The organism is Pseudomonas putida (genome assembly GCF_004357765.1).
Taxonomy (GTDB): Bacteria; Pseudomonadota; Gammaproteobacteria; order Pseudomonadales; family Pseudomonadaceae; genus Aquipseudomonas; species Aquipseudomonas putida_U.
In genome coordinates this window covers 57,672-114,434 of sequence record NZ_SMTE01000015.1, presented here as the reverse complement: position 1 = coordinate 114,434, position 56,763 = coordinate 57,672, and the positions used below count along the sequence as shown (strand labels likewise).

Annotated in this window: 49 protein-coding genes and 1 other RNA gene (1 of these 50 cut by a window edge); 20 read left to right on the top strand and 30 right to left on the bottom strand. The window is 62.3% G+C overall.

The features are described from left to right. Positions 1-2,021 carry the 5' portion of a xanthine dehydrogenase molybdopterin binding subunit gene (xdhB, locus tag E2H86_RS21630; protein ID WP_133331554.1) on the bottom strand. Its footprint begins 379 nt before the window's first position, so only the first 2,021 of its 2,400 coding nucleotides appear in the window; it begins with the start codon at positions 2,019-2,021; its stop codon lies beyond the left edge, outside the window. Further along, entirely contained in the window at positions 2,014-3,468 is a 1,455-nt protein-coding gene (gene xdhA, locus E2H86_RS21625) for a xanthine dehydrogenase small subunit (protein ID WP_133331552.1), read from the bottom strand. The genes xdhB and xdhA overlap by 8 nt, the downstream gene beginning before the upstream one ends. A gap of 269 nt (positions 3,469-3,737) precedes the next feature. Between xdhA and E2H86_RS21620 the strand changes: the two genes are divergently transcribed. The 5 genes from E2H86_RS21620 (at position 3,738) to ffs (ending at position 11,880) form a co-directional block, all read left to right on the top strand. Continuing rightward, positions 3,738-4,397 carry a GntR family transcriptional regulator gene (locus E2H86_RS21620; RefSeq protein WP_133331550.1) on the top strand — a complete coding sequence of 220 codons (660 nt, stop codon included), beginning with the start codon at positions 3,738-3,740 and terminating at the stop codon, positions 4,395-4,397. A gap of 3 nt (positions 4,398-4,400) precedes the next feature. Then, positions 4,401-7,889 (top strand): chromosome segregation protein SMC, encoded by a 3,489-nt coding sequence (smc, locus tag E2H86_RS21615; RefSeq protein WP_133331548.1) that lies wholly within the window; start codon positions 4,401-4,403, stop codon positions 7,887-7,889. A 203-nt stretch (positions 7,890-8,092) separates the two neighbouring features. Beyond that, positions 8,093-8,980, top strand: coding sequence for a cell division protein ZipA (gene zipA, locus E2H86_RS21610; RefSeq protein ID WP_133331546.1), 888 nt, complete (start codon positions 8,093-8,095; stop codon positions 8,978-8,980). Between the two features lie 130 nt (positions 8,981-9,110). Beyond that, positions 9,111-11,441 carry an NAD-dependent DNA ligase LigA gene (gene ligA / locus E2H86_RS21605; protein WP_133331544.1) on the top strand — a complete coding sequence of 777 codons (2,331 nt, stop codon included), beginning with the start codon at positions 9,111-9,113 and terminating at the stop codon, positions 11,439-11,441. 342 nt (positions 11,442-11,783) lie between these two features. Continuing rightward, positions 11,784-11,880: signal recognition particle sRNA small type (ffs, locus tag E2H86_RS21595), an RNA gene on the top strand. A gap of 134 nt (positions 11,881-12,014) precedes the next feature. Here ffs and E2H86_RS21590 read toward each other — a convergent pair. Beyond that, on the bottom strand, positions 12,015-12,698 hold the full coding sequence (locus E2H86_RS21590; RefSeq protein ID WP_133331542.1) for a hypothetical protein: 684 nt from the start codon (positions 12,696-12,698) through the stop codon (positions 12,015-12,017). A 1,010-nt stretch (positions 12,699-13,708) separates the two neighbouring features. Between E2H86_RS21590 and E2H86_RS26520 the strand changes: the two genes are divergently transcribed. Next, positions 13,709-14,062 carry a Rap1a/Tai family immunity protein gene (locus E2H86_RS26520; protein ID WP_368773738.1) on the top strand — a complete coding sequence of 118 codons (354 nt, stop codon included), beginning with the start codon at positions 13,709-13,711 and terminating at the stop codon, positions 14,060-14,062. A gap of 213 nt (positions 14,063-14,275) precedes the next feature. Here E2H86_RS26520 and E2H86_RS21585 read toward each other — a convergent pair whose 3' ends face one another. Together E2H86_RS21585 and E2H86_RS21580 are read right to left on the bottom strand one after the other, a co-directional pair. Continuing rightward, complete coding sequence (locus E2H86_RS21585) at positions 14,276-14,887, bottom strand: recombinase family protein (RefSeq protein ID WP_133331540.1); 612 nt, start codon at positions 14,885-14,887, stop codon at positions 14,276-14,278. Positions 14,888-15,042: 155 nt separating this feature from the next. Then, positions 15,043-16,011, bottom strand: coding sequence for a hypothetical protein (locus E2H86_RS21580; protein WP_133331538.1), 969 nt, complete (start codon positions 16,009-16,011; stop codon positions 15,043-15,045). A gap of 1,923 nt (positions 16,012-17,934) precedes the next feature. Between E2H86_RS21580 and E2H86_RS21575 the strand changes: the two genes are divergently transcribed. Together E2H86_RS21575 and E2H86_RS21570 are read left to right on the top strand one after the other, a co-directional pair. Next, positions 17,935-18,996 (top strand): N-acetylmuramidase family protein, encoded by a 1,062-nt coding sequence (locus tag E2H86_RS21575; protein WP_133331536.1) that lies wholly within the window; start codon positions 17,935-17,937, stop codon positions 18,994-18,996. 1 nt (position 18,997) lies between these two features. Next, positions 18,998-19,618 (top strand): hypothetical protein, encoded by a 621-nt coding sequence (locus E2H86_RS21570; RefSeq protein ID WP_243744087.1) that lies wholly within the window; start codon positions 18,998-19,000, stop codon positions 19,616-19,618. 307 nt (positions 19,619-19,925) lie between these two features. On the opposite strand, the gene E2H86_RS21565 is transcribed toward E2H86_RS21570, so the two are convergent. Further along, positions 19,926-20,693, bottom strand: a complete 768-nt coding sequence (locus E2H86_RS21565) for a substrate-binding periplasmic protein (RefSeq protein WP_133331534.1) — start codon at positions 20,691-20,693, stop codon at positions 19,926-19,928. 125 nt (positions 20,694-20,818) lie between these two features. On the opposite strand from E2H86_RS21565, the gene dnaX reads away from it, so the two are divergent. Beyond that, positions 20,819-22,870: a DNA polymerase III subunit gamma/tau gene (dnaX, locus tag E2H86_RS21560; RefSeq protein ID WP_133331532.1), complete on the top strand. Its 2,052-nt coding sequence runs from the start codon at positions 20,819-20,821 to the stop codon at positions 22,868-22,870. Between the two features lie 63 nt (positions 22,871-22,933). Further along, positions 22,934-23,269, top strand: a complete 336-nt coding sequence (locus E2H86_RS21555) for a YbaB/EbfC family nucleoid-associated protein (RefSeq protein WP_054899968.1) — start codon at positions 22,934-22,936, stop codon at positions 23,267-23,269. A 297-nt stretch (positions 23,270-23,566) separates the two neighbouring features. Here E2H86_RS21555 and proC read toward each other — a convergent pair whose 3' ends face one another. Continuing rightward, positions 23,567-24,361: a pyrroline-5-carboxylate reductase gene (gene proC / locus E2H86_RS21550; RefSeq protein WP_133331530.1), complete on the bottom strand. Its 795-nt coding sequence runs from the start codon at positions 24,359-24,361 to the stop codon at positions 23,567-23,569. Positions 24,362-24,718: 357 nt separating this feature from the next. Here proC and E2H86_RS21545 point away from each other — a divergent pair, with 357 nt between their 5' ends. Together E2H86_RS21545 and recR are read left to right on the top strand one after the other, a co-directional pair. Next, positions 24,719-26,041: an MFS transporter gene (locus E2H86_RS21545; RefSeq protein WP_133331528.1), complete on the top strand. Its 1,323-nt coding sequence runs from the start codon at positions 24,719-24,721 to the stop codon at positions 26,039-26,041. A 143-nt stretch (positions 26,042-26,184) separates the two neighbouring features. Next, entirely contained in the window at positions 26,185-26,787 is a 603-nt protein-coding gene (recR, locus tag E2H86_RS21540) for a recombination mediator RecR (protein ID WP_133331526.1), read from the top strand. 31 nt (positions 26,788-26,818) lie between these two features. On the opposite strand, the gene E2H86_RS21535 is transcribed toward recR, so the two are convergent. From E2H86_RS21535 to ccoN (E2H86_RS21460), 16 genes are all read right to left on the bottom strand, one after another. Beyond that, on the bottom strand, positions 26,819-27,367 hold the full coding sequence (locus E2H86_RS21535; protein WP_133331524.1) for an adenine phosphoribosyltransferase: 549 nt from the start codon (positions 27,365-27,367) through the stop codon (positions 26,819-26,821). Between the two features lie 55 nt (positions 27,368-27,422). Next, positions 27,423-28,157, bottom strand: a complete 735-nt coding sequence (fnrA, locus tag E2H86_RS21530; protein ID WP_133331522.1) for a Crp/Fnr family transcriptional regulator FnrA — start codon at positions 28,155-28,157, stop codon at positions 27,423-27,425. Between the two features lie 186 nt (positions 28,158-28,343). Further along, a complete protein-coding gene (gene hemN, locus E2H86_RS21525) occupies positions 28,344-29,726 on the bottom strand; it encodes an oxygen-independent coproporphyrinogen III oxidase (RefSeq protein WP_133331520.1) in 1,383 nt (460 codons plus the stop codon). A gap of 103 nt (positions 29,727-29,829) precedes the next feature. Then, the gene (locus E2H86_RS21520; protein WP_133331518.1) at positions 29,830-30,513 is read right to left on the bottom strand and encodes a sulfite exporter TauE/SafE family protein; all 684 of its coding nucleotides are present in this window, start codon (positions 30,511-30,513) and stop codon (positions 29,830-29,832) included. Then, positions 30,506-30,718 carry a cbb3-type cytochrome oxidase assembly protein CcoS gene (gene ccoS / locus E2H86_RS21515; protein ID WP_133331516.1) on the bottom strand — a complete coding sequence of 71 codons (213 nt, stop codon included), beginning with the start codon at positions 30,716-30,718 and terminating at the stop codon, positions 30,506-30,508. Before ccoS ends, E2H86_RS21520 begins: the two co-directional genes overlap by 8 nt. Next, a complete protein-coding gene (locus tag E2H86_RS21510; protein ID WP_133331514.1) occupies positions 30,700-33,171 on the bottom strand; it encodes a heavy metal translocating P-type ATPase in 2,472 nt (823 codons plus the stop codon). Before E2H86_RS21510 ends, ccoS begins: the two co-directional genes overlap by 19 nt. Next, positions 33,171-33,698 carry a FixH family protein gene (locus E2H86_RS21505; protein ID WP_133331512.1) on the bottom strand — a complete coding sequence of 176 codons (528 nt, stop codon included), beginning with the start codon at positions 33,696-33,698 and terminating at the stop codon, positions 33,171-33,173. The genes E2H86_RS21510 and E2H86_RS21505 overlap by 1 nt, the downstream gene beginning before the upstream one ends. Before the next feature lie 15 nt (positions 33,699-33,713). Beyond that, positions 33,714-35,129: a cytochrome c oxidase accessory protein CcoG gene (ccoG, locus tag E2H86_RS21500; RefSeq protein ID WP_133331510.1), complete on the bottom strand. Its 1,416-nt coding sequence runs from the start codon at positions 35,127-35,129 to the stop codon at positions 33,714-33,716. Positions 35,130-35,419: 290 nt separating this feature from the next. Beyond that, positions 35,420-36,397: a cytochrome-c oxidase, cbb3-type subunit III gene (gene ccoP / locus E2H86_RS21495; RefSeq protein WP_133331508.1), complete on the bottom strand. Its 978-nt coding sequence runs from the start codon at positions 36,395-36,397 to the stop codon at positions 35,420-35,422. Then, the gene (locus E2H86_RS21490) at positions 36,394-36,591 is read right to left on the bottom strand and encodes a cbb3-type cytochrome oxidase subunit 3 (protein WP_133331578.1); all 198 of its coding nucleotides are present in this window, start codon (positions 36,589-36,591) and stop codon (positions 36,394-36,396) included. The genes ccoP (E2H86_RS21495) and E2H86_RS21490 overlap by 4 nt, the downstream gene beginning before the upstream one ends. 5 nt (positions 36,592-36,596) lie before the next feature. Then, the gene (gene ccoO / locus E2H86_RS21485; RefSeq protein WP_133331506.1) at positions 36,597-37,205 is read right to left on the bottom strand and encodes a cytochrome-c oxidase, cbb3-type subunit II; all 609 of its coding nucleotides are present in this window, start codon (positions 37,203-37,205) and stop codon (positions 36,597-36,599) included. Continuing rightward, on the bottom strand, positions 37,205-38,647 hold the full coding sequence (gene ccoN / locus E2H86_RS21480) for a cytochrome-c oxidase, cbb3-type subunit I (RefSeq protein ID WP_133331504.1): 1,443 nt from the start codon (positions 38,645-38,647) through the stop codon (positions 37,205-37,207). The genes ccoO (E2H86_RS21485) and ccoN (E2H86_RS21480) overlap by 1 nt, the downstream gene beginning before the upstream one ends. Before the next feature lie 277 nt (positions 38,648-38,924). After that, positions 38,925-39,854, bottom strand: coding sequence for a cytochrome-c oxidase, cbb3-type subunit III (gene ccoP, locus E2H86_RS21475; protein ID WP_133331502.1), 930 nt, complete (start codon positions 39,852-39,854; stop codon positions 38,925-38,927). Further along, a complete protein-coding gene (locus tag E2H86_RS21470; protein ID WP_133331500.1) occupies positions 39,851-40,042 on the bottom strand; it encodes a cbb3-type cytochrome oxidase subunit 3 in 192 nt (63 codons plus the stop codon). Before E2H86_RS21470 ends, ccoP (E2H86_RS21475) begins: the two co-directional genes overlap by 4 nt. Before the next feature lie 5 nt (positions 40,043-40,047). After that, positions 40,048-40,656 (bottom strand): cytochrome-c oxidase, cbb3-type subunit II, encoded by a 609-nt coding sequence (gene ccoO, locus E2H86_RS21465; RefSeq protein WP_023381403.1) that lies wholly within the window; start codon positions 40,654-40,656, stop codon positions 40,048-40,050. 13 nt (positions 40,657-40,669) lie between these two features. Further along, positions 40,670-42,094: a cytochrome-c oxidase, cbb3-type subunit I gene (gene ccoN, locus E2H86_RS21460; RefSeq protein ID WP_133331498.1), complete on the bottom strand. Its 1,425-nt coding sequence runs from the start codon at positions 42,092-42,094 to the stop codon at positions 40,670-40,672. Positions 42,095-42,145: 51 nt separating this feature from the next. Between ccoN (E2H86_RS21460) and E2H86_RS21455 the strand changes: the two genes are divergently transcribed. Continuing rightward, positions 42,146-42,835: an alpha/beta family hydrolase gene (locus E2H86_RS21455; RefSeq protein WP_133331496.1), complete on the top strand. Its 690-nt coding sequence runs from the start codon at positions 42,146-42,148 to the stop codon at positions 42,833-42,835. Between the two features lie 114 nt (positions 42,836-42,949). Here E2H86_RS21455 and E2H86_RS21450 read toward each other — a convergent pair whose 3' ends face one another. Together E2H86_RS21450 and E2H86_RS21445 are read right to left on the bottom strand one after the other, a co-directional pair. After that, on the bottom strand, positions 42,950-43,234 hold the full coding sequence (locus E2H86_RS21450; protein WP_133331494.1) for a pyrimidine/purine nucleoside phosphorylase: 285 nt from the start codon (positions 43,232-43,234) through the stop codon (positions 42,950-42,952). Between the two features lie 71 nt (positions 43,235-43,305). After that, the gene (locus tag E2H86_RS21445; RefSeq protein WP_133331492.1) at positions 43,306-43,866 is read right to left on the bottom strand and encodes an exonuclease domain-containing protein; all 561 of its coding nucleotides are present in this window, start codon (positions 43,864-43,866) and stop codon (positions 43,306-43,308) included. Between the two features lie 161 nt (positions 43,867-44,027). Here E2H86_RS21445 and E2H86_RS21440 point away from each other — a divergent pair, with 161 nt between their 5' ends. Then, the gene (locus E2H86_RS21440) at positions 44,028-44,828 is read left to right on the top strand and encodes a substrate-binding periplasmic protein (protein WP_133331577.1); all 801 of its coding nucleotides are present in this window, start codon (positions 44,028-44,030) and stop codon (positions 44,826-44,828) included. Positions 44,829-44,893: 65 nt separating this feature from the next. After that, a complete protein-coding gene (locus E2H86_RS21435; protein WP_133331576.1) occupies positions 44,894-45,922 on the top strand; it encodes a GNAT family N-acetyltransferase in 1,029 nt (342 codons plus the stop codon). A gap of 48 nt (positions 45,923-45,970) precedes the next feature. Here the strand turns inward: E2H86_RS21435 and E2H86_RS21430 are convergent, their stop codons facing one another. The 4 genes from E2H86_RS21430 to dsbD form a co-directional block, all read right to left on the bottom strand. Beyond that, positions 45,971-46,501 carry an RNA polymerase factor sigma-70 gene (locus tag E2H86_RS21430; RefSeq protein ID WP_133331490.1) on the bottom strand — a complete coding sequence of 177 codons (531 nt, stop codon included), beginning with the start codon at positions 46,499-46,501 and terminating at the stop codon, positions 45,971-45,973. Between the two features lie 177 nt (positions 46,502-46,678). Then, positions 46,679-47,437: a thiol:disulfide interchange protein DsbG gene (gene dsbG, locus E2H86_RS21425; RefSeq protein WP_133331488.1), complete on the bottom strand. Its 759-nt coding sequence runs from the start codon at positions 47,435-47,437 to the stop codon at positions 46,679-46,681. Position 47,438: 1 nt separating this feature from the next. After that, positions 47,439-48,275, bottom strand: a complete 837-nt coding sequence (locus E2H86_RS21420) for a TlpA family protein disulfide reductase (protein WP_133331485.1) — start codon at positions 48,273-48,275, stop codon at positions 47,439-47,441. Beyond that, entirely contained in the window at positions 48,275-49,996 is a 1,722-nt protein-coding gene (dsbD, locus tag E2H86_RS21415) for a protein-disulfide reductase DsbD (protein ID WP_133331483.1), read from the bottom strand. The genes E2H86_RS21420 and dsbD overlap by 1 nt, the downstream gene beginning before the upstream one ends. A 201-nt stretch (positions 49,997-50,197) precedes the next feature. Between dsbD and E2H86_RS21410 the strand changes: the two genes are divergently transcribed. The 5 genes from E2H86_RS21410 (at position 50,198) to E2H86_RS21390 (ending at position 54,846) form a co-directional block, all read left to right on the top strand. Beyond that, the gene (locus E2H86_RS21410; RefSeq protein WP_133331481.1) at positions 50,198-50,881 is read left to right on the top strand and encodes a response regulator; all 684 of its coding nucleotides are present in this window, start codon (positions 50,198-50,200) and stop codon (positions 50,879-50,881) included. After that, entirely contained in the window at positions 50,878-52,200 is a 1,323-nt protein-coding gene (locus E2H86_RS21405; RefSeq protein ID WP_133331479.1) for an ATP-binding protein, read from the top strand. The genes E2H86_RS21410 and E2H86_RS21405 overlap by 4 nt, the downstream gene beginning before the upstream one ends. A 124-nt stretch (positions 52,201-52,324) precedes the next feature. Continuing rightward, entirely contained in the window at positions 52,325-52,801 is a 477-nt protein-coding gene (locus E2H86_RS21400; protein ID WP_133331477.1) for a sigma-70 family RNA polymerase sigma factor, read from the top strand. A 166-nt stretch (positions 52,802-52,967) separates the two neighbouring features. Further along, positions 52,968-53,447, top strand: a complete 480-nt coding sequence (locus E2H86_RS21395; RefSeq protein WP_133331475.1) for a histidine kinase — start codon at positions 52,968-52,970, stop codon at positions 53,445-53,447. 73 nt (positions 53,448-53,520) lie between these two features. Next, entirely contained in the window at positions 53,521-54,846 is a 1,326-nt protein-coding gene (locus E2H86_RS21390; RefSeq protein WP_133331473.1) for an MFS transporter, read from the top strand. Between the two features lie 121 nt (positions 54,847-54,967). Here E2H86_RS21390 and E2H86_RS21385 read toward each other — a convergent pair whose 3' ends face one another. Continuing rightward, entirely contained in the window at positions 54,968-56,650 is a 1,683-nt protein-coding gene (locus tag E2H86_RS21385; protein ID WP_133331471.1) for an electron transfer flavoprotein-ubiquinone oxidoreductase, read from the bottom strand. Positions 56,651-56,763: the final 113 nt, after the last annotated feature.

Sequence of the window (56,763 nt, the reverse complement as noted above, 5' to 3'; positions counted from 1 at the left end):
TGAATGAAGCCGCCCTCGACCTGGCCAATGTCGATGGCTGGGTTCAGCGAGTCGCCGACGTCGTGGAGGATGTCGGCGCGCAGCATCTTGTACTCGCCGGTCAGGGTATCGACGATCACCTCGACGCAGGCGGCGCCGAAGGCGAAATAGTAGAACGGTCGACCACGCGCCTGGTTGCGGTCGTAGTAGATCTTCGGCGTGCGGTAGAACCCGGTGCTCGACAGCGAGACTTGGGCGAAGTAAGCCAGTTGCACCAACTGCTCGAAGCTGACGATCTGGTCGCGCACCCGCACATGGCCGTTGCGGAACTCGACGTCCTCTTCGGTGACCTGGTAATGCCGGGCGGCGAACTCGGTCAGGCGCCGCTTGAGGATCTCGGCGGCGTTCTGCGCGGCCTTGCCGTTCAGGTCGGCACCACTGGAGGCGGCCGTGGGCGAGGTGTTGGGCACCTTGTCGGTGTTGGTGGCGGTGATCTGGATGCGGCTGAAGTCGACCTGGAACACTTGCGCCACCACTTGTGCGACCTTGGTGTTCAGACCCTGGCCCATCTCGGTGCCGCCGTGGTTGAGGTGGATGCTGCCGTCGGTATAGATGTGGATCAGCGCACCGGCCTGGTTGAGGAAAGTGGCGGTGAACGAGATGCCGAACTTGACGGGCGTCAGCGCCAGGCCTTTCTTCAGCACCGGGCTGTTGGCGTTGAAGCGACGGATCGACTCGCGGCGCTCGGCATAGTCGCAGCTGGCCTCCAGCTCGGCGGTCATCTCTTCGAGCATGTTGTGCTCGACGGTCTGGTAGTAGTGAGTGACGTTGCGCTCGGTCTTGCCGTAGTAGTTGGCCTTGCGCACGGCCAGTGGATCGCGTCCCAGGTGGCGGGCGATATGGTCCATTACCTGCTCGATGGCGACCATCCCCTGGGGTCCACCGAAGCCGCGGTAGGCGGTGTTGGAGGCGGTATTGGTCTTGCAGCGGTGACCGTGCACGGTGGCATCGCCCAAGTAGTAGGCGTTGTCGGAGTGGAACATGGCGCGGTCGACGATCGAACCGGACAGGTCGGGCGAGTAGCCGCAATTGCCGGCCAGGTCCATGTTGATGCCGTGCAGGCGTCCTTCGTCGTCGAAGCCGACGTCGTATTCGACATAGAACGGGTGGCGCTTGCCGGTCATGGTCATGTCTTCGACCCGTGGCAAGCGCATCTTGGTGGGCTGGCCGGTCAGGCGCGCGATCACCGCGCACAGGCAGGCCGGGCTTGCCGCCTGGGTTTCCTTGCCGCCAAAGCCGCCGCCCATGCGGCGCATGTCCAGCACCACCTTGTTCATCGGCACGTCGAGCACTTCGGCGACCAGCTTCTGTACCTCGGTGGGGTTCTGCGTGGAGCAGTAGACGATCATGCCGCCGTCCTCGGTGGGCATCACCGAGGAAATCTGCGTTTCCAGGTAGAAGTGCTCCTGGCCGCCGATGTGCAGGGTGCCTTGCAGGCGGTGCGGCGCACTGGCCAGAGCGCTGGCCGAATCGCCACGCTGGTGGGTGTGGCTGTCGAGCACGAAGTGTTGTTTGCGCAGCGCTTCCACGACGTCCAGCACCGGCTCCAGGTCCTCGTACTCGACGATGGCTGCCATGGCCGCGCGGCGCGCGGTGTCCAGGTCGCGGGCGGCGACTGCGAGCACCGGCTGGCCGAAGAATTCGACCTTGTCGATGGCCAGCAACGGGTCGCCGGCCACCACAGGGCCGATGTCCTTTAGGCCGGGGATGTCTTCGTGGGTGATGGCGATGCGTACGCCCTCGAAGGCATAGCACGGTGTGGTGTCGATACGCAGGATGCGGGCGTGGGCGCGGTCTGCGGTGCGCGCATACACGTGCAACTGGTTGGGGAATTCCAGGCGATCGTCGATGTACACCGCCTCGCCGGCCACGTGCTTGTCGGCACTGTCGTGCTTGAGGCTGCGCCCGACCCCGGTGGCCAGGTCCTGGCTGAACAGTTCGGCCATCTCGGCCTGGCTCTTGGCTGCGTGATGGTTAGACATAAGCGGTCACCCGGGTCTCGATGTGCGGTGTTTGCTGTTCGATGAAGTACTTGCGCAGCAGGTTCTGCGCGGTCAGCAGGCGGTACTCGCAGCTGGCGCGGAAATCGCTGAGCGGGGTGAAGTCCTCGGCCAGGGCCTGGCAGGCGCGTTCGATGCTGGCCTGCGTCCACGGCTTGCCGCGCAGGGCGGCTTCACAGGCACGGGCGCGCTTGGGAATCGCGGCCATGCCGCCGAAGGCGATGCGCACGCCGCTGACCACGCCGTCTTCGATGCTCAGGTTGAAGGCGCCGCACACCGCGGAAATATCGTCATCCAGGCGTTTGGAGACTTTATAGGCGCGGAACGCCCAGTCATTGCTGGCGCGAGGAACGATGATCTTCTCGATGAACTCGCTGTCCTGGCGGGCGGTGATGCGGTAGTCGATGAAGTAGTCTTCCAGCGGCATCGTGCGCTGACGCTCACCCTGGCGCAGGACGATCTGCGCATCCAGGGCGATCAGCAAGGGTGGCGAGTCGCCGATCGGCGAGGCGTTGCCGATGTTGCCACCGAGGGTGCCCTGGTTGCGGATCTGCAGCGAGGCGAAGCGGTGCAGCAGGGCGCCGAAGTCGGGGTATTCGGCGTCGAGTGCGGCATAGCAGTCGGTGAGCGGGGTGGCCGCACCGATCTCCAGGTGGCTGCTGGTCGTTTCGATGCGCTTGAGTTCGGCGATGTGGCCGACGTAGATCATCACCGGCAAGGTCTTGTGCATCTGGGTGACTTCCAGCGCCAGATCGGTACCACCGGCCAGCAGGCGCGCCTCCGGGTGCGAGCTGTATAGCTCGGCCAGGTCGGCGACGGTCAGTGGCACCAGGCAGCGCTTGTCACCGCTGTTGAGCTCGTCGGTCTGGGTCGGGGCGATGGCTTTGAGGCGGCTGATGGTCTGCGCTTGCTGGGCGTCGAATTGGTCCTTGCAGGGCTGGCGGCAGCTCTGTTCGGCTGCGTCGAGGATCGGTCGATAGCCGGTGCAGCGGCACAGGTTGCCGGCCAGGGCTTCCTGGGCGCGGTGCAGGTCATGGCTGTTGCTGTTCTTTTGCAGGGCGAACAGCGACATTACGAAGCCCGGTGTGCAGAAGCCGCATTGCGAGCCATGGCAGTCGGCCATGGCGCGTTGCACGCTGTGCAGTTCACCTTGATGCTTGAGGCCTTCGACGCTGATCAGCTGCTTGCCGTGCAAGGCCGAAACGAAGGTCAGGCACGAGTTCAGGCTGCGGTAGCGCAGGCTGTCCTGGCCCTGTTCGTCCTGGGTCAGTTCGCCCACCACCACGGTGCAGGCACCGCAGTCGCCGCTGGCGCAGCCTTCCTTGGTGCCGGGTTTGCCCAGGTGCTCACGCAAGTACTGCAGCACCGTCATGTTCGGGTCCAGGGCGTGCTCTCGGCGCAGCTCCTGGTTGACGAGAAACTGGATCACGGGGATGGCCTCGCAATGGTTTTATTGTTGTTGAGCGGACTCTAAGCAGAGCTGACGTCTTGGTCAATATTTTTCTGACTCAAAGGTCAAGAAAATGCCCGAGCCCTTGCCCAACGGCCTGTTGCTGTCCCTTTACCAAGCATAGATCGCGCCGTAATCACCCGCTGCGCGCCGGTCGAATAAAGCGCGAAGACCCTCTGCGCGCGTGCTGGCCAAGTGCGCTACAATCGCTCCTTTAGTGCCCAGTCCAATGATTTTGAAGGAAAACCATGACGTTCAAGGCGCCGGACAGCCTCTCCGAGCAGATCGCCGACTACCTGGCCGAGCGGATCATCCGTGGCGAACTCGCGCCCGGTGAGCGCATCCAGGAGTTGAAGGTTACCCAGGCCCTCGACGTCAGCCGTGGCTCGGTGCGCGAGGCGCTGTTGATCCTCGAACGTCGTCATCTGATCGCGATCGTGCCGCGCCGAGGCGCCCATGTGACCGAGCTGAGTGAGCACAAGGTACGCAGCCTCTGCACCTTGATGGGTGAGTTCTACATTCTGCTGGGCAATGCCGTTGCACAAAAATGGCGCCTGGACTCCGATCTGCGCCCCTTCCTGGACATCCAGCAGCGCCTGCAGCACGCCTGTGATCGGCAGGACATAAAAGCCTTCGTCGCCGACAGCTTCGCGGTGATGCGCGCCGCTTATCCGTTCGCCGACAACCCATACCTGCAGGAAACCGTCGAGAACCTGCAACCGGCCATGAGTCGTGCCTATTACCTGGCTCTGGACCAGCGCCAGGCGAACATGGTCGATTACCTGGAACTGTTCGCCCGCCTGCTCGACGCCGTGGTCGCTCGTGACCTGCCGCGCATCCGCGAGGTACTCAGCGCCTACAGCCAGCGCAGTTGCGAACTGGTGCTGGCCGCGCTGGCCCGAGGCTGACCGATGCGCCTGAAGTGCATACGGCTGGCCGGGTTCAAGTCGTTCGTCGACCCGACCACGGTCAATTTTCCCAGCAACATGGCCGCTGTGGTGGGCCCTAACGGTTGCGGAAAGTCCAATATCATCGATGCCGTGCGCTGGGTGATGGGCGAGAGTTCGGCGAAGAACCTGCGCGGCGAGTCGATGACCGACGTCATCTTCAACGGCTCCACCAGCCGCAAGCCCGTCAGCCAGGCGAGCATCGAACTGGTGTTCGACAACAGCGAAACCACCCTGGTCGGTGAGTACGCGGCCTACGCCGAGATCTCGATTCGCCGCAAGGTGACCCGCGACGGGCAGAACACCTACTACCTCAATGGCACCAAGTGCCGGCGCCGGGACATTACCGACATCTTCCTGGGCACCGGACTCGGCCCGCGCAGCTATTCGATCATCGAGCAGGGCATGATCTCCAAGCTGATCGAGGCCAAGCCCGAGGAGCTGCGCAACTTCATCGAGGAAGCGGCGGGCATTTCCAAGTACAAGGAGCGCCGCCGCGAGACCGAGAGTCGCATCCGTCGCACCCAGGAAAACCTGGCGCGCCTGACCGACCTGCGCGAAGAGCTCGAGCGCCAGCTCGAACGCCTGCACCGCCAGGCCCAGGCTGCCGAGAAATACCGCGAGTACAAGGCCCAGGAGCGCCAGCTCAAGGCGCGTCTGTCGGCGTTGCGCTGGCGCGACCTGGACGACCGCGTGCGTCAGCGCGAAGCGGTGATCGGTGATCAGGGCGTCGCCCACGAGGCCTTGGTCGCCGAGCAGCGCAACGCCGATGCCAGCATCGAACGGCTGCGCGACGGCCACCACGAATTGTCCGAGCGCTTCAATCAGGTCCAGGGCCGCTTCTATTCGGTGGCCGGTGACATCGCCCGGGTCGAACAGAGCATCCAGCACGGCCAGCAGCGCTTGCGCCAGTTGCAGGACGATTTCAAGGAGGCCGAGCGCACGCGCCTGGAGACCGAATCGCACCTCGGTCATGACCGCACCTTGTTGGCCACCCTGGGCGAAGAGCTGCAGATGCTCGAGCCCGAGCAAGAGTTGACCCTGGCTGCCGCCGAAGAAGCCGCAGCCACCCTTGAAGAAGCCGAGCAGGGCATGCACGGCTGGCAGGAGCAGTGGGACGCCTTCAATAGCCGCTCCGCTGAGCCGCGGCGCCAGGCCGAAGTGCAGCAGTCGCGCCTGCAGCAGTTGGAGGCCAGCCTGGAACGCCTGGCCGAGCGCCAGCGCAAGCTCGCTGAAGAACAGGAGCAGATGGGCGCCGATCCGCAGGATGCCGCCATGCTCGAACTGGCCGAGCAGTTGGCCAGCAGCGAGTTGGCGCTCGAAGCGTTGCAGGTGTCCGAAGAACAGGTGGTCGAACGTCTGGAGGCGCTGCGTGAACAATTGCAGCAGGCCACCCGCGCCCAGCAGCAGGCTCAGGGCGAGGTCCAGCGCCTAGGTGGGCGCCTGGCTTCGCTGGAGGCCTTGCAGCAGGCAGCCCTGGAACCTGCCGCAGGCGCTGGTGACTGGCTGCGTGACCAAGGCCTGGCGCAGCGTCCGCGTCTGGCCGAGGGGCTACGGGTCGAGCCGGGTTGGGAACTGGCCGTGGAAACAGTGCTCGGTGCGGATCTGCAGGCGGTGTTGGTAGACGGGTTCAGCCGCCTCGATTTCACCGAGCTGCAGCAGGGCGAGTTGCGCCTGCTGCTGGCCCAAGGCGAGGGGCCGCGCCAGCCGGGCAGCCTGCTCGACAAAGTCGAGGGGCGTACCGACCTCGCGCCCTGGTTGGCCCAGGTCCGGCCCGTCGAGAATCTGGCCCAGGCATTGGACCTGCGTGAATCGCTGGTCGAGGGTCAGAGCCTGGTCAGTCGCGATGGCTACTGGGTAGGTCGGCACTTCTTGCGCGTCAGCCGTGGTGGCGATGCAGAGGGTGGGGTATTGGCCCGTGGCCAGGAGATCGAGCGCCTGAGCCAGGAACAGCGTGAGCAGGAGGCCGCGCTGGCGCAACTGGAGGCGCAGTTGCAAACCCTGCGCGATCAGCAGCTCGACCTGGAAGAACAGCGTGAGCAACTGCGCCGCCGTACCCAGGAGGAGGGGCGTCAGCATGGTGAACTCAAGGCCGGCCTGTCAGCTGCCCAGGCCCGTGCCGAACAGCTCCAGTTGCGCCTGCGCCGTCTCCAGGAAGAACAGCACGAGCTCCAGGAGCAGCGCGCGCTGGAGCACGAACAACTGGGCGAGTCACGCCTGCTGCTGCAGGAAGCCTTGGACCTGATGGCTCAGGACACCGAGCAGCGTGAACAATTGATGGCGCGCCGCGATTCCTTGCGCGAGAGCCTCGACCGCGTGCGCCAGGAAGCCCGCCAGCACAAGGATCATGCCCATCAGTTGGCCGTGCGCCTGGGTTCGTTGCGTGCCCAGCATGATTCCACCCGCCAGGCCCTCGAGCGCCTGGAACAGCAAGCCGCACGCCTGACCGAGCGCCAGGAGCAGTTGAGTCTGAACCTGGAGGAGGGCGAGGCGCCGCTGGAGGAGCTGCGCATGAAGCTCGAAGCCCTGCTGGAGCAGCGCATGGGCGTCGATGAGGAAATGCGCCAGGCCCGCCTGCACATGGATGAAGCCGACCGCGCCTTGCGCGATGCCGAACGCCGCCGCACCCAGGCCGAACAGCAGGCCCAGTTGCTGCGCGGTCAGTTGGAGCAGATGCGCCTGGAGTGCCAGGGCCTGGACGTGCGCCGCAAGACCCTGCAGGAGCAACTGCTGGCCGACGGCTACGACCTGCAAGGAGTGCTCGCCACCCTGGAAGCCGAAGCCAGCGAGCAGGGTACAGAGCAAGAGTTGGAACAGATTGAGGCGCGGATTCAGCGCCTGGGGGCAATCAACCTCGCCGCTATCGAAGAGTACGAGCAGCAGTCCGAGCGCAAGCGCTACCTCGATGCCCAGGACGCCGATCTGGTCGAGGCGCTGGAGACCCTGGAAAACGTCATCCGCAAGATCGACAAGGAAACCCGCAACCGCTTCAAGGATACCTTTGATCAGATAAATGCCGGATTACAGGCACTTTTTCCAAAAGTTTTCGGTGGCGGCAGCGCTTACCTGGAACTGACGGGCGAAGATCTACTCGATACAGGGGTGACGATCATGGCGCGTCCGCCGGGCAAGAAGAACAGCACGATCCATCTGCTGTCCGGCGGCGAGAAAGCACTGACCGCATTGGCGCTGGTGTTTGCCATCTTCAAATTGAACCCCGCACCGTTCTGCATGCTCGACGAGGTCGATGCCCCGCTGGACGATGCCAACGTCGGGCGCTACGCCCGCCTGGTCAAGGAAATGAGTGAAAGTGTGCAATTCATTTACATCACCCATAACAAGATCGCCATGGAAATGGCGGATCAATTGATGGGGGTGACCATGCATGAGCCTGGCTGCTCACGTCTTGTGGCCGTGGATGTGGAGGAGGCGTTGGCCATGGTCGACGCCTGAGGCGAGTACTTGTGCACAATTGTGCAGGGAAATGCCCCGCCACGAGCGACAGACGGTGTAAAGTTGTCTTTGGTCGTGCTAGCTTAATGTCACTCGTTTTTTGCGTGGGTAAAACGCCTGTCAGAACATAGAGTTGGCGCCACGTGTTAAAGGGCTTTGAACCCTTTGTTTTCAAGCATATTTTTATAGAGGCACGGGATTACATGGAAATCGGTCTGCGCGAGTGGCTGATCGTCATCGGCATCATTGTCATCGCCGGTATTCTTTTCGACGGCTGGCGCCGTATGCGCGGCGGTAAAGGCAAGCTGAAATTCCGCCTGGATCGCAGCTACTCCAACCTGCCTGACGACGAAGGCAGTGCGGAGGTGCTGGGCCCAGCCCGGGTACTGGAAACCCACAAAGAACCCGAACTCGACGAAAGCGACCTGCCTTCGATGAGTGCCCCGACGCGTGAACGCGAACGCGAGCGCGAACCCAAGCCTGCCAAGGCGAGCAAACGTAGCAAGCGTGCCGCCGATGCGTCCCAGGGCGACTTGAACCTGGCTGCCGAACCCCGCGAGCCGGATCTGTTCGCCGACAGCGAAGAAGACTTCGCTGCCGACAACAACCGCCACAATGGTTTCGCCGCCTCTGGCAATGCCGCCAAGGAGCTGCCCCCGGTCGAGGAAGTGCTGGTGATCAGCGTGATTTCCCGCGACGAAGGCGGCTTCAAAGGTCCGGCGCTGCTGCAGAACATTCTCGAGAGCGGCCTGCGCTTCGGTGAGATGGACATCTTCCACCGCCACGAAAGCATGGCCGGTCACGGTGAGGTGCTGTTCTCCATGGCCAACGCGGTCAAGCCGGGCATCTTCGACCTGGACGACATCGACCATTTCAGCACCCGTGCGGTGAGCTTCTTCCTGGGGCTGCCAGGCCCACGTCATCCGAAGCAGGCCTTCGATGTGATGGTGGCTGCGGCGCGCAAGTTGGCCCATGAACTCGACGGCGAGCTCAAGGATGACCAGCGCAGCGTGTTGACCGCGCAGACCATCGAGCACTACCGCCAGCGCATCGTCGAGTTCGAGCGTCGGGCACTGACTCAGAAGCGCTGATAGATCCAGACGAAGAGCAGCCTGGGGGCGTGCTGGTCGGTTCGGGGCTGTGGTTGTCTGTAACCGCCCCTTCGAACCCCAGCCACCATCCCCCAGGCTGCTCTTTTGCTTTGCAAGAGACCCTGAAAACATGAACGCCGAATCCCGAATCCACGAACTGCGTGCCGAGCTCGACCAGCACAACTATCGCTACTACGTGCTCGACGAGCCCAGCGTGCCCGACGCCGAATACGATCGGTTGTTCAACGAGCTCAAAGCGCTGGAGGCCGAGCATCCGCACCTGATCACCCCGGACTCGCCCACCCAGCGCGTGGGCGGCGCCGCCCTGGCCGCATTCAGCCAGGTGCGTCACGAAGTCCCCATGCTCAGCCTCGGCAACGCCTTCGAGGAGGCCGACCTGCGCGAGTTCGGTCGCCGCGTGGTCGAAGGCCTCGATCAGCCTGGTGCGGTCGATTTCAGCTGCGAGCCCAAGCTCGATGGCCTGGCGGTCAGCCTGCTGTACCGTGATGGCCTGTTGGTGCAGGGCGCCACCCGTGGCGACGGCACCACCGGCGAGGACATCAGCGCCAACGTGCGCACCGTGCGTAACATCCCGCTCAAGCTGCACGGTGAAGGCTGGCCGGCGGTGCTGGAAGTGCGCGGCGAAGTGTTCATGAGCAAGGCCGGCTTCGACCGGCTGAACGCCGCCCAGGCCGAAGCCGGTGGCAAGACCTTCGCCAACCCGCGCAACGCCGCCGCCGGCAGCCTGCGCCAACTGGATTCGAAGATCACCGCCAGCCGCCCACTGGAGTTCTGCTGCTATGGCGTGGGCCAGGTGTCCGCAGCCATTGGCGACAGTCATATCGAAATCCTCGAGCAGCTCAAGGCCTGGGGCCTGCCCATCAGCCGCGAGCTCAAGCATGCTGCCGGCATCGAGCAGTGCCTGGAGTACTACCGCGATATTGGCGAGCGGCGTAACAGCCTGCCCTACGAAATCGATGGCGTGGTGTTCAAGGTCAACAGCCTGGCTGCCCAGCGCGAGCTGGGCTTCCGTGCCCGTGAGCCGCGCTGGGCGATCGCCCACAAGTTCCCGGCCATGGAAGAGCTCACCGAAGTGCTGGACGTCGAGTTCCAGGTCGGGCGCACCGGTGCGGTGACTCCGGTAGCCCGTCTCAAGCCGGTCAAAGTGGCCGGCGTGACCGTGTCCAACGCCACCCTGCACAACATGGACGAGATCGCCCGGTTGGGCCTGCGCATCGGCGACACGGTGATCATTCGCCGCGCTGGCGACGTGATCCCGCAGGTCATGCAAGTGGTGCTCGAACGCCGTCCGGAGCATGCCCGTCCGGTCCAGGTGCCAAGCGAGTGCCCGGTATGTGGATCGCAGGTCGAGCGCACTCAGTTGGTCAAGCGCAGCAAGGGTAAGGAAACCACCAGCGAAGGTGCGGTGTATCGCTGTGTCGGTCGTCTGGCCTGTGGTGCGCAGCTCAAGCAGGCGATCATTCACTACGTGTCGCGGCGTGCCATGGACATCGACGGTCTGGGTGAGAAAAGTGTCGAGCAGTTGGTGGACGAAGGCCTGATCGGCTCGCCCGCAGACCTCTACAAGCTCGAGTTCGAGCAGGTGGTCGGCCTCGAGGGTTTCGCCGAGGTGTCCAGCCGCAAGCTGCTCGATGCCATCGAAGCCAGCAAGCGCCCGACCCTGGCCCGCTTCATCTATGCCCTCGGCATCCCCGATGTGGGAGAAGAGACCGCCAAGGTTCTGGCCCGCTCGCTGGGCAGTCTGGCGCGGGTGCAGGTGGCCTTGCCCCAGGTGCTCACCTATCTGCCGGACATCGGCCTGGAAGTGGCCTATGAGATCCACAACTTCTTCGAGGACGACCACAACCGCAAGGTCATCGAGCAGTTGTTGGCCAGTGGCATGCAATTGCAGGACGAAGGCGACTTGGCGGCCGAGTTCGCCGCCAGCACCACCCTTGCCGGCATGATCGCCAAGCTCGACATCGCCTCGGTCGGTCCGACGGGTGCGGAAAAACTGGTGGCCAAACTCGACAGCCTGGACAAGATCATCGCCGCCGACGGCATCGACCTGCGCCAGGCGTTGGCCGCCAAGCAGGCCGAAGCCGTGCGTGAATTCTTCAAGGATGAGGCCAACCAGCGATTGGCGCGAGCGATCGAAGCCCAACTGCTGGACTTTGGCATGCACTGGAGCAGCGAGAAGAAAACCGCCGAAGGCCTGCCGTTGGTTGGTCAGACCTGGGTGCTGACTGGCACCTTGGAGCGCATGAGCCGCGATATCGCCAAGGAGAAGCTGGAAAGCCTGGGGGCCAAGGTGGCGGGCTCGGTCTCGGGCAAGACCCACTGCGTGGTCGCCGGTCCTGGCGCCGGTTCCAAGCTGGCCAAGGCCAGCGAGCTAGGGGTCAAGGTACTGGATGAGGATGCCTTCGTCGCGTTCCTGGCGGAGCAGGGTATCTCGGTCTGAGTGGCTTCAGATCAATGGCCAAGCGGCATCAAGGGATGCCCAACCGTTCATGCTGCAGGAAAGGTCGTCAGGCTTTGGTAGCAGTGAAGATCCTGTAGGAGCGGGCTTGCCCGCGAAGCGGACACCTCGGTCCATGGCACCGGCCTTGCCGGTGATCGCGTGCAGACCCGCTCAGGGCGGCAAGAGAGTTGCTCCCCAAGGACCGGATGACGCCCGGCATGGGTGCAATCCAGACAAGTCATTGAGAAACGATGATTTTTTCTGGCCGCAGCGGTTGTATCTTCGCCCCAGAACGGTACAATGGCGCGGCTCGCTGCTTAGTGAGCCGCGTAGTGGTGGCCCCATCGGTCCCCCCGCATTGATTACCCGTTAACCTGGTCAGGCCCGGAAGGGAGCAGCCATAGCGGGAACATCGAGTGCCGGGGTGTGGCTGGTGGGGCCGCCTCCATTACGCAATTCCTTGAATTCTCAAGGATTTCTCGCTCAAAAATCTCGAAGTGTGACAGCGTTTAGGTACATCTGAGTGGTGCACCATGAGCGGTATCATATCTGTGGAGAGCTTGTTTCCCAAGCTCAGTCTCTACTTGGATTGTTCAGAAACGCCTCATTGAGCGCCCTGCCACAAAGAACTAGAGCGTTTTGAAGCTCTACGGTGCCCTCTAGCACCTCGCGAACCCAGTACTCTTGGTAGGGCTTACCTTTGTGTTGGAAGCTGCGAACCTTCCCTCCTCGATTTTCATTTACAAACGAAATGGAGGCGCTGTGGGTGATCAGTTGCCGATGCTTCACTGTATTCATGAATGCGTTCGCATATGTGAACCACTCCGATGATACAGCCGCGCTTAGTTCGGTTTTTAGCTGTCCAGTTGGGAGTGCTCTCGCTACGTCATGAACGTAGAAGTTACCCTTGAGGGGTGTGGCTATCGCGAGAATATTAACTAGTTGACCAAAGCTGTCATATGAGTTTCGAGTGGTGCTGATGCAGGCGATAAGATTGGCTTCGCTTTCGAGTTTTGCCTCATAAAGAGCTTCTTGGTTTTCGTTCAAGTCAAAAAGCTGTCTAGCGAACTCAATTCCGTGAGGGTCGTTTTTCACGTCGAACACTTGGAACGCGTCACGAGCAAGGCACTTGTGATAATCAAAAATTTCACATGAGCGCCCAATGGAGCTGATGATTTCGATAGCCTCTTTGGTGTCGTGCAGCTCAGCCCTTATCACACCATCTCTCAGTTCTTTAAGACTCCATGCGGTGGACATTTCTTTCCTCCGGTTTAAAGATTGCTGGGCATCAAACGCTCAGGTGTCACAGTAGGGGCTGGAATACATGCTACCGATAGCACCGAGTGTTTCGCTTGGATGCTCTCAGAGATACACCTGATTGATCGGGGGTTGGCTTGCATGGAAGCCTGTAGCTGCGAAGCTACGGGTGCGGAGACATCTACCGTGTGCCAGCTCCAGAATCCAACCCCGACGGCACATAGGGCGTAGAGCATTGGGAAGAGGTGCTCTGTAAACCACGGAGCCAGGAACACGACTTTAATGCACGAACTCACCCGAGAGTAGTTAACCACTACCCTGTGGGGCGTAACAACTGTACCAGATCCCGTGCTTGAGAGGAGCCGATCTTTTTCGATCCACGTATAGGGCAAACTGAAATCGACCTTCATCTCAGGGCGTAGGCTCGGGAAGAAACCGTGAGCTTCGTATCTTTCCTTATGCCGTGAGCCGCTAGCCTTAACCTTAAATTTTGTCACACCATCAACAGAGTGATCCGTTCTGAAGTGTTCCCAGGCATGAGCGTAAAGCTTCCTCCTGTAAACCAGCTTCGTCACCCTACAAAACGTAGAGTCGAAGAATTCCTCAAAGCTCTTACCGGGCTTACGCCAATCCGGAGGAAGATGTTGGATGTAACGGCAGAAGAAATAGAGGTTCGCTGCGGCTAGCACAAACCAGAGGTTATGGGTGTTAGCGGTGAACTTGATGGAGTTGCCTAGCAGCGAAAGGGTGCTCATCTCTGCTTCGAAATACCACAGCACAAGCAGCATGGTGGAAAATACCATCAGGAAGCTACGTGCCTTCTTAAAACTCCCTTCATCAAAATCCGATCCCATACCCTACGCAGCCCTTAGCATCTGGAAGGCGCCCATAGTAGCACTTGGCCTACCGTGGGCGGTGTCCTTTCCCATATCAGCAAAACGACGTTACCCCAGGCTTACGCAGTATCCAGTATGATGGCTTTAAGCCACTGAATACGGAGAGAGGGTTGCATGAAGGCAGGAGCGGTAGCGGCTGTACTAGTTGCGGTACTTATGAGCGGTGAAGCGACAGCGGCACACAATGACGGAACCATTCTCCTACAGACGTGTAAGGCTCACCTTGCCGGCAAGCTCACATTCGACACGGGAGTCTGCTTGGGGTCCATGGCAACCATAGGCGATCTGATAGGGGCAATTAACCTCATGGTGGGACCGTCGCACAGGATATGCCCCCCACCAGAGGCCACCATTGACCACTTGGTGAGGGTCACGGTCGAATACCTTGAAGACCATCCTGATAAGCTGAATCGGAACGCCACCAACCTTACTGTCATGGCGCTCCAGACTTCGTTTCCTTGCAAGTGACCTGCCCGCCGCTGACAGCGGAGTGTATGGGGTGAGGGGCTATTCGTACGCAGTCAGGAAAAATAACCCTGAGCTGCCTGCGCTAGGATCAGTCGGTTCTACCCGAATGTCTTAGCGGCCCCCTCTCCGGGCCAGCGGGAACGCTAGGATTCTATAAATAACTTGGAAGGGCCTAGCACCGCCTGAGAGGCGGGCCTGTGGGCTCTCCAGACGCTACATCTTAGCCACTCGCTGCACCGTACTCAGGGCACAACCTACAGTGGTGGCTGTCTTGCGGAGACTCATGCCAGAGGACAGGGCATGCTTGATGCGAGCATGAAGATCCTCATCAGCTTGCCTGCCTTTATACACACCCATTTCCTTGGCTTTAGCGATGCTTTGGCTCTGACGGCGGCGACGATCTTCGTAATCTTTACGAGCTACTACAGCCAGTATATCCAGCAACATGCCATTGACCGCTGCAATCATCCCTTTAGTGAAGTCATCCATGCCGGCAGCCGGTTTCAGAACTGCATGACTGGTGGCCAGATCGAGCGATACCACAACCACCCTCTTAGCTGCGATGATGGCTTTTAAACTTGCCCAGTCATCTGGCGAGAGGCGAGACAACCTGTCCACTTGCTCAATAAGTATGCAATCCCCTTCGTGGCTGTCCTCTAGCAGCCTGAATAGCTCAGGACGATCAAGCTTGGTGCCCGACTCATTCTCAACGTAGAAAGCTGCGATCTTCTGTCCATGCTCACTGGCGAAGTCAATCAGCGACTGCTTAGCACGGGTTGCATCCTGCTTGCCGGTGGATGCACGGAGGTAGGCCCGAATGAACATGGTGATAATCCTGTATCGTTTTGGGTGTACCGATTATGTGTGTACCGATTTGATTGGTCAATAGATCTTATATAGGTACATGCGGATACCTGAATCACCGTACCGGCTGATCTATACCCAAATCGGTCGAGGCTCCTCAGTCTCACTCTCTCAGCTTACCCGGTGGCGCGATCATGCAGCTCAAGGCTATGTATCATCCGGGTGTTGATTGGCGATTTGACATATGTGGTATCAGCCCTTCCGAGGATGGCGATTAGAAGTCGGCATACCAGTGCCTGCATTTGCAGGGTGACATTCGTAGGATCTCCATCAGGCTTGTTGCCACCGTAAATTGAGAATCCTAAAGGTTCATCGAAGAATAGGGCTTCGTGCATGGTATCGTTACGGACGGTTGATAGAGACGAAGCTCCTGCTTGACTCATTGCCCATTCGGGTATGGGGATGGCGAATTTTTCACACATCCATTGGATCCGCCGCGCATGAGGCACGTGTAGCTTGGTTTCCTCCTTGACGTCGAGAAGCTTGAAACAGCCATCTAATGCCATGTAGAGGTACTGAAACCGTTCAAAAGGAAGGTTCTGAGGATATTGTGCCAAGAACAAAGCATGAATGACTGCGGCGATTCGCTTAGGGGTACGAGGCGCATCGCGTTCCCGCTCTAAGAAATTGAGTGCCAAATGCACAGCATCGATCAGGTTGCAGCGGTAAAGAGCGAAGTCAACGAGCTTGTGTGGCTTAACGGGAGTCGCATCAAGAAAGCCTGCCTCTGTAGCCGTCAGGCGCATGCCAGTGAATAAGGATAGGCACCAGACTACAAAGTCGAGGTCGTATTGGTTCTCGCTTTTGCTGAGGGTTAAGACATGAGTCTTGGGCAGCCCGAAGACGCGACTGCTATAGGGCATTGGTCGGAGAGTACTGCTTACGAAGTCCAATCGCTTTTGTGGTCCCGGGTAGAGCCAGCCGTCGATGACGTTTGCATCTTCAACGATAGAGGAAACGGTTTCCTCATGGTTGGGAAGCGTTCGGATGGAGAACTGTTCACTCTCGATATCGCAACAGATCGGGTAAAAGCCGAATTCTGTGGCGATTCCGCTGGTTGATGCGTGGACCAGTTTTTCAGTCATGGGTCGGATCGCTCATGGGGCTGAGCCCAGTGTAGCGTCAATCCAAGTGACTACAGGCCTTCAAGCAGCTCAGACAGGGACAGGCCAAGGCCGTCAACCCTTGTGCCATAAGGCTTGCAACGATTACCCTGCATGCCTGAATGCTACCCGGTCAGGCCCGGAAGGGAGCAGCCATAGCGGGAACATCGAGTGCCGGGGTGTGGCTGGTGGGGCCGCCTCCATTTCCGGTCCTCGAAAAATCGAGGCTGTCCTGGTTCTACCCCGCTTTATTGCCCTTTCTGTATTCTGAATAGGTGCCTGGGTTGGCCCTACCGCTACGGTATGTCCTCAAGGCAAATCAGCCCCCACAGGTGCGGCCCACCAGTCTGTCAGAATCGCCGCCCTTGCAGAATTACTGACCTCCCTACGATAAACCCAGCCCAGGCGAAACAAGTTGCGCGTCAGTGCAACAGTTGGGTATTCGCCGCATGAGCAATCTGGGTTTGTTCGAATGTGCACTTTGGATGGAGATAGCTGGAGGGTGGGTCAGGCTTGATCTTGTTCATGGTGTAGCCCCAGTTTTTTTCGAAAAGGATCTACCGATCCGCTCCTTCTCACGGGAGCAGGGTGGCAGCCAAGTGTGGGGTGAGAACCGGTAAACATGGGAAAGCCGGCCAGACCAAGGTCTGCCCACACAGGGCCGCCATTACTGGCTGCTGTCATGTTTACGGAGTTCTCACACTCCATCGTCCGAAAACGACTCGGGAACGTTATCTTTCCGGGCCATCGCATGACAACTTCAAGACGTCGATGTGGTTTGTAGGATACTTCCTTAGCTATGACTCATGCACGATCAAGCCCTAGATTCAGAAAACCCTGACATTCACCCCAAGGGCCCCCACCTACTAACAATGCCTGCTTCACAAGCCCGAGTCCCCGCGCTGGACGACCCCATCCCCCCGTTAGTTTCCGGCGCCACATGTTTCAGAATGTGACATGGCTAGGGAGCGACATCAGATCGATATCGCTGAGTTGATCGACAAGGACGTGCGCAATGGAAGACCTACGAGGGTTGCCGAGCCTCATCGTGGCCTCGGTGGGGACCCCAGGCAAGGCGCGAAACCTGCCTGCCGAGAGAAATGGGGACGAGAAATGCGAGAAATGGGGACAGATTTATTTTTCGCTGTATCCTGAATAGGTGCCTGGGTTGGCCCTACCGCTACGGTATGTCCTCAAGGCAAATCAGCCCCCCACAGGTGCGGCCCACCAGTCTGTCAGAGTCGCCGCCCTTGCAGAATTACTGACCTCCCTACGATAGACCCAGCCCAGGCGGAACAAGTTGCCTCAGTGCAACAACTTCGTATCTGCTGGAATGGAGATCTGACTGTTCCCAAGCGTTTGCCTGAGATGTTGATGGGTGTGGGGTGGGTCGGGAGCAATCTTTTTCATGGTGTAACTCCTATGTCTACCCAGGAGCTACCACTGTTCTCCCTCTCACAGGATAGGGCGGCAGCCATGCGTGGGGTGAGAGACCGGTAGACACAGGAAAACCCGGCCAGGCTTGAGCCTGCCCACGCACGACTGCCATAGCAGAACGGCTCATGGTCTAACTCGTCAGGCTCTCACACCCGGTCATCAACGCGACGACCCGGTGACGTTAAGGCTGGAGCGGTTTTCAGACAATATAAGCGCTTCTGATAGGCGAGTAGGATAAGTCGCTAGGAAGGGACCGATGAAGAGCGATTCGGCAGATTCAGAAAACCCTGACATTCACCCCAAGGGTCCCCACCCACTAACAATGCCTGCTTCACAAGTCCGAGTTCCCGCGCTGGACAACCCGCACCCCCCTTGTTAGTTTCCGACGCCACATGTTTCAGAATGTGACCGTGGCTAGACAGCGACATCAGATCGATATCGCTGAGTTGATCGACAAGGACGTGTGCAATGAAAGACCTGCAAGGGTTGCCGAGCCTCATCGTGGCCTCGGTGGGGGCCCCAGGCAAGGCGCGAAACCTGCCTGCCGATGTTCAATGCATCCAGTATCTGTTCAACCTGATCACGCCTAGGCTGGGGATGCCGCTGCCTGAAAATGGCCGTACCGACAGCCGATTGGTGCAATGCATCAGCCAGTATCAATTTCGCCACCTGAGGTACGCGCACCCGGACGGGGTGGTGGACCCGGGTGGGCGAACCTTCAACAGCCTGATCGAAGAAGCGATCCGAGTGCCGGTCAAGCTGCACCCCACGCTGCGCCTGCCGACCTTCACCAATGCCCTGGGTAGCGTCTATGGCAGCAGCAATGGCCCCGACATGATCCAGGCCACGGTCAATCACTATCTGGCGCGGGCACGGGCGATCATCGAGGCGCAACGACGCAATCGGCAGATGGTGCTGCAAGCCACCTGTGACGGCGGCACGACGTTGAGCGACAGCGACTTCGAGAACGCCGCCAGCCAGCTTGGCCATGGCATCACCGCCAACCTGGTCAAGGCCTTCGCCACGGTCGAGTCGGGCGGACGCTCCGGCTTCGGGCCGGCCAACCTGCCGGTGATCGCCTTCGAGGGACATATCTTTCGCCGCTACACGCGGCACAAGTACGACCGAACCCATCCCTTGCTTTCCTATCCCTACAAAAAGAAAGCCGGACCGCAATGGCAAGCCAACAACAAGGATCAGGCCAAGGCGTGGGAAACCCTGGCCACCGCGTTCGCTCTGGATCAGGAGGCAGCCTTAAAGTCGGCATCCTGGGGAATGTTCCAGATCATGGGGTTCAACTTTGCCGATTGCGGTTACAAGCATGTGTTCGACTTCGTCACTGCAATGAAGCTCAACGCCGGTCAGCAACTCAAGGCCTTCCTCGGCTTTTGCAGCAAGAACCCGGCGTTCATCAAGGCGGCGACCAACAAGGACTATGCGGGCATGGCGCGCAGTTACAACGGCGACGACTACGGCGACTATGACGTCAGAATCAAACGCGCCTATGAAGCGCTCGAAGGGAAGAAATGACATGCTGAAGACGTTTTCCGCTCAGGTGGTGGCTATGGCCACAGTGCTGCTGTGCGGCGCCGCGCCGGTATTGGCTGGCACCCCAGGATTCAAGTCGGGCCAGTACGAGACGCTGATGCTGGCGGTCACCCCTGATCATCGGATCGAAGGCTACTACTCCGAAGAGCTGGGGCAGGGCGTTACTCGCCATTGCACTTTCTATCTGCAGGGCAAGATCGACGACACGGCCTCCACTCCGGTTACCACCTGGCTCGACGAGGCCTTTCCAGGCACCGTGGCGCCGGTTGAGAATGGCGTGACCTTGACGGTGGAAAGAGGCCGTGAGCACCCAGGCTGCCCAAGCGTGCTGATGCCGGAAATCACCACGGGCCTAGAGCTGAGCCAGACCGCCAGCAAGCCGTGGATCGGCCTGGTGACCATTGCCGCCGACAAGGCCTACCTGTTGAAAGCCGCAGGCGGCAGGACCGCGAAGCGGCCCTACATCGTCAAGGAAGATGTGGTTGGCGTACTGGCTTACAAGGAGGGTTGGGCCCGGGTCGAGTACATCAATCCGCATGGCCGATCGTTCATCGGCTGGATCCGTGACGATCAGTACATCCACCAGGCGGCGCCGGGAAACTGAGCTCCAGGCTTGGACGTCAAGAGCGATGGACCAGTGTCCAGATCAATCCCATGGTAGGAATGTCGATGGCATACGCAATGAAAACGACGCCGAGGGCGATGGCGGCCAAGGACCAGTAGACTTCGTGCTTGTTGGCATGTAGCGGCATTATCTTTCTCCCCAGAAGGAAACCCGCTTTTTCAGCGTAGCACCGCAAATGCGCGGGTTTTCCCGGCTGGAGGCGAGCGAAGGCGCCGTCTATCGCATCAGGCTACAACTAATAATCAGTTGTATTCCTTTGTCGAAACGAGGTGCCTTCCCATGCACTTCAAGGGTGTGCCAGCGACATCTTCTCCGAATATCCCGAAGCGCCATATCGCTGGACGATTCGCTCAAGTTCTCCGGATTGCTTCATCCGTACCAGCGCGCGCAACACCCCTTGGGAGGGGATCGTCGGGTCGTTGCGTACCAGGCACCCCAGCATCTGCTCATCAAGCACCGCGATGACCTGCAGGCGCTGTTCAGGCGGCCCGTGTTGGTTGAACCACTGCAAAGACAACTGATTGCTCACCGCAAGCCGGTAGCGGCCGGCCTGGAGCTTTTGCAATGCCAGCAGTTGGTTGCGGCTGTCCTCACGTTGCAGTTGCCCCTTGGCGAACAGAGGGTCGAGAGTGTCATAGACGTACCCCAGCACCGTGCCGACCGTCTGTGGCGGCAGTTGTTCGGGGCGAGTAGGGGGGATGTCGAAGGCGCGACCTACCAGCAGGTCGCGTTGATGGATCAGAGGAATGCTCCAGATAAAATGGCCAGGGCGCGCGTTGAACCACTTGGGGCTAACATAGCAGCGCACATCGATGTCGCCATCTTCCATGGCTTGTTGCAAACGCAGGCGGGCCATCAAGTGGTATTCGGGACGAGCACCGGCTTCCTGGGCCACGGCTTGCATCAGGTCGAACAGCATGCCCTCCACCGGTTGGCCGTCTTCGAAGCGGATCAGCGGCATGCTCCAGCTCTCGGCTACGGAAAAACGCAGCACGGGCTGCTCTGCCTGGGCGGGGGCAATCAACAGCAGCCATAACAGCAGCAGTTTTCGCAAGGCATGTCCTCCCTGAGCCGCGTGCGCCAGTTCATTAGCTTAGACGAGCCGCGCAGGGTGCAATTTCGGCCCCGCTCCGCTAGCATTAGCGATCTTCCGCTCGATCAGGCTACGATGGTTTTTCGATGAGTTATCAGGTTCTTGCACGTAAATGGCGCCCGCGCTCGTTCCGCGAAATGGTCGGCCAGACCCATGTGCTCAAGGCCTTGATCAATGCCTTGGACAACCAGCGGCTGCACCACGCCTATCTGTTCACCGGTACCCGGGGCGTCGGCAAGACTACCATCGCCCGCATCATTGCCAAGTGCCTGAACTGCGAAACCGGTATCACCTCCACGCCGTGCGGCACCTGTTCGGTTTGTCGCGAGATCGATGAAGGGCGCTTCGTCGACCTGATCGAGATCGACGCCGCCAGCCGCACCAAGGTCGAAGACACCCGCGAACTGCTCGACAACGTGCAGTACGCACCGAGCCGTGGCCGGTTCAAGGTCTACCTGATCGACGAAGTGCACATGCTTTCCACGCACTCGTTCAACGCCTTGCTCAAGACGCTGGAAGAGCCGCCGCCCTACGTCAAGTTCATCCTCGCCACCACCGATCCGCAGAAGCTGCCGGCCACCATCCTGTCGCGCTGCCTGCAGTTCTCGCTGAAGAACATGAGCCCGGAGCGCGTGGTCGAACACCTCAGCCACGTACTGGCGGCCGAGAACGTGCCGTTCGAGGCCGATGCGCTGTGGTTGCTCGGGCGTGCCGCCGATGGTTCGATGCGCGATGCCATGAGCCTGACCGACCAGGCCATCGCTTTCGGTGAGGGCAAGGTGCTGGCCGCCGATGTGCGCGCCATGCTCGGCAGCCTCGACCATGGTCAGGTCTACGGTGTGTTGCAGGCGTTGCTCGAAGGTGATGCGCGGGCGCTGCTGGAGGCCGTGCGCAACCTGGCCGAGCAGGGGCCGGACTGGAGCGGCGTACTCGCCGAGATGCTCAATGTGCTGCACCGCGTGGCTATCGCTCAGGCGCTGCCCGAGGCCGTGGACAACGGCCAGGGCGATCGTGAGCGCGTGCTGGCCCTGGCGGCGGCGCTGCCGGCCGAAGACGTACAGTTTTATTACCAGATGGGCCTGATCGGCCGTCGCGACCTGCCCCTGGCACCGGATCCGCGCGGTGGCTTCGAAATGGTCCTGCTGCGCATGCTGGCGTTCCGCCCTGCGGATGCCGAGAATGCGCCGACACCGGTGCTAAAGCCGGTGGGGATCAGCCAGGCCACAGCTGATCCTGCGAAACCGGTGGCAGCGATAGCGCCGGTGGCCGAGGTGCCAGCCGTTGTTGCGTCCGAGCCTGTGATTGAAAGCATTCAGGCGGTAGTGCCCGAGCCCGAGCCCGTCGCAGAATCAGAGCCGGAACCAGCGCCGGAACCAGAGCCGGCGCCCGAACCGGTGGCTGCACCGCCAGCGGTTGCGTCGGTGCAGGAGGTTGTCGATCTGCCCTGGGAAGAGCCTGCTGTGGCGCCCGTGGCAACTCGTCCGACGCCAGCGCCCGCCGAGATCCCGGCGCCTGTCGCCAGCCAGCCGGACCACGACGAGCCGCCGTTCGATCCGTCCGCCTATTCCCCGGCCGGCATGGAGCGCGATGACGAGCCGCCTATGGACGAGGATTACTACGTCGGCGAGAGCGACCCGGTCGGCTTCAGCTACCTGGACGAGTTGGCCGAGCATGTCCAGGAAGAAACGCCCGCCGCCGCGCCCGAGCCGCTGCCGGCAGCGGCCCCGGCGACCGGTCTGGCCCTGCAATGGCTGGAATTATTCCCACAGTTGCCAGTGACTGGCATGACAGGCAACATCGCGGCTAACTGTACGTTGATAGCGGCCGACGGTGACGACTGGTTGCTGCATCTGGACCCGGGCCAGGGCGCGCTGTTCAATGCTACCCAGCAGCGCCGTCTGAACGAGGCCCTCAACCAGCACCTGGGGCGCACCTTGAACCTGCGTATCGAGCTGATCCGCCCGGAGCAGGAGACACCAGCCCAGGCCGCCTCGCGCAAGCGCGCCGAACGCCAGCAGGATGCCGTGGCCTCGATCGAGCAGGATCCGTTGATCCAGCAGATGATCAAGCAGTTCGGTGCCAAGGTGCGGCAGGATACTATTGAGCCTGTAGAGGCCCTGGTCAGCCAGGGTCAGTAACGGATAACCATGTGCCCAGCCCCTTGTCGGGCTGCACCCAATGACCCAATCGAGGTATACCCCATGATGAAAGGTGGCATGGCCGGCCTGATGAAGCAGGCCCAGCAGATGCAGGAAAAAATGGCCAAGATGCAAGAAGAGCTGGCCAATGCCGAAGTGACGGGCCAGGCCGGTGGTGGCTTGGTCAGCGTGGTGATGACCGGTCGTCACGACGTCAAGCGCGTCAGCATCGATCAGAGCCTGATGTCGACCGACGAAGACGACAAGGAAGTGCTGGAAGACCTGATCGCCGCGGCTTTGAACGATGCAGTGCGCAAGGTTGAGCAAAACAGCCAGGACAAGATGGGCAGCATGACCGCCGGTATGCAATTGCCGCCAGGCTTCAAGATGCCGTTCTAAGGCGTTTTGCTTTGTGAAAGCCGCCGCTGGGGTTCAGGGGCGGCTTTTTTGATGCCTGTAGTAAGGAATTTGGCGCCTGTGAGATCGAGCGCCACCTCAACCCCCAAGACAAGCACCTAGTGGCTCGCACGCTCCAGGGCATGGTCGAATTTCCGGCAGGTTTGCTTGCCGAAAAGTGTCAACCATGTCCCCGCACACCTGTCCACCCTGTGTCCGGTCCAGACACCTAAGGAAAGTGGCGCAAAACTGCTTGCTCCCACTTAAAGCCCCTACGCTGCGCTCTCGATTTCACTAGTATCAGCTTTCGTTCGACAACTCGACCGAGCGTCGATGGGCCGCGCCAGTTGCAGCTTCAACCAAGGCGCGAAGCTGGCCCTGGGTTTCGAAGACATCGATTGCCGCTGCTGTCGTGCCGTTCGGCGAAGTGACTGCCACGCGAAGGTCGGTGAAATTGGCATGGGGTTGATGTTGCAGCGTTGCCGCGCCAAACGCGGTTTGTGCGGCCAGGCTGCGAGCCAGTTCCGGCTCGAGGCCTAGCTTGATGCCGGCCTCTGCCAATGCTTCGCTGAACAGGTGGTAGTAAGCCGGTCCACTGCCGCTGATGGCGGTAACGGCATCGAGCTGCTGCTCTTCGCTCACCCAATAGGCTGCGCCCACGGCCTCGAACAGGCGACTGATGACGGCTTGGCGTGAGGCATCGAAATGCTCGGTGGCGTACAGCCCGGTGCAGCCGGCACCGACCAGCACCGGAGTATTGGGCATGGCGCGTACCACCGGGCAACGCTGGCCAACGGCATTGCTCAGGGTGCGTTCGGTCACGCCCGCTGCGACGGAAACCACGGTAGCCTGCTGGCATTGATGATCAGTCAGTCCGGCCAGGGCTGCGGTGGCGTAGGCGGGCTTGACAGCGAGCACGATCAAGTCGAAAGCGCGGTGCTGCGGGACGTCTTCAAGACGGATGTAGCGACCTTGCTCGGCGTCTGCGGTGAGTCCTGGGTCGACGATGCTCAAATGATTGACCAATCCCGCTTGCAGCCAAGCATTACCCAGTGCGCCGCCCATCCGCCCATAACCAATAAAAAGCACGTTCATTGCTGCCTCGGTGTGTTTGTTGTTTTATCGGCGAATAGATTACGGTTTTTTTCAGACAAGGTGCAACTAGGTGCAACTTGCACTTTGTCGCGCTTGATTGTTAATCAAGAGATGCGTTGGTGACCGTGCAGTCACTGCGCACCAATTTGGTGAGTTCGGGTTTTTCTAGCTTTTTTGTGAATCAAAACAGCGCATTTTTTGGTCCATTACAAAATATTTGGAGATTAATCGTTTAATCAGGGTTGCACCTTTTTTTGCGCTTTGAATAAGATCCGCTCCGACACGGTGCAACCCGGTTGCTCTTCGCGCCAATTCACCTTGTGCTCGCCGACATAAAATCAAGAAACGGAGACTCGAATGACGCCTTCCAGCGCAACCCCCCCTGCAATCCAGGGGCGTGGCCGAGCCTTGGTCGCCAGCCTTACTGGCAGTTCGATCGAATGGTTCGACTACTTCCTCTACGGCACCGCCGCCGCCCTGGTTTTCAACAAACTGTTCTTCCCTACCTTCGATCCGGTGGTTGGCCTGTTGCTGGCTTACCTGTCGTTTTCCCTGACATTCTTTGTCCGACCCATCGGTGGCGTGCTGTTTGCCCATATCGGCGACCGTATCGGGCGCAAGAAGACCTTGGTCATCACGCTCTCGTTGATGGGCGGCGCGACCGTGCTCATCGGTTGCCTGCCCACTTATGAACATATCGGCGTCTGGGCGCCGATCCTGCTGATCAGTCTGCGGGTGATTCAAGGTCTGGGCATCGGCGGCGAATGGGGTGGCGCGCTGCTGCTGGCCTACGAATATGCGCCGGCCAAGCGCAAAGGTCTGTTCGGCAGTGTGCCGCAGGTCGGCGTGACCGTGGGCATGCTCCTGGCGACCATGGCCGTGAGCCTCATGGCCACCTTGCCGGACGACCAGTTCATGAGTTGGGGCTGGCGTGTGCCGTTCATACTCAGCGCCGCTCTGGTGTTCCTGGGCCTGTGGATCCGTCATGGTCTGGATGAAACCCCGGAGTTCAAGAAGGCCAAGGAAACTGGCAACGTGGCCAAGATGCCGCTGGTCGAGACGCTGCGCGACCACTGGCGTGAAGTACTGATCGCTGCGGGCCTGAAAGTCGTCGAAACTGCGCCGTTCTACATCTTCTCCACCTTCGTGGTCAGCTATGCGGTCAGTACCCTGGGTTACGACAAGGTCAGCACCCTCAACGCGGTCATGATCGGCGCGGCGGTCGCGTCGTTGATGATTCCCGTAATGGGTTGGTTGTCGGACAAGGTCGGGCGCAAGACCGTGTACATCGGTGGCATCCTGTCCATCGCCGCGTTCATCGTGCCTTACTTCAAGTTGCTCGATACTCACACCGCTTGGGGGCTGCAAGTAGCCACGGTGATCGCCTTCGGTGTGCTCTGGGCGCCGGTGACCGCCGTGCTGGGTACCATGAGCTCGGAAATCTTTTCGACCCGTGTGCGTTATACCGGCATCACCCTGGGCTACCAGTTGGGCGCAGCCCTGGCCGGCGGTACCGCTCCGTTGATCGCTACCTATCTGCTCAGCCGCTACGACGGCAGCTGGCAGCCGGTCGCCCTGTACCTGCTCGGCACCGTGGTGATCTCGCTGATCGCCGTGCTGTCGGTGCGTACCGGCAAAGCCGACAAACCCGATACTCGAGGCGCTGTGCGGGTCTCCTGATCCAGTAGGGTTGTCATCCCATCGACAAGCCGGCTCTTCCAATCAAGGACGGGCCGGCTTGTTGCCGTCTGGGGCTAGCGATTTGACGCACAAGGCAGTGCTGGGTATAAACCGCCTCTTATTGATATGTCAGGCCTTTCCCCATGAGCTTCAGCCCTCTGATCCGCCAACTGATCGACGCCCTACGCATTCTGCCTGGCGTGGGTCAGAAAACCGCCCAGCGCATGGCCCTGCAACTGCTCGAGCGTGACCGCAGTGGTGGCGTGCGCTTGGCCCAGGCCCTGAGCCAGGCCATGGAGGGGGTCGGGCACTGTCAGCAGTGCCGGACCTTGACCGAGCAGACGCTGTGCCCGCAATGCGCCGATCCCCGCCGGGACGACACCCAACTCTGCGTGGTAGAGGGGCCGATGGATGTCTATGCGGTGGAGCAGACCGGTTATCGCGGGCGTTACTTCGTGCTCAAGGGGCATCTGTCGCCGCTGGACGGCCTGGGCCCGGAGGCGATCGGCATTCCACAACTGATGGCGCGAATCGAGGAGCAGGGCAGTTTCACCGAGGTGATCCTGGCCACCAATCCGACGGTAGAAGGCGAGGCCACTGCGCACTACATCGCTCAGTTGCTGGCCGAGAAGGGCCTGGTGGCCTCGCGCATCGCCCATGGCGTGCCATTGGGCGGCGAACTGGAGCTGGTCGACGGCGGCACGCTGGCGCATGCCTTTGCCGGGCGCAAGCCGATCGCGTTGTGACAAAGGGCCGCAGAGCGGCCCGGAAAGCGACTCAGTATTCGCTCAGGGAAAACTCGGTCAGGCAGAAGGTCGGTACCCCGGCCGCCTGCAGGCGGCGCGAGCCTTCGAGCTCGGGGAGGTCGATGATCGCTGCCGCCTCGAACACCTGCGCTCCGGTGCGGCGCACCAGGTTGACGGCTGCCAGCAAGGTGCCGCCGGTGGCGATCAGGTCATCGAAGATCAGCACCGAATCACCTTCGCACAGGCTGTCGGCGTGCACTTCCAGGAACGCTTCGCCATATTCGGTCTGGTAGCCTTCGGAGAGTACATCGGCAGGCAGCTTGCCTTGCTTGCGGAAGAGAATGAGTGGTTTGTTCAGCTGATGGGCGATGATCGAGCCGATCAAGAAGCCCCGCGCGTCCATTGCACCGATGTGGCTGAACTCGGCTTCGACATAGAGTTCGATGAACTGATCGGCCACGTAGCGCAGCCCACGCGGCGACTGGAACAGCGGGGTGATGTCGCGGAAGATCACGCCCGGTTTGGGAAAGTCCACTACCGGGCGGATGAGGGCTTTGAGGTCGAAGGCGTCGCTGTGCATCGTTGCGGGTATCCTGGAAAAACGAATGCGCCAGTATACCCTGTTCGCAGCGGGCTCAGGACTCCATTGCGCCACCGGCCAGTGCGCACAGCTGGATCGGGTCGAGGATGTGCACTTCCTTGCCTTCGGCACTGATCAGGCCATTCTGCTGGAAGCGGGTGAACACCCGCGACACGGTTTCGACCGCCAGACCCAGGTAGTTGCCGATCTCGTTGCGCGACATGCTCAGGCGGAACTGGTTGGCCGAGTAGCCGCGGGCGCGGAAACGTGCCGAGAGGTTGACCAGGAAGGTGGCGATCCGCTCGTCTGCGGTCTTTTTCGACAGCAGCAGCATCATTTGCTGGTCGTCGCGGATCTCCCGGCTCATCACTCGCATCAGCTGGCGGCGCAGCTGGGGCAGTTGCACCGACAGTTCGTCGAGGCGCTCGAAGGGGATTTCGCAGACCGAGGTGGTTTCCTGGGCCTGGGCCGACACCGGATAGGCCTCGGTGTCCATGCCTGACAGCCCCACCAGCTCACTGGGCAGGTGGAAACCGGTAATTTGCTCCTCGCCGCTGTCACTCAGACTGAAAGTCTTGAGGGCGCCGGAACGTACGGCATAGACCGAGCCGAAATTGTCACCCTGGCGGAACAGGAACTCGCCTTTCTTCAGCGGGCGTCCGCGTTTGACGATCTCATCCAGCGCGTCCATGTCTTCCAGGTTGAGCGAGAGAGGCAGGCACAGGGGCGCCAGGCTGCAATCCTTGCAATGGGCCTGGTTGTGCGCGCGCAGTTTGACTGGCTCGGACATTTTCAATCGATCCTTGTGGGAAAACACACATTAGCCGTAAGGGTAACCCACGGCATGGGTCGGAAGCCAGCGCGCGCGATTGTGTCGCGGCCTGGCAGCGCTTCAGCGCTGGTGTCTGCGCAGCGCATTGCCTGCCCATAGTGGTCTTGGCAAGACGTATTGTCCATGTGGTTATTCGTCTCGGTCCTAGATGACTCGTGAGAAGCGCTGTCGGTTCTGTAGGGCCAAGTAGGCATCGAACAACATGCACACCGAACGAACCAGCAGTCGCCCCGCCGGCAGGATGCGGATGCCTTCGGCATCGAGATGGATCAGGCCGTCGCGTTGCATGCTTTGCAGTTGTGGCCAGAGGTCGTTGAAGTAGCCGCGAAAGTCGATGTTGAACGCCTGTTCGATGGGCTCGAAAGCCAGTTCGAAGTGACAGATCAACTGCTGGATCACCGCGCGGCGCAGGCGATCGTCGTCATTGCACAGCAGGCCGCGCTGGGTGGCCAATTGGCCGTTGGCGAGTGCCTCCTGGTAGGTGTTGAGGTCGCTGCTGTTCTGGCAATACAGATCGCCGATCTGGCTGATGGCCGAGACGCCCAGGCCGATCAGGTCGCAGTGCCCGTGGGTGGTGTAGCCTTGGAAATTGCGCTGCAGGGTGCCTTCCTCCTGGGCCACGGCCAGTTCGTCGTCGGGCAGGGCGAAGTGGTCCATGCCGATGTAGCGGTAGCCGGCCGCAGTGAGTTGTTCGATGGTGTTGCGCAGCATCTCCAGCTTGGCTGCGGGCGGTGGCAGATCGTTGCTGTCGATGCGCCGTTGCGGCATGAAACGCTCGGGCAGGTGGGCGTAGTTGAACACCGACAGGCGATCGGGTTGCAGGCGGATCACTTCGTCGACGGTGCGGGCGAAGCCTTCTACGGTCTGCTTGGGCAGGCCGTAGATCAGGTCGAGGTTGACCGAGCGGTATTGCAGGGTGCGCGCCGCTTCGATCAGGGTGCGGGTCTGTTCCAGGCTCTGCAGGCGGTTGACCGCTCGCTGCACGGTCGGGTCGAGGTCCTGTACACCCAGGCTGACGCGGTTGAAGCCGAGTTCGCGCAGCAGACCCATGGTCGGCCAGTCGGCTTCGCGTGGATCGAGTTCGATTCCATAGTCGCCGTCATCGTCCTCGCACAGGTTGAAGTGGCGGCGCAGGCAGGCCATCAGTTGGCGCAGCTCGGCGTGGCTGAGGAAGGTCGGGGTGCCGCCGCCAAAGTGCAGTTGCTCGACGCGCTGATGCGGGTCGAGGTGGCAGGCGATCATCTGGATCTCCTGCTCCAGGCGTTGCAGGTAGGGCGCGGCGCGACCGCGGTCCTTGGTGATCACCTTGTTGCAGGCGCAGTAGTAGCAGATGTTGGCGCAGAACGGCACATGCACATACAGCGACAGGGGACGCACCGCCCGGCGGCTCTCGCGCAAGGCGTGGAGCAGGTCGAACGAGCCCACCTGGCTGTGCAGTTGCACGGCGGTCGGGTAGGAGGTGTAGCGTGGGCCGGCCGAATCGTAGCGACGAATCAGGTCGGCATCCCAACGTAGGTCGTCGAGCATGGAGGCGGTCCCCGGAAAGAGATGCAATGTCCGGAGTCTAGGGCCGCCGGTAACTGGCTGTGTTGACTTGTATCAAGGGGTATCGGTGCGCCGAGCGGCCCGCTCAATGCCCCATGAGCCAGTGTTGGTGGGGGCCTGGCAGGGTCCAGAGGCCAAACAGGATCACCAGCAACCCCCCGGCTACCCGTACGCTGCGTCGGCGCAGCAGCGTATTGACGCGTTCCGCTGCCAGTCCGGTGGCCAGCAGCACCGGCCAGGTGCCCACGCCGAACGCCAGCATCAAGGCCGCGGCATGCCAGACATTGCCCTGGCTGGCGGCCCACAGCAGGGTGCTGTACACCAGTCCGCAGGGCAGCCAGCCCCACAGTGCCCCCAGCAACAGCGCGCGGGGCATGCTCGATACCGGCAGCAAGCGCGTGGCGACGGGTTGCAGGTGCCGCCACAGCCCCCGACCCAACGCTTCGATGCGGGTCAGCCCGCTCCACCAGCCGGCCAGGTACAAGCCCATGGCGATCAGCAGCAGCGCCGCCACCACCCGCAATGCCAGTGCCGCCGGGCTGCTGGCCACGGCCCAGCCGGCAACGCCCAGCAGTAGCCCTGCGCTGGCATAGCTGAGAATGCGACCGAGGTTGTACGCCAGCAGCACGCGCAAGCGGCGGCTGCGTTGCTCGGGCGCAATGGCTAGGGTTAGCGCACCCATGAGTCCACCGCACATGCCCAGGCAATGGCCGCCACCGAGCAGGCCGAGGATCAATGCCGAGCCGAGCAGAGGGAGCAGATCAGCCACGGGGCGGTGGTTCCTGGTCGTCAGCTTCGGCGGGGTCGGGCTTGACCGCCGCCTGGTGGCGCGGATCCTGGTCGTCGAACAGGATGCTGTGGGCAGGGCTGTCCAAGTCGTCGTACTGACCGCTGTCCACCGCCCAGAAGAAGATGTACACGGCCACCCCGACGAGCAGCAGGGCGGCCGGGATCATCACATAGAGCGCGGGCATGGCGTGTTCCTTCCAGGCAGCGGTGTTTCGCTCGGGCACGGCGTCGTGTCAGCGGGCAGACGGGTCAGGCGCAGGGCATTGAGCACCACGATCAGCGAACTGACCGACATGCCGATGGCCGCCCACACCGGGGTGATCCAGCCGAGCGCGGCGAACGGCAACATGAGGCCATTATACAAGGTCGCCCACAGCAGGTTCTCAAGGATGTTGCGGCGGGTGCGCCGGGCCAGGTCGAAGGCTTGTGCCAGGGCCTGCAGGCGGTTGGACAGCAGCACCGCGTCGGCGCTGGTCTTGGCCAGGTCGGTGGCGCTGCCCATGGCTACGCTGATGTCGGCAGCCGCCAGTACCGGCACGTCGTTGACCCCATCGCCCAGCATCAGCACTTTGTGGCCCGCGGCCTGCAACGCCTTGAGGCGTTCGAGCTTGTCGTCCGGGCGCAGGCCGCCGATGGCATGGTCGATGCCCAGTTGCGCGGCCACTTCGGCGACCATCGGTGAACTGTCGCCCGACAGCAGCAGCGTACGCCAGCCCCGGGCCTTGCAGGCGGCCAGCAGGACCGGCGCATCCTCACGCAGGCGGTCGTCCAGGCCGAACCAGGCCAACGGACCGCTTGCGTCACCCAGCAGCAGCCATTGGCCGCGGGGCTCGGGCAGCGGTGGGGGAGTAGCGCCACTGAGCGTACACACGAACGCAGCCTGGCCGATACGCAACTGCAGGCCGTCCACCCGTCCTTCCAGGCCCAGGCCGGGCACGTTGCGCACGGCCTCAGCCGGCAGGCTCGCCTGGCCAAAGGCGCGGGCGATAGGGTGCTCGGAGCGGTTTTCCAGGGCGGCGGCCAGGGCCAGGCAGCGTTCGGCGGAGACCGTGTTCAGTGGGCGGATGCTGCGCAGGGCCAGGCGTCCCTCGGTGAGGGTGCCGGTCTTGTCGAAGATGACCGTGTCGATCTGGTTGAGACCTTCGAGCACATGGCCACGGGTCACCAGCAGTCCCAGCTTGTGCAAGGTGCCGGTGGCGGCGGTCAAGGCCGTGGGCGTGGCCAGCGACAAGGCACAAGGGCAGGTCGCCACCAGCATCGCCAGGACGATCCAGAACGCCCTGGCCGGCTCCAGATACCACCACCCCAGGCCGATGAGCACGGCGGCGAGCAGGCTGAACAGCAGAAACCACTGCGCGGCCCGATCGGCGATCTGCGCCAGGCGTGGTTTTTCCGCCTGGGCACGTTCGAGCAGGCGCACGATGGCCGACAGCCTGGAGTCCGGGCCGAGGGCTTCGACTTCGATGTCCAGGGTGCTGTCCACGTTCAGCGTGCCACCGGTGACCCGCTCGCCGGCCTGGCGCGGCAGTGGCAGGTATTCGCCGGTCAGCAACGATTCGTCGACACTGGAGTGGCCCTCGACGATTCGGCCATCGGCCGGAATCACTGCGCCGGGCAGCACGCGTACGGTATCCCCGCGCTGCAGTTCGCGCAGCAGGATGCGCTCGGCGCTGCCGTCGCCGGCCAGGCGTAGGCACGAGGCCGGCAACAGGTTGACCAGTTGTGCGGTGGCCGCCGCGGTGCGTTCGCGGGCGCGCCGCTCCAGGTAGCGGCCGGTGAGCAGGAACAAGGCGAACATGCCCACGGTGTCGAAATACAACTCGCCAGTGCCGCTGATGGCGGTCCAGATTCCAGCGCCGAAGGCCAGGGCGATGGCCAGGGATACCGACACGTCCATGGTCAGGTGGCGCGTGCGCAGGTCGCGTGCAGCGCCCTTGAAGATCGGCGCGCAGCTGTAGAACACGATCGGAATGGTCAGAAACAGCGCCACCCAGCGCAGGATGGTATGCAGCTCGGGCGACAGGTCGATGTTGAATTCCGGCCAGGTGGCCATGGTCGCCATCATCGCCTGGAACCACAGCAATCCGGCCACGCCAAGGCGGCGCAGGGCGCTGCGGTTTTCCTCGGCCAGGCGCTCGGCAGCCTGGTCGGGCTGGTAGGGGTGGGCGGCGTACCCAATCTGGCGCAGTTCGGCCAGGAGCGTGGACAGTGGCGATTGGCGGTCGTCCCAGTTCAGCAACAGGCGGTGGTTGGACAGGTTCAGCCGGGCTTCGGCGACGCCGGGCAGGTTGCGCAGGTGCTTTTCGATCAGCCAACCGCACGCGGCACAGCTGATGCCTTCGACCAGCAAGGTGGCCTCGGCCAGGTCGCCGGTGTGGTGTACGAAGCCTTGTTGCACGTCGACGCGGTCATACAGCGCCAATTCGTCCTGCAACGGCCGGGGCAGTGCCTCGGGGTTGGCGCTGGTGTCGCTGCGGTGCTGGTAGTAGTGCTCCAGGCCGCCAGCGACGATGGCCTCGGCCACTGCCTGGCAGCCCGGGCAGCAGAATGAGCGGGGCTCGCCGAGCACCACGGCGGTGAAGTGGCTACCGGCCGGAACCGGCAGGGCGCAGTGGTAGCAGGGCGTGGGGTGGGTCATTACTGGCGCTCGGCACCTTGCAGCGCTTCATCGCCCAGCTGCAAGGTCACACCATGCTCGACCTTCTCTTCCTCGAACAGCCGCCACACATGATCGTCCTGGCTGCCCAGCAATTCGACGAAGCGCCGTCCCTCGACCTTGTCATCTAGTTGCCCGACATAACGCCCAGCCTCGACGCGGCTCAACGCTACCTTGCGGTCGCGCTCAGGTTGGGTCGGCGAGATCAGGTTCAGCTCCAGGCTCTGCGGGTCGCTGTTGCCGGTCAGGCGCAGGTCCACTTCGCCGGTCAGTTCGTCGAGGTGCACGCTGGCCTTGAGGTTGAGGGTCTGGGCCAGCAGTTCGCGGTCCAGCGAGCGATTGATGCCCTTGCCGGCCTCGTAGTAGTTGTCGTTGACCAGGTTGTCCGGATTGCGCACGGCGATGCTGACCATGGTCAGGCTCAGGCATACCGAGGTGGTCAGGATGCCAATGATGATCCAGGGCCAGAGGTGCTTGTACCAGGGGCTGGCGGCGGTGGCGGCAGGCATTGTGCGTGTTCTCTCTCAGCGGATCTGTGGGCCGATGAATCGGCTCTTGGCTTCAACCTGGCTGTCACCGTCATCGACGCTCTTGAGGATGAAGGTGATTTCATTGGTGGTCGAGGGCAGTTTCTCGGGCGCGACCGACAACTGCACGGGCAGGCTGACGATGTCGCCGGCGGCCACGCTGATCTCGCGCTGGCCCTCCAGGCGCAGGTCCGGCAGGCCGGCGGCATCGAGCACGTAGACGTGGTCGCGCTGGTCCTTGTTCATGACCTTGAGGCTGTACACGTTCTCGATCCGCCCCTGGGCGTTCTCGCGGTACAGCACCCGGTCCTTGCTGACGTCGAAGCCGACCAGCGAGCGGGTGGCGAAGGCCGTGGCCAGGGCGCCGATCATCACCAGCAGCACCACTGCGTAACCGATCAACCGTGGACGCAGCATATGGGTCTTCTGCCCGGACAGGTTGTGCTCGGTGGTGTAGCTGATCAGGCCGCGGGGATAGTTCATCTTGTCCATGATGTTGTCGCAGGCATCGATGCACGCCGCGCAGCCAATGCACTCGATCTGCAGGCCGTCGCGGATGTCGATGCCGGTCGGGCAGACCTGTACGCACATGGTGCAGTCGATGCAGTCACCCAGGCCGTTGGCCTTGTAGTCGAAGTCCTTCTTGCGCGGGCCACGGGTTTCGCCCCGGCGCGGGTCGTAGGACACGATCAGGGTGTCCTTGTCGAACATCACGCTTTGGAAGCGGGCGTACGGGCACATGTACACGCACACCTGCTCGCGCAACCAGCCGGCGTTGCCATAGGTGGCCAGGGTGAAGAAACCGACCCAGAAGTAGGCCCAGCCATCGGCCTGGCCAGTGAAGAATTCGCTGACCAGTTCGCGGATCGGCGAGAAGTAGCCGACGAAGGTCATGCCGGTGACGAAGCCGATCAGCAACCACAGGCTGTGCTTGGCCAGTTTGCGCAAGAACTTGTTGCCGCTCATGGGCGCTTTGTCGAGCTTGATGCGCTGGTTGCGGTCACCCTCGGTGACCTTTTCACACCACATGAAGATCCACGTCCACACGCTTTGCGGGCAGGTGTAGCCACACCAGACCCGCCCGGCGAACACGGTGATGAAGAACAGGCCGAAGGCGGCGACGATGAGGATGCCCGACAGCAGGATGAAGTCCTGCGGCCAGATGGTGGCGCCGAAAATGTAGAACTTGCGCTCCGGGAGATTCCACCAGACTGCCTGATGCCCGCCCCAGTTCAGCCACACGGTGCCGAAATACAGCAGGAACAGCAGTGCACCGCCAACCATGCGCAGCCTGCGGAACAGGCCGGTGAAGGCGCGGGTATAGATTTTTTCCCGAGCGGCGTAGAGGTCGACGGAATCCTTCCCTTTGCTGGCAGGCGGGGTGACATCATGTACCGGAATTTGCTTGCTCATCATCAAGTCCCACGGCAGTGGAAAAACGCCGTGGCCAGTGCTTGCCGGCCACAGTCTGGCGCATGCGGTTAGCGCTCTGCGGTCCATGATACGCCGGTGATGGCACCGCGGGGTGGAGCTGCGACCTTTAGTCGCGTTGGGTTGGCGGGGTCAATCGTGTTATGGCGGGTGTCAATTGATCCAGGTCAGCTTGGACTGTTTTTACCGGCCTCTTCGCGGGCAAGCCCGCTCCTACAGACAATCATCGTTCCTGTAGCAGCGGGCTTGCCCGCGAAGGGGTCAGGCCTGCCTTACTCGGCCTTGGCCGGTTCCGCCTGATGCGACAGGCTGTACACGTAAGCGGCCAGCAAGTGCACCTTGTCGTTGCCCTGCAATTGTTCCTGGGCCGGCATCTGTCCCTGGCGGCCATAACGGATGGTCTGTTGCAGCTGGGCGAAGCTCGACCCGTAGATGAACGCCTGCGGGTGAGTCAGGTTCGGTGCCCCCATCGCCGGAGTACCTTTGCCTTCGGGCCCGTGGCAGGCCACGCAGTTGGCGGCGAAGATCTTCTGGCCGTTCTCGACATCGGCCTTGGCACCTTCAGGCAGGCTGCGGTTGTCGAGCTTGCTGATGACGAAGGCGGCGACGTCGGCCACACCCTGCTCGCCGATCACTTCGGCCCAGGCCGGCATCACGCCATGGCGACCGCCCATGATGGTGGTCTTGATGGTTTCCGGCTCGCCGCCCCAGCGCCAGTCATTGTCGGTCAGGTTGGGGAAGCCATAGGCGCCCTTGGCATCGGAGCCGTGGCACACCGAGCAGTTGGAGGCGAACAGGCGACCGCCCATCTTCAGTGCTTGCGGGTCCTTGGCCACTTCCTCGATGGGCATGGCGGCGAACTTGGCGAAGATCGGTCCGAAACGGGCGTCGGCCTTGGCCATTTCCTTTTCCCACTCATGCACGCCGGTCCAGCCTGGCTGGCCGTTGGAGAACTCGGTCTGCTTGTCGTTATCCAGGTAGCTGTAGCCCGGCAGCATGCCTTTCCAGTTACCCAGGCCCGGGTACAGCACCAGGTAGCCGAGGGCGAAGATGATGGTGCCGACGAACAGCCAGAACCACCAGCGGGGCAGGGGGTTGTCGTATTCCTCGATGCCATCGAAGGCATGCCCGACGGTTTCGTCGGTGACCTCGTCGCGCTGGCCCTTGCGGGTCGACAGCAGCAGCCAGGTCAGCGAGAAGATGGTGCCCAGGGTCAGGACGGTGACGTACAGACTCCAGAAGGTTGTCATTGTTGTTTGCTCCCAGAAGCGTTTGCTTGCGCTTGCTCGACGTGGCGGGTGGCCTCGGGGTCATCGGCGAACGGTAGCTGGGTCGCTTCGTCGAAGTCCTTCTTACGCCGTGGGTTGAACACCCACAGCGCCAGGCCCACGAAAGCCACCATCACCAGCACGGTGCCCAGGCCGCGAATCATCCCGATATCCATCAGCGTCACCGTTTGCTCTTGATGATGGTGCCAAGACCCTGCAGGTACGCGACCAGGGCGTCCATCTCGGTCTTGCCCTTGACCGCGTCGCGGGCGCCGGCGATGTCCTCGTCGGTGTAGGGCACGCCGAGGGTGCGCAGGACTTCCATCTTCTTCGCGGTGTCCTTGCCGTCGAGCTTGTTCTCTACCAACCAGGGGTAGGACGGCATCTTCGACTCCGGAACCACGTTGCGGGGGTTGTACAGGTGCGCGCGGTGCCAGTCGTCAGAATAGCGACCGCCGACCCGTGCCAGGTCCGGACCGGTGCGCTTGGAACCCCACAGGAACGGGTGATCCCAGACGCTCTCGCCGGCCACCGAGTAGTGGCCGTAGCGCTCGGTCTCGGCGCGGAACGGGCGAATCATCTGCGAGTGGCAACCGACGCAGCCCTCGCGGATGTAGATGTCACGCCCTTCGAGTTCAAGGGCCGGGCGCGGCTTCATGCCTTCGACCGGTTTGTTGGTGACGTCCTGGAAAAACAACGGGACGATCTGGGTAAGGCCACCGACGCTGACGGCGATGACCATGAAGAAGGCCAGCAGGCCGATGTTCTTCTCGACGGCTTCATGCTTCATCAGTGCGCTCCCACGACGACGATCTTGGCGGCTTCCTCGGCTTGCGCCGGATTGGCGGCACGCACGGTACGCAGCACGTTGTAGGCCATCAGCAGCATGCCGGAGGCGAAGAACGCACCGCCCAGGGCACGGACGATGTAGCCGGGGTGGCTGGCCTGCAGGGCTTCGACGAAGGAGTAGGTGAGCGTGCCGTCATCGTTGATGGCGCGCCACATCAGGCCTTGGGTGATACCGTTGACCCACATCGAGGCGATGTACAGCACGGTGCCGATGGTGGCGAGCCAGAAATGCGCGTTGATCAGGCCGACACTGTGCATCTGCGCGCGGCCATACAGGCGCGGGATCATGTGGTAGACGGCGCCGATGGAGATCATCGCCACCCAGCCGAGAGCACCGGCATGCACGTGGCCGATGGTCCAGTCGGTATAGTGCGACAGCGAGTTGACGGTCTTGATCGCCATCATCGGGCCTTCGAAGGTGGACATGCCGTAGAACGCCAGCGACACCACCAGGAAGCGCAGGATGGGGTCGGTACGCAGTTTGTGCCAGGCACCGGAGAGGGTCATCATGCCGTTGATCATGCCGCCCCAGCTCGGCGCCAGGAGGATGATCGACATCACCATGCCCAGCGACTGCGCCCAGTCCGGCAGGGCGGTGTAGTGCAGGTGGTGCGGGCCGGCCCAGATGTACAAGGTGATCAGCGCCCAGAAGTGAACGATCGACAGGCGATAGGAGTAGATCGGCCGTTCGGCCTGCTTGGGCACGAAGTAGTACATCATCCCCAGGAAACCGGTGGTGAGGAAGAAGCCCACGGCATTATGGCCGTACCACCACTGGATCATCGCGTCGGTGGCCCCGGAGTAAGCCGAGTAGGACTTGAACAGGCTCACCGGCAACGAGATGTGGTTGACGATGTGAAGCATCGCGGTGACTACGATGAAGGCACCGTAGAACCAGTTGCCGACATAGATATGCTTGGTCTTGCGCTTGACGATGGTGCCGAAGAACACCAAGGCGTAGGTGACCCAGACGATGGCCAGGAGAATCGCCAGTGGCCATTCCAGCTCGGCGTATTCCTTGGTGGTGGTGTAGCCCATCGGCAGGGTGATCAGCGCACCGACGATCACCGCCTGCCAACCCCAGAAGGTGAAGGCGGCCATGCTGTCGGAGATCAGCCGGGTCTGGCAGGTTCGCTGCACCACGTAGTAGCTGGTGCCGAACAGCGCGCAACCACCGAAGGCGAAAATCACCAGGTTGGTGTGCAGCGGGCGCAGGCGACCGAAGCTGGTCCATGGCAGGTCCAGGTTGAGCTGGGGCCAGACCAGTTGCGAGGCGATGTAGACGCCCAGGCCCATGCCCAGGATCCCCCAGACCACCGTCATGATGGCGAACTGGCGGACGACCCTATAGTTGTAAGCGGTCGGACTGATTACAGTGCTCATTCTAAGGTTCCACGGTTTTGGTATTCTTGTTGGTTGGGACTTGGCGAGTGTACACAAATAAACGGTTGTAATGTGTACCGTTTTTCGCCTTTTTCTGATCGATCGGTCAAGCTTTTTCTGCCGGCGACGTCAGGCCCTGCGTCGCGTCTGCTTCGCCCATTGGAAGCGCAGTCGCTGTGGCAACAAGCTTAGTTCCGTTCGGAGGGGGTGCAAGGAGGGAGGTGCTGCGGGAGGGATGGGGCCGCAAGGCGCAGCCCCTGGTTTGTTGCAGGACAGATTATTCGGCGGTGACGGCACCTTGCGACAGGCTGTACACATAAGCGGCCAGCAGGTGCACCTTGTCGTTACCCTGGATCTCGGCCTGAGCCGGCATCTGCCCCTGGCGACCGTAGCGAATGGTCTGTTGCAGCTGAGCAAAGCTCGAGCCGTAGATGAACGCCTGGGGGTGGGTCAGGTCCGGTGCGCCCATGGCCGGCGTGCCCTTGCCTTCGGGGCCATGGCAGGCCACGCAATTGGCGGCGAACAGTTTCTCGCCGTTCGCTGCGTCTGCCTTGGCACCTTCGGGCAAGGGGCGGTCATCGAGCTTGTTGAGCACGAACGCGGCGACATCGGCCACGCCCTGCTCGCCGATCACTTCGGCCCAGGCCGGCATCACCCCATGGCGACCATTCATGATCGAGGCTTTGATGGTCTCGGGTTCGCCACCCCAGCGCCAGTCGTGGTCGGTCAAGTTGGGGAAACCGTAGGCGCCCTTGGCGTCGGAGCCATGGCACACCGAGCAGTTGGAGGCGAACAGGCGGCTGCCCATCTTCAGCGCCTGTGGGTCCTTGGCCACTTCCTCCACAGGCATCGCGGCGTACTTGGCGAAGATCGGCCCGAACTTGGCGTCGGCCTTGGCCATTTCCTTTTGCCACTCGTTGGCGCCGGTCCAGCCGTTCTCGTAGCCCGGAAGGATGCCTTTCCAGTTGCCCAAGCCTGGGTACAGCACCAGGTAACCGGCGCCGAACACCAGGGTGCCGACGAACAGCCAGAACCACCAGCGCGGCAGTGGGTTGTCGTACTCCTCGATGCCATCGAAGCTGTGGCCCATGGTCTGGTCGGTGCTGCTGTTGCTCTGGCCCTTGCGGGTCGACAGCAGCAGCCAGGCCAGGCCGATCAGGCTGCCGATGGTCAGCACGCTGATATAGGTACTCCAGAAGGTGGTCATTGCCGATTCTTCCTCATGGCAGGTTCTTGCCCGGCGGGGGGCAGGCGGTCGTCGACGAAGGGCAGTAGGCGTGCTTCGGCGAAGTCATGATCGCGGCGGCGGTTGAAGACCCACAGCGTCAGGCCGATGAAGGCGACCAGCACCACCAGGGTGCCCAGCCCGCGGATCATGCCGATGTCCAGTTCCATCGCATTCACCTCTTGTTCTTGATGGCGGTGCCCAGCACCTGCAGGTAGGCGACCAGGGCATCCATTTCGGTCTTGCCCTTGACCGCGTCGCGGGCGCCGGCGATGTCCTCGTCGGTATAAGGCACGCCGAGGGTGCGCAGGGTACGCATCTTGGTGTCGGTATGACTGTTGTCGACCTGTTGCGCGACCAACCACGGGTAGGACGGCATCTTCGACTCCGGCACCACGTTGCGCGGGTTGTACAGGTGGGCGCGGTGCCAGTCGTCTGAGTAGCGGCCACCGACCCGGGCCAGGTCCGGGCCGGTGCGCTTGGAGCCCCACAGGAACGGGTGGTCCCAGACGCTTTCACCGGCAACCGAGTAGTGGCCGTAGCGCTCGGTCTCGGCGCGGAACGGGCGGATCATCTGCGAGTGGCAACCGACGCAGCCCTCGCGGATGTAAATGTCGCGGCCTTCGAGCTGCAGGGCGGTATAGGGCTTCATGCCTTCGACCGGCTTGTTGGTGACGTCCTGGAAGAACAGCGGGACGATCTGGGTCAAACCGCCGATGCTCACGGCAAACACCATCAGCAGGGCCAGCAGGCCGACGTTTTTCTCGATGACTTCATGTTTCATCAGGCACTTCTCCTCAAGCCGGCTGGGCAGTGGCGGTGGTGTCCAGGGCGACCGGTGCACGCACCGTGCGCCAGGTGTTCCAGGCCATCAGGAACATGCCGCCGAGGAAGATCGCGCCGCCCACGAAGCGCACCACGAAGCCTGGGTGGCTGGCCACCAGGGTTTCCACGAACGAGTAGGTGAGCGTGCCGTCGCTGTTCACCGCGCGCCACATCAGGCCCTGGGCGATGCCGTTGACCCACATCGAGGCGATGTACAACACAGTGCCGATGGTGGCGAGCCAGAAGTGCGCGTTGATCAGCCCGATGCTGTACATGCGCTCCTTGCCGAACACCTTGGGAATGGTGTGGTACAGCGCGCCGATGGAGATCATCGCCACCCAGCCGAGGGCGCCGGCGTGTACGTGGCCGATGGTCCAGTCGGTGTAGTGCGAAAGCGCGTTGACCGTCTTGATGGCCATCATCGGGCCTTCGAAGGTGGACATGCCGTAGAACGCCAGCGATACCACCAGGAAGCGCAGGATCGGGTCGCTGCGCAGTTTGTGCCAGGCGCCGGACAGGGTCATCATGCCGTTGATCATGCCGCCCCAGCTCGGTGCCAGGAGGATCAGCGACATCACCATGCCCAGCGACTGCGCCCAATCGGGCAGTGCGGTGTAGTGCAGGTGGTGCGGACCGGCCCAGATGTACAGGGTGATCAGTGCCCAGAAGTGGACGATCGACAGGCGATAGGAGTACACCGGGCGCTCTGCCTGCTTGGGCACGTAGTAGTACATCATCCCCAGGAAGCCCGCGGTGAGGAAGAAGCCCACGGCGTTGTGGCCGTACCACCACTGCACCATGGCATCGGTGGCGCCGGCATACAGCGAGTACGACTTGGTCAGACTGACCGGCAGCTCCAGGTTGTTGACCACGTGCAGCATGGCCACGGTGAGGATGAACGCACCGAAGAACCAGTTGCCGACATAGATGTGCTTGGTGGTGCGTTTCATCAGTGTGCCGAAGAACACGATGGCGTAGCTCACCCAGACGATGGTGATCAGGATGTCGATCGGCCATTCCAGTTCGGCGTATTCCTTCGAGCTGGTGTAGCCCAGCGGCAGGGTGATGGCCGCGAGCAGGATCACCAGTTGCCAGCCCCAGAACGTGAACGCGGCCAGACCCGGTGCGAACAGGGTGGTCTGGCAGGTGCGTTGCACCGAATAATAGGAGGTGGCGAACAGCGCGCAGCCGCCGAAGGCGAAGATCACCGCATTGGTATGCAGCGGTCGCAGGCGGCCGAAGCTGGTCCAGGGGAGGTCGAAGTTGAGTGCGGGCCAGGCCAGTTGGGCGGCGATGAAAACGCCGAGCCCCATCCCGACGATTCCCCACACCACCGTCATGATGGCGAATTGGCGGACCACCTTGTAGTTATAGGCGGTACTGCTGGTTGTGTTCATGTATGGGTTTCCATCCACGGTTGTTTTGGCAGGCGTTACAGCGAGGCAAGCATGATTAATGGGCAAAGTGCCGGTATTGACAGGGATCAATGGGCGCAAGTCGGAAATGTCCCAGGCTTGCGCTGCGATGCGCCGCAGGTTCACGCGCATGACAATGCGCCGTGCCTGATCCTGGCACATGGCGCGGGGGCGCCGATGGACAGCGAGTTCATGGAGGACATGGCGCGAAGGCTGACGCAACAAGGCGTTGCGGTTGTTCGCTTCGAGTTCCCGTACATGGCCGAGCGGCGTTGCGGAGGCGGCAAGCGCCCGCCCAATCCGCAGAAGGTGTTGCTCGAGCACTGGCGCGAGGTGTACCGCCAGGTGCGACCCCTGGTCGCAGGGCGCCTGGCGATCGGTGGCAAGTCGATGGGCGGGCGCATGGCCAGTCTGTTGGCGGACGAACTTGGCGCCGATGCACTGGTGTGCCTGGGCTATCCGTTCTATGCCGTGGGCAAGCCGGAGAAACCTCGGGTCGAGCACTTGGCGGCATTGCGTACGCCAACCTTGATCGTGCAGGGAGAGCGCGATGCGTTGGGTAATCGTGAGGCGGTGCAGGGGTATACGCTGTCACCTGCGATCGAGGTGAACTGGCTGGCGGCGGCGGACCATGATTTGAAGCCGCTGAAGGCTTCGGGATTCAGCCATGCGCAGCATTTGCAGGCGGCGGCTGAGAGGGTGGCGGGGTTCCTGACAGTCTGATACTGGCTTCTTCGCGGGACTAGCCCGCTCCTACAGGATCTTCACAGCAGTCCGAGCCGCGCCGGTCCTGTGGGAGCGGGCTAGTCCCGCGAAGAGGCCGGGACAGGCTACCGCTTAGTCGCGGTACTCGCACAGATAGGCGGTGTCAACGGCCACTTTCAGCTGGAACTTGCTGTCGGCCGGGACGTTGAACTGGCTGCCGGCTTTGAAGGTTTCCCAATTGTCGCTGCCTGGCAGCTTCACGGTCAGGGCGCCGGAAACCACGTGCATGATTTCGCGCTTGGCGGTACCGAACTCGTATTCACCCGGGGCCATCACACCGACAGTGGCCGGACCTTCTTCGCCCGCGAATGCGATCGACTTGACGGTGCCGTTGAAGTACTCGTTGACCTGGAACATGGGCGACTCCTGAACAGGGGATGAAAAAGGCTGGCCAGTATGCCCAAGGCCATGGGAGCCGTCATCTGCTTTCAGGTGTCACCGACTTCGAATGCGGGCAGGCACAACGGCAGCAGTCGCGCGGTGTTGCGCGCATCCTCCAGAGCGCGGTGCTGTTGCCCGCAAAACTGCATGCCGGCCAGTTGCAAGGCGCCATTGAGTCCTGCCGGACGTTGCAGGTGGCGGGCCTTGGCAAAGCGTTGCTTGAGATTGATGTGCGCCACGCTGCGCAGCAGGCTGTCGACCTTGTGCCGCTGCCATTCCTGCACGAGTTGCTGGCGGTCGTAGTCACCCCAGCTGACCCAGGCGTGCAGCTGCCCCTGGTGGTGACCGAGCCAGCGCTCGAAGGAGGCCGATACCGTGACGAAGTCGTCGGCAGTATCGACATCCGCCTGACTGATGTGGGTCAGCTCGCGGCAGAACGGCGTCAATTGCGGTCGCCGGCGTGGCCGCACGAAACGCTGGAAGTGCTCGACTTCACGGCCTTCGCGCGTCACCAGGCTGGCGCCGATTTCAATGATTTCCATCTCCGTCACCGGCCAGCCACCCTCGTCGGTGGTGGCTTCCAGGTCGATCACCAACCAATGGCCCATACCCGGCTCCCATGCAGATCCTGCTAGAGCGTAGCCAAATCCCGGCGCCACGACATCCCTGTGGCAGATTGCCGCTATTTTGGCCTATCCAGCAGTTGTGCCCGCCTGGGAAAACGCCTAGCTTAATCGCACCCTGGCATGAACCGTGATGAGTGTCCGTCTTGACTCCAGCGCCCGGCCTCAAGGCCTTGTCCACCCTGTTGATGCTGGCAGCTGCATGGCTGGCGGCACCGGCCTGGGCCGCCGAGACGATCGAGGTCAAGGTCGGTGCCGCGCATTTCCCACCCTACACCGTGCGACCCGAACAGGGCGCCGATACCGGCCTGCTACCGCAGTTGATCGACGCACTCAATACCTTGCAGGTCGACTACCGGTTCGTTCTTGTCCCCACGTCCATCCAGCGACGCTTCGGTGATTTCCAGCAGGGGCGTACCGACATGGCGATTTTCGAAAACCCGCAATGGGGCTGGCAGCAGATTGCGCACCAGAGCGTCGACATGGGGCTGGAAGATGCGGAAGTGTTCGTGGCCAGGCAGCGCGAAGGTCGTGACCAGCATTACTTCGATGACCTGCACGGCAAACGCTTGGCCCTGTTCAACGGTTACCACTACGCCTTCGCCAACTTCAATGCCGACCCGGCCCATTTGCGCCAGACCTTCGGTGCGACCCTGACCTATTCCCACGACAGCAACCTGTTGATGGTCCAGGCCGGACGGGCCGACATCGCTTTGGTCACCCGCTCCTACCTGAGCGACTTCATGACGCGTAACCCCGGCAGCCTCAATCAGTTGCTGACCTCCGAGCGCGTCGACCAGGTCTATCACCATTACGCATTGCTGCGTCCCGGTGGCCCCATCAGCGCCAAGGCCTTTGCCGAACTGCTGCGCAACCTGCGCGACACTGGCCAGCTGGCGCGGATCTTCCAACCCTACCGCATCAGCGTGCAGGCTCCGGTCGACTAAATTCCCTTGGCATGGCCACGTTTTCCAAGTGAATCCATCTTTTTCCTGACCTGTGAGCCATGACCATGCCGTTCGATGCCGCTTCGCAGCCCCTGTCCGCGCCCCGCTGGCATGACCTGGGTGCCGATGAGACTGACCGCCAGCTAAGCCTCACCCTCGAAGGTCGACCTTTGATACAGGTCCGCCTGCAGCCCGGCGACCCCTTGCTCGTCCAACTCGTCAGTCTCTGCCCCGAGCGACCCCATCAGGCCCTGTGGGCAGCCTGCTATTGGTTGCTTGCCCGCGACCCGCAACGCCAACGCCTGGCCTGGCGTCTGCCAGAGGGCGCAGGGCAGGCCGTGTTTACCCAGGCACTGCTCAGCGGATTGTTACAGCAAAGCGAAACGCCCGAGGTGTTTCTGTGCGAACGCACGATGTTCTGGCAATTGCCGCAGCCTTGGCTGGGCGACTCGACCAGCGGTGTGTATCCGCAGCAGATGCAGATCAGCAACGGCAAGCGTCATCCCCGGCGTGCGCCTAAGCCGGTGGGCGAGGTGTACCGCCGTTTCGATGCCCGACTGGGCAGTTGGGTGTCGTTGCGCACCTTGGAGATCGACCGTGACCTGGAGCGCTTCAACCGTTGGCAGAACAATCCGCGCGTGGAGCAGTTCTGGCAGGAGGGGGGCTCGCTTGAGCAGCACCGTGAGTACCTCGACAAGCTCGCGGCCGATCCGCACACCCTGACCTTGATCGGCTGCTTCGATGACCAGCCGTTCGCCTATTTCGAGGCGTATTGGGCCAAGGAGGACCGCATCGCGCCGTTCTACGGGGCCGACGACTACGACCGCGGCATCCACATGCTGGTGGGGGAGGAGTCGCACCGTGGGCCGCATAAAGTGGCCAGTTGGCTGTCGGCGTTGGTGCACTATCTGTTCCTCGACGACCCGCGTACCCAGCGGGTGGTGGCCGAGCCACGGGCGGACAATGGCAAGATGATCGGTTACATGCACGACCAGTGCTTCCATTGCGACAAGGAGTTCGACTTCCCACACAAACGCGCGGCGTTGATGATCCTTGGACGAGAGCGCTTCTTCGACCGTTGCACGCTGGTCTAGCGACAGTGGCTGGCGGGCCGCGCGCAGGCCCGCCGCCAGACAAGCGGTTCAGCCCTGGCGGCTGGCCGTCTTGCGGCAATGCACCAGGGCATCGCGGATCATGAAGTTGACCAGGGTCGGGGAGACGCCGAGTTCCTTGGCGATGTCCTTCTGCGGCACGCCGTGCAGGCGGTACATCTCGAAGGCATAGCGGGTGCGTTGGGGCAGGTCGTCGAGGGCGTCGGCGATGTGTTCCAGGGCCGCCAGGTTGATATGGGTGGTCTCGGGCGATGCGTTCTGGATCACCACGTTCAGCCCCTCTTCTTCACTGCCTGAGTATTTCAGCTCCATCGCCTGCTTGCGATAGTGGTCGATCGCCAGGTTGCGCACGATCTGGAACAGGTAGCTGAGCTGGGCCTTGAACGACGAGGTGATCTGCGGCGCGGCGCCAAGCCGGAAGAACGCATCCTGGACAACATCCTCGGCGCGGGACCGGCAGCCGGTGATGCGTGCCGCGATCTTGACGAGGATGTTGCGGTTGTCGACGAACGCTTGCAGCAACGGTGAATCGCACTTACTTGTGGATAGTTGTTCCGCCATGGAAATCACCTAGTCTCTGGTAGGAAAGGGAGCACCCTCGACAGGGAAGCTTCCTACGACGAGCGACAAACTAGGCAATATGATAATGATTGTCAAATGCGAAAAGTAATGAATGTCTATTCGTTTCGGCTCTAAGCGCGGCGAGCTGGCGCCCCGAAGCCGGGGCGCCCTGTTCGATCAGCGTTTGCCGAGAATCCTGCCCAGTACCTCAGGTTGCGGCGCCCCTTGCTGGGTTTGCAGGTTGCCGTTCTCATCCTGATAGAAAATCGCCGGAGTGGCCTGCAAGCCCAGCTCCTCGAGCAACGCCATGTTGCCTGCGAGCTTTGCCTGGACGGCTGGCGGTATCTCGTTCAGCGCCTTGAGGGTGCTGGCCTTGCCGGCTTTTTCGTGCTGCTGCAGCGCCTTGGCTGGATCCTTCGCCGCCAGCAGTGCTGCCGACTTGCCGGGGCTGTCCTCGCGAATGATGCCGACCATGATATGGCGAAGCTGCACCTTGCCCGACTCGACCCAGGGCCGCGCCTGCTCCCAGAACATGTTGCAGTAGGGGCAGTTCGGATCGCTGAACAGGTACACCACCCGCGGTGCATCGGCCTTGCCATCGGCGATCCAGGCGGCCTTTTCCATTTTTGCCCAGATAGCCTTGCTCATCGGCGCGTATACCAGTTTCTGCAACGGCTCGGCACTCAGGTCGCGGCCTTGCTCGTCGAACAAGCTCCCGACCAGCACGTGCTTGCCGTTGGGCGTCAGGTAGAACGCGATGCCGTTGTTGCGGTACTCGGCGGCGTAGCCGCGCAAGCCATCGGGGGCATCGAAGCTGCCTTTGATCACGGCGCCTTTGGCCTGCAGTTGCTGGATCGCCTTGGGCAGTTCTTCGGCCTGCAGGGGCGGTGCGGCCAGCGCAGCCAGGGTCAGGGGGAGCAGTGCAGTGAGTCGCATGTCAGTTTCCTTGTACGGCAGGGGCGGGCGCTGCGGCCCGTTCGAAAGGTTCCAGGGCATGGCGCAGGCTGCCCCGGGAGAGTTCGCCCAGGTGACTGCCGATCAGCCGCCCGTTGGCGTCATAGAACAATGTGGTGGGCAAGGCCATCGAGCCGACGCGCTGAGCCAGTTGGCCGCTGCCGTCGAACAGCACATGGCTCAGGCTCAGGCCAGTGGTGGCGAGGAAGGTGCTGACGGTTTCCGGGGTCTCGCCTTGGTTGACGAACACGAAGCGCACGTGCGGATACTCGCCCTGGGCTTTCTGCAGCACCGGCATTTCCCGCCGACAGGGTGGGCACCAGCTGGCCCAGATATTGATGACCAGCGGCTGGCCACGGTACGTCTGCAGCGCCACCGGCTGTCCGCTGGCCGTGCGCAGGCTCAGGTCGGGTAGTTCGGTACCTTTGCTGTACAGGTGGCTTCCCAGGCTCGTCAGGCCCCAGAACAATGCACCGCTGAACAGCGCCCAGCCTAGCGATCGGCGCAGGCCCGGTTGGCGCCAGCCCTGCCACGCGGCGCCCAGCACCAGCCCGGCCAAGCCCGGCCAGAGCAGGAAGCCGCCGTCGCGGATGTCGATGATTTGCAGCGGCTCATCACGGTACATCGGCCAATAGGCCACCACGAAGCCCAGGCGGGCGCACGCCAAGCCGATCAGGAACAGGTTGAACAGCGCCGACTCGGGACTTTCGCCACCACGTCGGGCGACCCACCAGCCGACCAGGCAGGCGATGCCCAGGGCACTCAACAGCAGTAGATGGTTGAGGGCCATGGTCAAGGGGCCCAAGGTTACCGTCAGCATCAGCCCTGGCTCCGCGTCTGAGTCCAATGGTCGAGGAAAGACCGTGCATCCACCTCCCCGGTGATGCGTCGGGCCCGTCGCTCTTCACCCTGCGGATCGATCCACAGGATGCTGGGCGGCCCAGGGACCTGGTAGCGTTGCAGCAGTTCGCGGCTGGCCGGGGCATCGGCGGTCACGTCCAGGCGCAGCAGACGCACCCCGGCGAGGCTGGCCTGGACATCGGGTCGGGCGAACACGTTCTTTTCCATCACCTTGCAGGCCACGCACCAATCGGCATAGTAGTCGAGCATCACCCACTGGCCCTGGGCCTTGGCTTCGTCCAATTGGCGTTGCAGGTCCTGCGGCTGGCTGACAGTGACGAAGTGGTCTTCGCGCTGTTGCAGCGCCGCCGGTGCCGTTCCGGCGAACGGGCGCAACGGTTGCCAGAGGTCGTCGCCCCCAGCAGCGGCGCCGACCAGTAGCAGGCCGCCCCAGAGCGCGCCGAGCAGTGGCACCGCACGCAGCGCGGGCAGGCGCTGCAAGGCTGGCCAGGTGGCCCAACCCAGGGCGATCAACCAGGCGCCGCTCAAGGCCAGCAGCAGGGGGGCGTCGAGCAGGCTGCGCACGGTATACAAGGCCATGGCCAGGAACACGAAGCCAAACACGCCCTTGACGCGGTTCATCCAGGCACCGGGGCGGGGCAGGTAGCGGTTGCCCAGGGTCACCAGCAACAGCAGCGGTACGCCCATGCCCAGGCCCAGGCTGAACAGCACCAACGCGCCTTGCAGCACATCGCCGCTTTGCGCGATGTACAGCAAGGCGCCGGCCAGCGGTGCGGTCATGCACGGCCCCAACAGCAACCCGGAGAGTGCCCCGAGCAGCGCTGCGCCATAGACGTTGCCACCGCGAGTACCTTGTCCGGCGCGGTCCAGCCGGTCGCGCAGGGCAGCTGGCAATTGCAGTTCGAAAGCGCCGAACATCGGCAGCGCGAGCACCACGAACAACGCCGCCAGGCTAGCCAGCAACCAGGGCTGCTGTAGCCAGGCTTGCAGGCTGGCGCCCAGCAGCGCGGCGATCACCCCGAGGCCGGCATAGACCAGCGCCATGCTCAGCACGTAGACCCCGGCCAGCAGCCAGCCGCGGCGGGCACTGGCACCGTTGCCAAGCACCAGGCCGGCGAGAATCGGCAACATCGGCAGCGAGCAAGGGGTGAATGCCAGCAGCAGGCCGAGACCGAAGAAGGCCAGCAGGCTCCAGGCCAGGCTGGCCTGTTGCAGGTCGCTGGCCAGGGCCTGGTCGCTGGCTTGTTCGCCGGCTGGGGCGACGGGCGCCGCGGCACTGCCGCCCAGGTCGATCACCGTGGTCTGCGGTGGATAGCACAGCCCGGCATCGGCGCAACCCTGCCAACCCAGGCGCAATTGGCCCTTGGCGTCGGCCGGTATCAGCAGTTCGAGCTGGTCACGATACACCGCGCTGTCGCCGAAGAACTCGTCGTGGTGGTTGAGCGCCGCTGGCAACGGCGGACGCTGCGCTTCGGTCAGCCCATCGAACTTCAAGCGCTTCTGGTAGAGGTAGTAGCCTGGTTTGATCTGGAAGTACAGGCGCATCTGGCCATCGGCCTGGCGGTCGTGGTTGAGCACGAAGGCTTCCTGGACCGGCAGGAAATCGGGTTTGACATCGAATGGATTGGCCTGCAGCGGGCCGGCCAGGAGGAAAGTCAGAAAGAGTAGGATGACGCGCATGTCTTCGCCTTGGCAGAGCTGTAAGTGTGGCCATCCTGGCCGTCGCCGATTAACCCAAGGTTAACCCGGTCTGACAGCCGTGGCGCAGGCGGTGTAGGGCCCGCTGGCGACCGCTACCCGGTGGCTGCGACAAAGGTTCATAATCCCCCCTTAATCCGCCCATAGTGCAATGCCCCTCACCTCATCCTGGGAGCTTTCACCATGCACGTTCTGCTCTGCGAGGACGACGACCTGATCGCCAGCGGCATCTGCGCCGGTCTCACTGCCCAGGGCTTGACCGTGGACCGGGTGGCCACGGCCGCCAGCGCGCGGGCCATGCTTCAGGCCGCGCAATTCGATGTGATGATCCTCGACCTGGGCTTGCCCGACGAGGATGGCCTGAAGCTGCTGCGCCGCCTGCGCCAGCAGGGCGAGTCCTTGCCTGTTCTGGTGCTCACTGCCCGCGACGCGGTCACCGACCGGGTCGATGGTTTGCAGGCCGGTGCCGACGACTACCTGCTCAAACCGTTCGACCTGCGTGAACTGGCTGCGCGTCTGCATACGCTGTTGCGCCGGGTGGCTGGACGAGCGGTGAATGTCATCGAACATGGACCGTTGCAGTACGACCCCAGTAGCTGCGAAGCGACCTTGGCCGGTCAGCCGGTCGACCTGTCGCGACGGGAACAGGCCTTGCTCCAGGCACTGTTGCAGAACCCGGGCCGGGTGCTCTCCAGCGAACAGCTCAAGGATTGCGTCTATGGCTTTGGCGACGAGGTGGAGAGCAACGCCCTGAACGTCCATATTCACCACCTGCGACGCAAGCTCGGCAACGGTATCGTCGAGACTGTGCGGGGCCTGGGCTACCGCCTTGGCCCAGCCCAGGCCCCGGGGCAGGTGGCCCCATGAGCCTGCGTGTACGCCTGAGCCTGATCCTCGGCAGCGCCTTCGTGATCATCTGGGTGCTGACGGCGGCCTGGATGCTGCGCGACCTGCGCCAGCAGATGATGTTTTCCCTCGATCAGCGTTTGGTGGCGTCGGCACGCATGGTCGCCGGCCTCATCGACCAGCTGCCGCAACCGCTGGCAGCCAAAGGTGAGGATGCGCATTTTTCCGCCGACCAGTTCAGCGTGCCGGATGGCATGGCTTGCCAGGTCAGTTCGCTGCGCGGCGAGATTCTCGCCAGTAACCACAAGCATGATGGCGCCATGGACGACGAGCGCAGTGGCTTCCGTGACCAGACCATCGACGGTGCATCCTGGCGGACTTTCACCTTCAATCATGGTGATGTGCGTATCACCACGGCCGATCGCCACCAGGAGCGCGAAGCGCTGAACCAGTCGATCCTGCTGGCGGCCTCGGCGCCGGTGCTGATGGCACTGCTGGGTAGCCTCGGTATGCTCTGGATCGGTCTGGGCAAAGGCCTGGAGCCGCTCAATCGCATGCGCGATGCGTTGCGTCGCCGGCGTGCCGATAGCGTCGAGCCATTGCAGGTGACCGGCCTGCCCAGCGAACTGCAACCGCTGCTGGAGACGCAGAACCAACTGTTCTTGCGCATCGCCCAGACCCTAGAGCGCGAGCGGCGCCTGACCGACGACGCCGCCCACGAGCTGCGCAGCCCGTTGACCGCGATCAAGACGCACCTGCAGGTGGCCCGCATGACCGACGGCAGTGTCCGCGAGCAGGCTCTGGAACATGCCGAGCAAGGTGCCGATCGCATGCACCGGACCTTGGAGCAATTGCTCATGCTGGCCCGGGTCGAGGGTAGCCTGTCGTTCGAGGATGGCGTGCAGTGCAGCGCCGAGCAGGTGGTGCGCCAGGCGGTCGAGGATGCTGGCGGTGGCGATAATCGGCGAATCGTCTTGCACCTGCCCGAGCAAGCAGCGCGTATCTACCTGAGCATGCCGGCACCGCTGGCGGTGGCGGCGCTGCGCAATCTGCTCGACAACGCCTTGCGCCATGGTGGCGACAGTGCGGTGGAACTCGATGTGCAGATGGCCGATGGGCAGGTCGGGTTCGTGGTTCGCGATCATGGGCCTGGCATTGCCGAAGCGGATCTGCAGCACCTGACCGAGCGTTTCTGGCGCCATGGTCAGAGCGGCGGTTGCGGGCTGGGGCTGGCGATCGTGCAGGCTATCGTCCAGCGCTGTGCCGGCAGTTTGCGTTTCGAGAGCCAGGGTGACGGCCTGAGGGTGCTGTTGCAGATGCCAGCTCGCTCGGCCAGCTGAGCGCAGGGCGCTGTCGGGGGAGCGGTTGCTGAGAATCATTATAATTTGTAAGATTGCACGCTGATATCACTCAGTCCCGCAACCCTGCACACCGACGTCGGGCAGGGCGACGCCAGGTGCCATCGTGGAACATTACTATCGCGAATTGGTGAGTTTTCTCTCGTCGCGCCTGGGTAGCCGCCAGGCGGCCGAGGATGTTGCCCATGATGCCTACCTGAGAGTGCTGGAGCGTACCGACAGCCAGCAGATCGAGCACCCGCGGGCGTTTCTGTACCGCACTGCGCTCAACCTGGTGGTCGATCGGCACCGCCGACACCAGGTTCGTCAGGCCGAATCTCTCGATGTGCTCGATCTCGACGAGCAATGGCATGGCCCAGCATTGACCCTCGACATGCAGCGCGATCAGCGACTGGCCTTGATGCAGAAGGCCCTCGATGAACTCAGTGGCGCGTGCCGCGACTGCTTTCTGCTGCGCAAGCTCGATGGCCTGTCGCACCAGCAGATCGCCGACCGCTTGGGTATTTCCCGCAGCCTGGTGGAAAAGCACATCGTCAATGCCATGAAGCATTGCCGCTTGCGTATGCGCCAGTGGGAGTCGTGAAACACGCTACGAACGCGAAGCGAAAATTAGTCTGCCAACAACTTGCGTTCTGCCTGTTTGACGACAACTATCAATGAAGACCCCACCGGAGACTGCCGGTCGGCAGCCTGCACGGGCGCAGTTCAGGTCAAGGAGTTTCGCTCACACCCACTGCCCAGGCCCGATCATGACGAACAAATCGTTGCGCATCCTCATAGCCGAAGAACACCCGGACCAGTGCCTGCAACTGGAGAAGATGCTCAATCGGCTGGGCTATTACCGCATCGCCCCCGTGGCCAGTTTCGAGGAGTTGCAGCGCCTGGTGCATTGCGCTCTGCAACCGTTCAACCTGCTGCTTGGCAGCATCGAACTGGGTAACCATGCCGGTGTCGACATGGCACGTTTCTGCCGGGTCAACACGCAGATACAGCATGCCTTGCTGTATCGCCCGCAGCATGTGACGGTCCCGGCCGTGCCGCCTGGGCAGCGCCAGGCGGTGAACGTTAGCCTGCCGCAGGTGCCGGATAACGAAGCCCTGGCGTCGTTCATGGCGATCATCGATGCACCACTGCTGATCGGCACGCTCGAACTGCCGCCCGCGGTCTCTGGGCGGGCGGGACATCTGCATTCGGCAGCGCGCCTGGGTCAGACGGTATTCCACCGCTAAGACGAGTCCATTGGCCAAAGGGCCGACGGCATTTGCTATCCTCTGGGCCTTTGCCGATCTTGCGGACCCTGCCATGCCTGTCATCGATACCGCCCGCCAGCCCCGGTTCAGCCGCGGCGACCACCGGACCTTGGGTCTGGCGGCCCTGGGCGGTGCCCTGGAAATCTATGATTTCATCATCTTCGTTTTCTTCGCCCTGACGCTCAGCCAGCTGTTCTTTCCGCCACAGATGCCGGAGTGGCTGCGTCTGCTGCAGAGCTTCGGGATCTTCGTCACCGGCTACCTGGCAAGACCGCTGGGTGGCATCCTCATGGCCCATTTCGCTGACCACCTGGGACGCAAGCGCGTCTTCAGCCTGAGCATCCTGATGATGGCGCTGCCGTGCCTGTTGATCGGGGTGATGCCCACCTATGCCGACATCGGCTATGCCGCGCCGCTGATCCTGCTGGCCCTGCGTATCCTGCAGGGTGCTGCGGTCGGCGGCGAGGTCCCCAGCGCCTGGACCTTCGTTGCCGAGCATGCTCCGCCCGGTCGGCGCGGTTATGCCCTGGGCTTCCTGCAGGCGGGGCTGACCTTCGGTTACCTGCTGGGGGCGTTGACGGCGACCTTGCTGGCGCAAGTCTTCACGGCGCAGGAGATCCTCGACTACGCCTGGCGCTACCCGTTCCTGCTGGGCGGCGTGTTCGGCGTGATCGGCGTGTGGCTGCGCCGCTGGTTGAGCGAGACGCCGGTGTTCCTGGCGCTGCGTGAACGTCAGGACCGGCCGGTGGCCTTCCCGTTGCGCCAGGTGCTGGGCGAGCATCGTCAGGCGCTGATTCCCGCAGCCCTGCTGACCTGCGTGCTGACGTCGGCGGTGGTGGTGCTGGTGGTGATCACGCCGACGGTGATGCAGCAACGCTTCGGCATGAGCGCCGGACATACCTTTGCCCTGAGCAGCGTCGGTATCGTGTTCCTCAATATCGGCTGCGTGCTCGCCGGGCTGCTGGTCGATCGCGTGGGCGCCTGGCGAGCGCTCATGCTCTACAGCGTGCTGCTGCCTATGGGCATCGGTGCGCTCTACGCAAGTCTGGTCGGACAGTGGGGCGCGACTTGGCTAGCCTACGCACTGGCCGGCCTGTCCTGCGGTGTGGTGGGGGTGGTGCCTTCGGTCATGGTTGGCTTGTTCCCGGCGCAGATCCGGGTGTCGGGGATCTCGTTCACTTACAATGTGGCCTATGCGTTGTGGGCCAGTACCACGCCGCTGGCGCTGATTGCCTTGATGCCTTGGAGTCCTTGGGTGTGCGTTGGCTTCTGTTTGATCATGGGGGCGGTCGGATTGTTGACGGCCTGGTACTTCGGGCGCCGTGAGTCGCTGGCATTCGGCGCCGAGCCGATGTCGATCATGTGCGTTGAAAAATAGGGGTAGGGCTCAGCTTGGCGATTGCTGGGGAGCGTAGAACGAGCGCTAGAAGCGCCACGGCGAACACCCACGAAAAAGCCCCCGGCTCTCGCGAGTCGGGGGCTTTTTCGTGGCGGCAGCCTTACATGTTCGGGTAGTTCGGCCCGCCGGCGCCTTCAGGGGTCACCCAGGTGATGTTCTGGGCCGGGTCCTTGATGTCGCAGGTCTTGCAGTGCACGCAGTTCTGCGCGTTGATCTGGAATCGCTTGCTGCCGTCTTCCTGGCTGACCACTTCGTACACACCCGCAGGGCAGTAGCGCTGGGCCGGCTCGTCGTACAGCGGCAGGTTGCTGGCGATCGGCACGTTCGGATCGGTCAGCTTCAGGTGGCAGGGCTGTTCCTCCTCGTGGTTGGTGCTGGAGAGGAATACCGAGCTGAGCTTGTCGAAGCTGAGCTTGCCGTCGGGCTTGGGGTAGTCGATCTTTTTCGAGTCCGCCGCGAGCTTGAGGCAGGCGTAGTCCGGCTTGGTGTCGTGCAGGGTGAACGGCAGCTTGCCACCGAACCAGTTCTGGTCGACGTAGTTGAACGCACCACCCAGCAGGGGGCCGAACTTGTGCAGTGCAGGGCCGAAGTTGCGGCTGGCGAACAGCTCCTCATACAGCCAGCTGGCCTTGAAGGCACTGACGTAGCCATTGAGCAGGTCGCCACCCTCGCTGCCGGCGATCAGGGCGTCGGCCACGGCGTCGGCGGCGAGCATGCCGGACTTCATCGCGGTGTGGCTGCCCTTGATCTTGGAGAAGTTCAGGGTGCCGAGGTCGCAGCCGATCAGCGCGCCGCCGTTGAAGACCATCTTTGGCAGCGAGTTCAGGCCGCCCTTGCAGATGGCTCGGGCGCCGTAGCTGATGCGCTTGCCGCCTTCGAGGTACTGGCTCATCACCGGGTGGTGCTTGAGGCGCTGGAATTCATCGAACGGCGACAGGTATGGGTTGGAGTACGACAGGTCGACGATCAGGCCGACCACCACCTGGTTGTTTTCCAGGTGATAAAGGAACGAGCCGCCAGTGTTTTCGGCGCTCATCACATCCAGCGGCCAGCCGGCGGTGTGCACCACCAGGCCTTGCTCGTGTTTGGCCGGGTCGATTTCCCAGATTTCCTTGAGGCCGATACCGTAGTGCTGGACATCCGACTCGTTGTCCAGGTCAAAGCGCTTGATCAACTGCTTGCCGATATGGCCGCGGCAGCCTTCGGCGAACAGGGTGTACTTGGCGCGCAGTTCCATGCCCGGGGTGTACAGGCCGTCCTTGGGGTTGCCTTCGCGGTCGACGCCCAGGTCTCCGGTGACGATGCCGCGCACCACGCCGTTTTCATCGAACAATGCTTCCTGGGCGGCGAAGCCTGGGTAGATTTCCACGCCGAGGTTCTCGGCCTGCTGGGCCAGCCAGCGGCACAGGTTACCCAGGGAGATGATGTAGTTGCCCTGGTTGTGCATGGTCTTGGGCACGAACAGGTCGGGGACCTTGGTCGAGCTGCCGGCATCCTTGAGCACGTAGATATCGTCGCGCTTGACCTCGGTGTTGAGCGGGGCGCCGAGTTCTTTCCAGTCGGGGAACAATTCGTTCAGGGCGCGGGGTTCGAACACCGCGCCGGAGAGGATATGTGCACCAACTTCCGAACCTTTTTCGACCACGCAGACGCTGATCTCGCTACCGGCTTCGGCGGCCTTCTGCTTCAGGCGGCAGGCGGCGGACAGGCCGGCGGGGCCTGCGCCGACGATGACCACGTCGAATTCCATGTATTCGCGTTCCACTGGTTCTCTCCTACTCATCAAGGCTCGTGCTGTTGCTTGGTCTTATTGGGTGCTGGACGTTCGTGCGCGGCTCGGCATCGGGGCCCGCGGCGGGGCCTGGCTGTAGCTGCGAAAAAGACGGACTACACCGT

What these genes read in the sequence shown, in the direction of transcription:
- E2H86_RS21620 (WP_133331550.1), top strand. Translation starts at nt 3,738, where the DNA reads ATGACGTTCAAGGCGCCGGACAGCCTCTCCGAGCAGATCGCCGACTAC.
- smc (WP_133331548.1), top strand. Translation starts at nt 4,401, where the DNA reads ATGCGCCTGAAGTGCATACGGCTGGCCGGGTTCAAGTCGTTCGTCGAC.
- zipA (WP_133331546.1), top strand. Translation starts at nt 8,093, where the DNA reads ATGGAAATCGGTCTGCGCGAGTGGCTGATCGTCATCGGCATCATTGTC.
- ligA (WP_133331544.1), top strand. Translation starts at nt 9,111, where the DNA reads ATGAACGCCGAATCCCGAATCCACGAACTGCGTGCCGAGCTCGACCAG.
- E2H86_RS21590 (WP_133331542.1), bottom strand. Translation starts at nt 12,698, where the DNA reads ATGTCCACCGCATGGAGTCTTAAAGAACTGAGAGATGGTGTGATAAGG.
- E2H86_RS26520 (WP_368773738.1), top strand. Translation starts at nt 13,709, where the DNA reads ATGAAGGCAGGAGCGGTAGCGGCTGTACTAGTTGCGGTACTTATGAGC.
- E2H86_RS21585 (WP_133331540.1), bottom strand. Translation starts at nt 14,887, where the DNA reads ATGTTCATTCGGGCCTACCTCCGTGCATCCACCGGCAAGCAGGATGCA.
- E2H86_RS21580 (WP_133331538.1), bottom strand. Translation starts at nt 16,011, where the DNA reads ATGACTGAAAAACTGGTCCACGCATCAACCAGCGGAATCGCCACAGAA.
- E2H86_RS21575 (WP_133331536.1), top strand. Translation starts at nt 17,935, where the DNA reads ATGAAAGACCTGCAAGGGTTGCCGAGCCTCATCGTGGCCTCGGTGGGG.
- E2H86_RS21570 (WP_243744087.1), top strand. Translation starts at nt 18,998, where the DNA reads ATGCTGAAGACGTTTTCCGCTCAGGTGGTGGCTATGGCCACAGTGCTG.
- dnaX (WP_133331532.1), top strand. Translation starts at nt 20,819, where the DNA reads ATGAGTTATCAGGTTCTTGCACGTAAATGGCGCCCGCGCTCGTTCCGC.
- E2H86_RS21555 (WP_054899968.1), top strand. Translation starts at nt 22,934, where the DNA reads ATGATGAAAGGTGGCATGGCCGGCCTGATGAAGCAGGCCCAGCAGATG.
- proC (WP_133331530.1), bottom strand. Translation starts at nt 24,361, where the DNA reads ATGAACGTGCTTTTTATTGGTTATGGGCGGATGGGCGGCGCACTGGGT.
- E2H86_RS21545 (WP_133331528.1), top strand. Translation starts at nt 24,719, where the DNA reads ATGACGCCTTCCAGCGCAACCCCCCCTGCAATCCAGGGGCGTGGCCGA.
- recR (WP_133331526.1), top strand. Translation starts at nt 26,185, where the DNA reads ATGAGCTTCAGCCCTCTGATCCGCCAACTGATCGACGCCCTACGCATT.
- E2H86_RS21535 (WP_133331524.1), bottom strand. Translation starts at nt 27,367, where the DNA reads ATGCACAGCGACGCCTTCGACCTCAAAGCCCTCATCCGCCCGGTAGTG.
- fnrA (WP_133331522.1), bottom strand. Translation starts at nt 28,157, where the DNA reads ATGTCCGAGCCAGTCAAACTGCGCGCGCACAACCAGGCCCATTGCAAG.
- hemN (WP_133331520.1), bottom strand. Translation starts at nt 29,726, where the DNA reads ATGCTCGACGACCTACGTTGGGATGCCGACCTGATTCGTCGCTACGAT.
- ccoS (WP_133331516.1), bottom strand. Translation starts at nt 30,718, where the DNA reads ATGCCCGCGCTCTATGTGATGATCCCGGCCGCCCTGCTGCTCGTCGGG.
- E2H86_RS21510 (WP_133331514.1), bottom strand. Translation starts at nt 33,171, where the DNA reads ATGACCCACCCCACGCCCTGCTACCACTGCGCCCTGCCGGTTCCGGCC.
- E2H86_RS21505 (WP_133331512.1), bottom strand. Translation starts at nt 33,698, where the DNA reads ATGCCTGCCGCCACCGCCGCCAGCCCCTGGTACAAGCACCTCTGGCCC.
- ccoG (WP_133331510.1), bottom strand. Translation starts at nt 35,129, where the DNA reads ATGAGCAAGCAAATTCCGGTACATGATGTCACCCCGCCTGCCAGCAAA.
- ccoP (WP_133331508.1), bottom strand. Translation starts at nt 36,397, where the DNA reads ATGACAACCTTCTGGAGTCTGTACGTCACCGTCCTGACCCTGGGCACC.
- E2H86_RS21490 (WP_133331578.1), bottom strand. Translation starts at nt 36,591, where the DNA reads ATGGATATCGGGATGATTCGCGGCCTGGGCACCGTGCTGGTGATGGTG.
- ccoO (WP_133331506.1), bottom strand. Translation starts at nt 37,205, where the DNA reads ATGAAGCATGAAGCCGTCGAGAAGAACATCGGCCTGCTGGCCTTCTTC.
- ccoN (WP_133331504.1), bottom strand. Translation starts at nt 38,647, where the DNA reads ATGAGCACTGTAATCAGTCCGACCGCTTACAACTATAGGGTCGTCCGC.
- ccoP (WP_133331502.1), bottom strand. Translation starts at nt 39,854, where the DNA reads ATGACCACCTTCTGGAGTACCTATATCAGCGTGCTGACCATCGGCAGC.
- E2H86_RS21470 (WP_133331500.1), bottom strand. Translation starts at nt 40,042, where the DNA reads ATGGAACTGGACATCGGCATGATCCGCGGGCTGGGCACCCTGGTGGTG.
- ccoO (WP_023381403.1), bottom strand. Translation starts at nt 40,656, where the DNA reads ATGAAACATGAAGTCATCGAGAAAAACGTCGGCCTGCTGGCCCTGCTG.
- ccoN (WP_133331498.1), bottom strand. Translation starts at nt 42,094, where the DNA reads ATGAACACAACCAGCAGTACCGCCTATAACTACAAGGTGGTCCGCCAA.
- E2H86_RS21455 (WP_133331496.1), top strand. Translation starts at nt 42,146, where the DNA reads ATGATTAATGGGCAAAGTGCCGGTATTGACAGGGATCAATGGGCGCAA.
- E2H86_RS21450 (WP_133331494.1), bottom strand. Translation starts at nt 43,234, where the DNA reads ATGTTCCAGGTCAACGAGTACTTCAACGGCACCGTCAAGTCGATCGCA.
- E2H86_RS21445 (WP_133331492.1), bottom strand. Translation starts at nt 43,866, where the DNA reads ATGGGCCATTGGTTGGTGATCGACCTGGAAGCCACCACCGACGAGGGT.
- E2H86_RS21435 (WP_133331576.1), top strand. Translation starts at nt 44,894, where the DNA reads ATGCCGTTCGATGCCGCTTCGCAGCCCCTGTCCGCGCCCCGCTGGCAT.
- E2H86_RS21430 (WP_133331490.1), bottom strand. Translation starts at nt 46,501, where the DNA reads ATGGCGGAACAACTATCCACAAGTAAGTGCGATTCACCGTTGCTGCAA.
- dsbG (WP_133331488.1), bottom strand. Translation starts at nt 47,437, where the DNA reads ATGCGACTCACTGCACTGCTCCCCCTGACCCTGGCTGCGCTGGCCGCA.
- E2H86_RS21420 (WP_133331485.1), bottom strand. Translation starts at nt 48,275, where the DNA reads ATGCTGACGGTAACCTTGGGCCCCTTGACCATGGCCCTCAACCATCTA.
- dsbD (WP_133331483.1), bottom strand. Translation starts at nt 49,996, where the DNA reads ATGCGCGTCATCCTACTCTTTCTGACTTTCCTCCTGGCCGGCCCGCTG.
- E2H86_RS21410 (WP_133331481.1), top strand. Translation starts at nt 50,198, where the DNA reads ATGCACGTTCTGCTCTGCGAGGACGACGACCTGATCGCCAGCGGCATC.
- E2H86_RS21405 (WP_133331479.1), top strand. Translation starts at nt 50,878, where the DNA reads ATGAGCCTGCGTGTACGCCTGAGCCTGATCCTCGGCAGCGCCTTCGTG.
- E2H86_RS21395 (WP_133331475.1), top strand. Translation starts at nt 52,968, where the DNA reads ATGACGAACAAATCGTTGCGCATCCTCATAGCCGAAGAACACCCGGAC.
- E2H86_RS21390 (WP_133331473.1), top strand. Translation starts at nt 53,521, where the DNA reads ATGCCTGTCATCGATACCGCCCGCCAGCCCCGGTTCAGCCGCGGCGAC.
- E2H86_RS21385 (WP_133331471.1), bottom strand. Translation starts at nt 56,650, where the DNA reads ATGAGTAGGAGAGAACCAGTGGAACGCGAATACATGGAATTCGACGTG.